This is a genomic window from Streptomyces hamibioticus, assembly GCF_047946815.1.
GTDB lineage: Bacteria > Actinomycetota > Actinomycetes > Streptomycetales > Streptomycetaceae > Streptomyces.
Window position 1 is genome coordinate 2,558,246 of the sequence record NZ_JBKKQY010000001.1, and the last position, 57,671, is coordinate 2,615,916.

The 57,671-nt window shown below is 71.4% G+C and carries 41 protein-coding genes and 2 pseudogenes (2 of these 43 running past the window's edge); 8 read left to right on the forward strand and 35 right to left on the reverse strand.

What is annotated here, in order from left to right:
* Positions 1–305: the 5' portion of a ferredoxin gene (gene fdxA / locus ACLGIH_RS11315; RefSeq protein ID WP_416525114.1), read on the reverse strand. Its footprint begins 16 nt before the window's first position; only the first 305 of its 321 coding nucleotides appear in the window; it begins with the start codon at positions 303–305; its stop codon lies off the left edge, out of view.
* Between the two features lie 141 nt (positions 306–446).
* On the opposite strand from fdxA, the gene ACLGIH_RS11320 reads away from it, so the two are divergent.
* Together ACLGIH_RS11320 and ACLGIH_RS11325 are read left to right on the forward strand one after the other, a co-directional pair.
* Entirely contained in the window at positions 447–1,496 is a 1,050-nt protein-coding gene (locus tag ACLGIH_RS11320; protein WP_473246756.1) for a GNAT family N-acetyltransferase, read from the forward strand.
* Positions 1,497–1,522: 26 nt separating this feature from the next.
* Positions 1,523–2,374: a SirB1 family protein gene (locus ACLGIH_RS11325; RefSeq protein WP_416525116.1), complete on the forward strand. Its 852-nt coding sequence runs from the start codon at positions 1,523–1,525 to the stop codon at positions 2,372–2,374.
* A gap of 106 nt (positions 2,375–2,480) precedes the next feature.
* Here the strand turns inward: ACLGIH_RS11325 and ACLGIH_RS11330 are convergent, their stop codons facing one another.
* From ACLGIH_RS11330 to ACLGIH_RS11345, 4 genes are all read right to left on the reverse strand, one after another.
* On the reverse strand, positions 2,481–4,907 hold the full coding sequence (locus ACLGIH_RS11330) for a hypothetical protein (RefSeq protein WP_416525117.1): 2,427 nt from the start codon (positions 4,905–4,907) through the stop codon (positions 2,481–2,483).
* A gap of 156 nt (positions 4,908–5,063) precedes the next feature.
* On the reverse strand, positions 5,064–5,474 hold the full coding sequence (locus ACLGIH_RS11335; RefSeq protein WP_416525118.1) for a DUF6113 family protein: 411 nt from the start codon (positions 5,472–5,474) through the stop codon (positions 5,064–5,066).
* On the reverse strand, positions 5,471–6,337 hold the full coding sequence (gene mshB, locus ACLGIH_RS11340) for an N-acetyl-1-D-myo-inositol-2-amino-2-deoxy-alpha-D-glucopyranoside deacetylase (protein WP_416525119.1): 867 nt from the start codon (positions 6,335–6,337) through the stop codon (positions 5,471–5,473). The genes ACLGIH_RS11335 and mshB overlap by 4 nt, the downstream gene beginning before the upstream one ends.
* 24 nt (positions 6,338–6,361) lie before the next feature.
* Entirely contained in the window at positions 6,362–6,556 is a 195-nt protein-coding gene (locus tag ACLGIH_RS11345; RefSeq protein WP_416525120.1) for a hypothetical protein, read from the reverse strand.
* 180 nt (positions 6,557–6,736) lie between these two features.
* Between ACLGIH_RS11345 and ACLGIH_RS11350 the strand changes: the two genes are divergently transcribed.
* Entirely contained in the window at positions 6,737–8,857 is a 2,121-nt protein-coding gene (locus ACLGIH_RS11350) for a S9 family peptidase (RefSeq protein ID WP_416525121.1), read from the forward strand.
* A gap of 175 nt (positions 8,858–9,032) precedes the next feature.
* Here ACLGIH_RS11350 and ACLGIH_RS11355 read toward each other — a convergent pair whose 3' ends face one another.
* The 12 genes from ACLGIH_RS11355 to ACLGIH_RS11410 form a co-directional block, all read right to left on the reverse strand.
* Positions 9,033–10,064: an ABC transporter ATP-binding protein gene (locus tag ACLGIH_RS11355; protein ID WP_416525122.1), complete on the reverse strand. Its 1,032-nt coding sequence runs from the start codon at positions 10,062–10,064 to the stop codon at positions 9,033–9,035.
* Positions 10,057–11,046: an ABC transporter ATP-binding protein gene (locus tag ACLGIH_RS11360; protein ID WP_416525123.1), complete on the reverse strand. Its 990-nt coding sequence runs from the start codon at positions 11,044–11,046 to the stop codon at positions 10,057–10,059. The genes ACLGIH_RS11355 and ACLGIH_RS11360 overlap by 8 nt, the downstream gene beginning before the upstream one ends.
* Before the next feature lie 9 nt (positions 11,047–11,055).
* Positions 11,056–12,042: an ABC transporter permease gene (locus ACLGIH_RS11365; RefSeq protein WP_416525124.1), complete on the reverse strand. Its 987-nt coding sequence runs from the start codon at positions 12,040–12,042 to the stop codon at positions 11,056–11,058.
* On the reverse strand, positions 12,035–12,958 hold the full coding sequence (locus ACLGIH_RS11370) for an ABC transporter permease (RefSeq protein ID WP_416525125.1): 924 nt from the start codon (positions 12,956–12,958) through the stop codon (positions 12,035–12,037). Before ACLGIH_RS11370 ends, ACLGIH_RS11365 begins: the two co-directional genes overlap by 8 nt.
* A 10-nt stretch (positions 12,959–12,968) precedes the next feature.
* The gene (locus ACLGIH_RS11375; RefSeq protein ID WP_416525126.1) at positions 12,969–14,597 is read right to left on the reverse strand and encodes a peptide ABC transporter substrate-binding protein; all 1,629 of its coding nucleotides are present in this window, start codon (positions 14,595–14,597) and stop codon (positions 12,969–12,971) included.
* A gap of 210 nt (positions 14,598–14,807) precedes the next feature.
* Complete coding sequence (locus tag ACLGIH_RS11380; protein ID WP_416525127.1) at positions 14,808–15,935, reverse strand: ABC transporter ATP-binding protein; 1,128 nt, start codon at positions 15,933–15,935, stop codon at positions 14,808–14,810.
* 15 nt (positions 15,936–15,950) lie between these two features.
* A complete protein-coding gene (locus ACLGIH_RS11385) occupies positions 15,951–17,012 on the reverse strand; it encodes an ABC transporter ATP-binding protein (protein WP_416525128.1) in 1,062 nt (353 codons plus the stop codon).
* Positions 17,013–17,022: 10 nt separating this feature from the next.
* Positions 17,023–18,000: an ABC transporter permease gene (locus tag ACLGIH_RS11390; protein WP_416525129.1), complete on the reverse strand. Its 978-nt coding sequence runs from the start codon at positions 17,998–18,000 to the stop codon at positions 17,023–17,025.
* Positions 18,001–18,105: 105 nt separating this feature from the next.
* Positions 18,106–19,905: an ABC transporter substrate-binding protein gene (locus tag ACLGIH_RS11395; RefSeq protein ID WP_416525130.1), complete on the reverse strand. Its 1,800-nt coding sequence runs from the start codon at positions 19,903–19,905 to the stop codon at positions 18,106–18,108.
* 101 nt (positions 19,906–20,006) lie between these two features.
* Positions 20,007–21,050, reverse strand: a complete 1,044-nt coding sequence (locus tag ACLGIH_RS11400; protein WP_416525131.1) for an ABC transporter permease — start codon at positions 21,048–21,050, stop codon at positions 20,007–20,009.
* 364 nt (positions 21,051–21,414) lie between these two features.
* Positions 21,415–23,322, reverse strand: coding sequence for a translational GTPase TypA (gene typA, locus ACLGIH_RS11405; protein WP_416525132.1), 1,908 nt, complete (start codon positions 23,320–23,322; stop codon positions 21,415–21,417).
* 535 nt (positions 23,323–23,857) lie between these two features.
* Positions 23,858–26,107, reverse strand: a complete 2,250-nt coding sequence (locus ACLGIH_RS11410; protein WP_416525133.1) for an ABC transporter family substrate-binding protein — start codon at positions 26,105–26,107, stop codon at positions 23,858–23,860.
* Between the two features lie 306 nt (positions 26,108–26,413).
* Between ACLGIH_RS11410 and ACLGIH_RS11415 the strand changes: the two genes are divergently transcribed.
* The 4 genes from ACLGIH_RS11415 to ACLGIH_RS11430 are packed head-to-tail and all read left to right on the forward strand — an operon-like array spanning position 26,414 to position 30,278.
* On the forward strand, positions 26,414–26,704 hold the full coding sequence (locus tag ACLGIH_RS11415) for a hypothetical protein (RefSeq protein WP_416525134.1): 291 nt from the start codon (positions 26,414–26,416) through the stop codon (positions 26,702–26,704).
* Between the two features lie 27 nt (positions 26,705–26,731).
* Positions 26,732–27,571 carry a hypothetical protein gene (locus ACLGIH_RS11420; protein ID WP_416525135.1) on the forward strand — a complete coding sequence of 280 codons (840 nt, stop codon included), beginning with the start codon at positions 26,732–26,734 and terminating at the stop codon, positions 27,569–27,571.
* Positions 27,571–29,514: a fumarate reductase/succinate dehydrogenase flavoprotein subunit gene (locus ACLGIH_RS11425; RefSeq protein WP_416525136.1), complete on the forward strand. Its 1,944-nt coding sequence runs from the start codon at positions 27,571–27,573 to the stop codon at positions 29,512–29,514. Before ACLGIH_RS11420 ends, ACLGIH_RS11425 begins: the two co-directional genes overlap by 1 nt.
* Positions 29,511–30,278 (forward strand): succinate dehydrogenase/fumarate reductase iron-sulfur subunit, encoded by a 768-nt coding sequence (locus tag ACLGIH_RS11430; RefSeq protein WP_416525137.1) that lies wholly within the window; start codon positions 29,511–29,513, stop codon positions 30,276–30,278. Before ACLGIH_RS11425 ends, ACLGIH_RS11430 begins: the two co-directional genes overlap by 4 nt.
* A gap of 10 nt (positions 30,279–30,288) precedes the next feature.
* On the opposite strand, the gene ACLGIH_RS11435 is transcribed toward ACLGIH_RS11430, so the two are convergent.
* The 7 genes and pseudogenes from ACLGIH_RS11435 to ACLGIH_RS11465 form a co-directional block, all read right to left on the reverse strand.
* The gene (locus tag ACLGIH_RS11435; protein ID WP_416525138.1) at positions 30,289–31,548 is read right to left on the reverse strand and encodes a glycoside hydrolase family 18 protein; all 1,260 of its coding nucleotides are present in this window, start codon (positions 31,546–31,548) and stop codon (positions 30,289–30,291) included.
* 122 nt (positions 31,549–31,670) lie between these two features.
* Positions 31,671–34,283, reverse strand: a complete 2,613-nt coding sequence (locus tag ACLGIH_RS11440; RefSeq protein ID WP_416525139.1) for a SpoIIE family protein phosphatase — start codon at positions 34,281–34,283, stop codon at positions 31,671–31,673.
* Positions 34,284–34,567: 284 nt separating this feature from the next.
* Positions 34,568–34,996, reverse strand: a complete 429-nt coding sequence (locus ACLGIH_RS11445; RefSeq protein WP_416525140.1) for an ATP-binding protein — start codon at positions 34,994–34,996, stop codon at positions 34,568–34,570.
* 497 nt (positions 34,997–35,493) lie between these two features.
* Positions 35,494–35,880 (reverse strand): annotated as a pseudogene (locus ACLGIH_RS11450) ((deoxy)nucleoside triphosphate pyrophosphohydrolase); the annotation flags it as partial.
* 48 nt (positions 35,881–35,928) lie between these two features.
* Complete coding sequence (locus ACLGIH_RS11455; protein WP_416525141.1) at positions 35,929–36,120, reverse strand: SPOR domain-containing protein; 192 nt, start codon at positions 36,118–36,120, stop codon at positions 35,929–35,931.
* Positions 36,121–36,539: 419 nt separating this feature from the next.
* On the reverse strand, positions 36,540–37,292 hold the full coding sequence (locus ACLGIH_RS11460; protein WP_416525142.1) for a GntR family transcriptional regulator: 753 nt from the start codon (positions 37,290–37,292) through the stop codon (positions 36,540–36,542).
* Between the two features lie 147 nt (positions 37,293–37,439).
* The gene (locus tag ACLGIH_RS11465; RefSeq protein WP_416525143.1) at positions 37,440–38,564 is read right to left on the reverse strand and encodes a DUF4190 domain-containing protein; all 1,125 of its coding nucleotides are present in this window, start codon (positions 38,562–38,564) and stop codon (positions 37,440–37,442) included.
* Positions 38,565–38,707: 143 nt separating this feature from the next.
* Between ACLGIH_RS11465 and ACLGIH_RS11470 the strand changes: the two are divergent.
* Positions 38,708–39,888: pseudogene (locus ACLGIH_RS11470) on the forward strand (serpin family protein).
* A 6-nt stretch (positions 39,889–39,894) separates the two neighbouring features.
* Here ACLGIH_RS11470 and ACLGIH_RS11475 read toward each other — a convergent pair.
* The 11 genes from ACLGIH_RS11475 to ACLGIH_RS11525 form a co-directional block, all read right to left on the reverse strand.
* A complete protein-coding gene (locus tag ACLGIH_RS11475; protein WP_416525144.1) occupies positions 39,895–41,463 on the reverse strand; it encodes a S8 family peptidase in 1,569 nt (522 codons plus the stop codon).
* A gap of 490 nt (positions 41,464–41,953) precedes the next feature.
* Entirely contained in the window at positions 41,954–42,784 is an 831-nt protein-coding gene (locus ACLGIH_RS11480) for an oxidoreductase (protein ID WP_416525145.1), read from the reverse strand.
* Between the two features lie 135 nt (positions 42,785–42,919).
* Positions 42,920–43,879: a GNAT family N-acetyltransferase gene (locus tag ACLGIH_RS11485; RefSeq protein ID WP_416525146.1), complete on the reverse strand. Its 960-nt coding sequence runs from the start codon at positions 43,877–43,879 to the stop codon at positions 42,920–42,922.
* A complete protein-coding gene (gene gntA, locus ACLGIH_RS11490; protein WP_416525147.1) occupies positions 43,876–44,556 on the reverse strand; it encodes a guanitoxin biosynthesis heme-dependent pre-guanitoxin N-hydroxylase GntA in 681 nt (226 codons plus the stop codon). Before gntA ends, ACLGIH_RS11485 begins: the two co-directional genes overlap by 4 nt.
* Complete coding sequence (locus ACLGIH_RS11495) at positions 44,550–46,052, reverse strand: FAD-binding protein (protein WP_416525148.1); 1,503 nt, start codon at positions 46,050–46,052, stop codon at positions 44,550–44,552. Before ACLGIH_RS11495 ends, gntA begins: the two co-directional genes overlap by 7 nt.
* A 62-nt stretch (positions 46,053–46,114) precedes the next feature.
* On the reverse strand, positions 46,115–46,888 hold the full coding sequence (locus ACLGIH_RS11500) for a hydroxypyruvate isomerase family protein (protein WP_416525149.1): 774 nt from the start codon (positions 46,886–46,888) through the stop codon (positions 46,115–46,117).
* A gap of 14 nt (positions 46,889–46,902) precedes the next feature.
* Entirely contained in the window at positions 46,903–48,066 is a 1,164-nt protein-coding gene (locus ACLGIH_RS11505) for a phosphotransferase (protein ID WP_416525150.1), read from the reverse strand.
* Positions 48,063–50,420, reverse strand: a complete 2,358-nt coding sequence (locus ACLGIH_RS11510) for a beta-ketoacyl synthase N-terminal-like domain-containing protein (RefSeq protein ID WP_416525151.1) — start codon at positions 50,418–50,420, stop codon at positions 48,063–48,065. The genes ACLGIH_RS11505 and ACLGIH_RS11510 overlap by 4 nt, the downstream gene beginning before the upstream one ends.
* Positions 50,421–50,477: 57 nt before the next feature.
* Complete coding sequence (locus tag ACLGIH_RS11515) at positions 50,478–55,532, reverse strand: amino acid adenylation domain-containing protein (protein ID WP_416525152.1); 5,055 nt, start codon at positions 55,530–55,532, stop codon at positions 50,478–50,480.
* 120 nt (positions 55,533–55,652) lie between these two features.
* Entirely contained in the window at positions 55,653–56,480 is an 828-nt protein-coding gene (locus ACLGIH_RS11520; protein ID WP_416525153.1) for an SDR family NAD(P)-dependent oxidoreductase, read from the reverse strand.
* A gap of 20 nt (positions 56,481–56,500) precedes the next feature.
* Positions 56,501–57,671, reverse strand: partial view of a DegT/DnrJ/EryC1/StrS family aminotransferase gene (locus tag ACLGIH_RS11525; protein ID WP_416525154.1) — the 3' portion only. It continues 116 nt past the right edge of the window; the window shows 1,171 of its 1,287 coding nt (coding positions 117–1,287); its start codon lies off the right edge, out of view — the gene reads right to left on this strand; the stop codon is at positions 56,501–56,503.

The window sequence follows — 57,671 nt, forward strand, 5'->3', positions numbered from 1 at the left end:
GGCAGCGCGGCGATGAAGGGGTGATCGCGCTCGATCAGCCCCAGCTTGCTGGCACCGCCGGGCGAGCCGAGCTCGTCGAAGAACTCGACGTTCGCCTTGTAGTAGTCCTTCCACTCCTCCGGAGTGTCGTCCTCGTAGAAGATCGCCTCGACCGGGCAGACCGGCTCACAGGCACCGCAGTCGACGCATTCGTCCGGGTGGATGTACAAGGACCGCTGGCCCTCGTAGATGCAGTCGACCGGGCACTCCTCGATGCACGCCTTGTCCTTGACGTCGACACAAGGCTGCGCGATGACGTAGGTCACGCTGTCGTTCCTCCTCGATACGGGCGCTGGCGGGCCACCTCAGGCTCCGCCGCCTGGCGCGCGGGAGCGCGGCGTCGTCGATGCCCGCCCCTAGTATCTCCGTTCCTGGGCATGATCCGAACAGGAGGGGTGTACCGACCCGTGGAAATCTCTGCCGCCGGGCGTCTCGAGGTCCGTATCACCGCTGCTGACGTGGGGAAACGGGTCTCTGTACGGCGCTTGAGCGAACCTGGCGCCTCGGTGGAGAAGTTCACCGACACGGTGGGTGTTCTCACATCATGGGACAACGGTGTGCTGCTGATCACACGGAAGAGTGGCGAGACGGTACGGATCGAGGAATCCGCGCTGGTCTCGGGCAAGGTCGTCCCGGCCGCCCCGGCCCGCCGGCGCGGGCCCGCCGCCTCCTACGAGGAGCTGGCCCGGGTCGCCTCCCGGGCCTGGCGGCCGGTGGAGAGCGAGCGGCTCGGCGATTGGGAGCTGCGGGCGGCCTCCGGGTTCACCCGGAGGGCCAACTCCGTGCTGCCGCTCGGCGATCCGGGACTGCCGCTCGACGAGGCGCTGACCGTCGTACGCCGCTGGTACGGCCGGCGCGGCCTGCCCGCCTACGTGCAGGCCGCGACCGGCGCTGAGGGCACCCAGGAAGTGCTGTGCGCGGAGCTGGAGCGGCGCGGCTGGACCCGTGAGGTGACCGCCGAGCTGTGGGTCGGCGCGCTCGCGCCGGTCGCCGACCGGGCCGAGGGCGCGGGCGTCGTGCTGTCCCGGACGGCGGACGAGGCGTGGCTGGCGCGCTACGGGCGCAAGGGCGCCGGCGAGGCGGCCCTGGAGGTGCTGGGGTGCGGGGCCCCGCGCGCGGGCGAGCCCGAGCGTGCGGGAGGGCCGTCGGTGTGGTTCGCGGCGGTGCCCGGCGAGGGCGGCACGCCGTCCGCGATCGGCCGGTGCGTCGTCGACGGGCGGTGGGCCTCCTTCGCCGCCGTCGAGGTCGACCCGGCCGAGCGGCGCCGGGGGCTGGCCACCGCCGTCATGGCCGCCTTGGCCCGGCGGGCGCTCGACGAGGGCGCCTCGGCGGCGTGCCTGCAGGTCGAGACGGACAACACGGCGGCGCGGGCGCTGTACGCCGGGCTGGGCTTCGCCGCGCACCACGCCTACCACCACTACCGGGAGCCCGCCGGCACCGGTCCGCAGCCGTACTGATCGCCGTGAGAGGGCACAAGCCTGCCATGCGTTCCCCCCAACCCCCGTCGCCCGGGCGTTCCGCCGAAGTGCGGCGCCGGTTCGCCGAGGAGGCACGGTCCGAACTGCCCGACCTGTCCACGCTGTGCCTGCTGGTGGGCGCGGAGGCGGACGGCACACTGGACGAGGCGGGGATCGACGCCGCCCAGATGGAACTGGACCGGCTCGCCGGGCAGCTGCCGTACCGGCCCGGTGGCCCGCGCGCCTGGGCCGGGGCGCTGCGGGACCTGCTCGGGGAGCGGTACGGGTTCCGGGGCTCGGCGGCGGACTACCGGCGCCTGGAGTCGTCGCTGCTGCACGAGGTGCTGCGGCGCCGGCGCGGGCTGCCGATCCTGCTGTCGGTGGTGTGGCTGGAGGTGGCCCGGCGGGCCGGGGCTCCGGTGCACGGGGTGGCGCTGCCGGGGCACTTCGTGGTCGGTTTCGGGCCGGAGACGGAGCAGGTGCTGGCCGACCCCTTCGACGGGGGCCGGGTCCTGACCGGGAGCGACGCGGAGTTGCTGGTGGCCGGGGCGACGGGGGCGACGCTGGAACCGGCGATGCTGACGCCGGCCGATCCGCTGGACGTGGTGCTGCGGATCCTGAACAACATCCGCGCCTGGGCCGCGGCCCGGCCGGAGCGGTCGGACGTCGCGCTGTGGGCCGTGGAACTGTCGCTGCTGCTGCCGTCGCATCCGGCGCGGCTGCGGTACGAGCGGGCATTGCTGCTGGTGCAGCGGGGCGAGTTCGCCTCCGGCGCGGCGGAGCTGGAGGCGTACGCGGAGGTGGTCGCGGCGGTGGACGAGCCGGCGGCCGAGCGGGTGCGGGGGGAGGCGCGGACCGCGCGGGCCATGCTGAACTGAGGCTCGGGTTCGCCCTCTCGCCGCGGATCGGTACGCCCGCCCCGTGCCCCGCAGCGGCGAGGGGGCACCCGGTGACTTCCGGGTGCCCCCTCGTGATGCCGCTGTGTCAGCTGGGGTCGGTGTCGATGACCGCTACGCGGTCGGTCCTGCTCACCAGCGCCTCGCGCAGGGCGGTGTAGACGTCCTGCGGGGTGACGGGCGTCTTCTCACCGGTGCCGCGGGTGATGCGCACGTCGTCGAACGCCTGGCCGTAGAGCTGCTTCAGAGCGGCCAGGTCGGGCTTCTCGACCAGCTTGCCGTTGACGGCCTCCACCCGGAGGAACTTCCACAGCGACCGCTCGGGGCTCATCGGCACCGAGTGCGCCGCGTCGGTCTGCACGACCACGTTGGCCGACATCGCCGGCTGTGCGAACTCCTTCATCATGCGGTCGACCTCGGCCTTGGAGACCGTCGGCTGCTGGGTGGTCGTCGGGACGTCCACCGGCGCCGAGGTGCCGGTCTCCACCTGGGTGCGGTACGCCTCGGTCACCGCGTCGGTCGACTTGGCGACGTCGATGCCCTTGCCGGGCTTGCCGTACACGGGGACGGCCTTGCCGGACCGGAACTCGATCGTGCCCTCGGTCACCGAACCGGTGCCGCCGGCCGCCCGCTCCAGTGCGGCGTGCAGCTTCTCCTTGTCGACCGGCATGGCCGGCTCCACGACCCGCCCCTCGCCGAAGAGGGAGCCGATCACCGAGACCGGGTTGTAGTCGCTCCGTGCCGCCGCGTCGGCGGTGGCCTGCGCGTCGAACCGCAGCCCCGCCTGGTCCGGCCGCAGCGTGACGCTCTCGCCGTCCACCGTGAGCTTCAGCGGCTTGTTCACCCGGTCCTCGAAGGCCGCGTCCAGCTTTTCCACGGCGTCGTCGCGGGTGCTGCCGCCGATGTCGACGCCGAGCACGGTGGTGCCCTTCGGGACGTCGGAGTGGTTCATCAGCAGGCCCGCGCCGTAGGCGACGGCGGCGATGCCGATCAGGCCGCCGGCGAGCAGCACGAGCTTGTTCCGCCCCTTCTTCTTGGGCGGCCTGGACGAACTCGCCGGGGGCGGCGGGACCGGGTCCGACGGATTCGGGGGCGGGTGCGGCAGCGGACCGTCGGGCCGGGCGCCCGGGGCGAACGGGCCGGCGCCGCCGCGGTCCGCCGGTACGGCGGAGATACCGCTGGTGAGGGTGTCCCCGGAGACGTTGTCCCGCGGGTTGCCGTAGCCCGGGGTGCCGGGCTCGGGGGCCGGCTTCTGCGGAGTGAGGATCGCGGTGTCGTCGCTCAGCCTGCCGCCGGGCGCGGAGGCGGGGGCCGTACCGGGTCCGCCCGGGCCGCGCATCCCCGCGGGGGCGCCGGGGCCACCGGGCACGCCCGGCACACCGGGGCCGCCGGGGCCGCCGGGGCCCGGGAACGCACCTGAGCCAGGTGCCGCACCGGGGGCGCCGACTGCACCGGGACGATCCGGGCCACCAGGACCGCCGGGACCGCCCGGGCCGCCGGGACCACCCAGGCCGCCGGGGCGCCCGGAGCCACCAGTTCCGACGGAGCCACCAGGTCCGACGAGGCCGCCGGGACCAGTGGGCCGGCCGGCACTGCCGGGTCCGCCGGCCTCGCCGCCCGGCGCCGGCGGCAGCGGCCCGTCACCGGTGGCCGGGCCGCCCGTCGGGCCGGCGGGGCCGCTCTGCCCGTTCTCCGCGAAGTACCGCAGGTCGTCGTGGCGCGGCCCGGGGCCGGCGTCGGGAGCCTGGCGCCGGCCGTTGCCCAGCGGTCCCGCCGCCAGCGCCTCGGTCACGTCGAAGGAGCCGGTGCCGCCGCCGTGTCCGGGTGCCACGGGGCCGCCGGTCGCTCCGGGAAGGCCGCCGCCCTGGGAGCCGCCGGGCCGGGAGCCGCCCTGGGAGCCCATGGAGCCGACGACGCCACCGGGACGTCCACCGCCACCCGGCCGCGGGCCACCGGCCGGACCGGCACCGGGCGCACCGACGCCGGGCAGACCCGCGCCGGGCGCACCGCCCCCGGACACACCGCCACCGGGCGCACCGGAACCCGGCGTTCCCGGTCCCGTACCCGAAGCTCCGGGCAGTCCGGCGCCGTTGGCGGAGCCGCCGCCCTGACCGCCCGTGGCGGACGGGGACTTGCGGGGCGCGAACCAGTCGCTGGTCGGCTTCTCCTCGGCGGGCCGCGCCGGCTCGGCGGGAGCCTCGCCGGGGCCGGTGGGCGCGGCGGCGCCGGGCTCGGGCGTCTCGGCGGTGTCCGTGTCGCCCGGACCGTCCTCGGCCTCGGTGACGGGCTTGCGCACCACGACGGGCGGGATGGGCCGGGACCCGGGGATGTTGATCCGGATCCGGGTCGTCAGCGTCGTCTCGGTCTTGCGCTCCTCGGGCTGGGTGGCCGAACGGCCCGCGCCGGCACCGGCGTCGGAAGCCGTGGGCGTCCCGTAGGGCGGTGTACCCGACGGGTAGGCGGCTCCGCCGCGCCCGTTGGGCCCGGAGGACGGACGATCAGTTTCACGACTCAAGGCAGGTTCTCCCGGTTGGCTCCGCCGCCCGTCACGACCTCAAGCGGGCAGCTCGGCGGCGCGCACCACCATACTGGCCGCTTGTCACGCTCATCCGGGGACCGCTGAGGAAACCCACACGGCACTCGCACGTCCCCGGTCAGGCGAAGTGGTACGTCATTCGCCAAGTCGGGCGGCGTCCCCGTCCGGTTGCCGCACCGGGGCGAGGGTGGCGCACATCACAGCGAGGGCGATGCCGCCGAGCAGGAAGAGATAGGAGCCGCTGCCCGCGGCGAAGACGAAGTCGCCCTCCGGGCGGCTGGCGGTGAGCAGGACCACCGCGAGCGCCCAGCCGGCGGCGGGCGCGACGGCCGCGCCCCGGGTGCCGACGGCGAGGGACGCGCCCACGCAGAGCCCGGCCTCTCCGGCGAGGGCGAGCAGCAGCCCGCCCGGGAACCAGGCCGGCTGGACCAGCGCGCCGGCCACGCCGACGACGGCACCGGCCGCGAAGAGGGCGAGGTAGACCAGGGCCCGCCCGAGCGAGGGCAGCCGCAGCGGCCGGGCGAGCGGGGAGGGGCGGTCGGTCATGACGCCGCCTCGGTGGTCCCGGCGAACAGGTCCGTCTCGCCCGCGCCCGGCGAGGAGGCGCCCACCAGCTCGTAGTACTCGGTCGTGAACAGCGGCTGCGCCAGTTCGTTGGAGAGCACGAAGTACGGCTCGGCGACCGTGATCTGCGTGGCGTGGGCCCGCATGGCCGCGGCCTTGGCGGCGGCGTGCGGGGTGCCGTCGGTGACGATCCGGGCGGTGATCCGCTCGTCGTCCACGACGCCGGGTACGTCGTCGACGGTGGCCGCCTTGGTGAAGGGCAGGCGGGGCAGGTCGTCGTGGAGCCGGGCGAAGGCCTGCTCGGCGGCGGGGCGCGGGACGCGGTTCCAGTAGACCTTGGCGACGGGGCAGCCCGCCTCGGCGGCCAGTTCGACGGCGCGCATGGCGACGCGGTGGGCCTGGATGTGGTCGGGGTGTCCGTAGCCGCCGTTCGGGTCGTAGGTGACGAGGACCTGGGGGCGCACCTCGCGGATCACCTCCAGCAGCAGGGCCGCGGCCTCGTCGACGTCGGCCTGCCAGAAGCAGCCCGGGTCGTCGTTGTCGGGCAGGCCCATCATCCCGGAGTCGGCGAACCGGCCCGGGCCGCCGAGCAGCCGCACGTCGTCGACACCGAGGGCGCGCATCGCCGCGGTCAGCTCGCGCAGGCGGTGCTCGCCGAGGGCGGCGCCGGACAGGTGGCGCAGCTCGGGCGGGATGACCTCGCCGCGCTCACCGAGCGTGCAGGTCACCAGCGTCACGTGGGCGCCCTCGGCCGCGTACCTGGCCATGGTGGCGCCGTTGTTGATCGACTCGTCGTCCGGATGCGCGTGCACCAGCAGCAGACGCCGGGAGGGCTGTTCCGTCATGGCTCCCACCCTAAGGTCCCGCCGTCAGAAGCTGATGCTGCCGATCATCCCCGCGATGTTCGACGTGACCTCGTTGATCGTCGGTGCGACGGTCGAGGAGGCGAGATAGAAGCCGAGCAGCATGCAGACGATGGCGTGGCCGGCCTTGAGTCCTGACTTCTTGATCAACAAGAAGACGATGATCGCCAGCAGCACCACCGCCGAAATCGAGAGTGCCACGGCGGCTCACCTCCAAAGAGCCCTGGGACATGGGGTCGAACGGATGGATCCGGATGGACAAGTCCGCACAGCAGGCAGCTGGTTGATACCCACTATGCGCTAGCGATCATAACTATCCGTACGCGCGCATCGATCGGCGCACAGCCGCACAAGGGGGCGCATGGCCAATATGGTCAGGGGATGACGACCAAGCTCGACTCCTTTCCCAGACGGCACGCCCGCACCCAGCGATTCACCCTCGGCGCGCCGCGTTCGTTCACCGTGGCGCCCGACGGTTCGCGTGTCGTGTTCCTGCGTTCCGCTTCCGGCACGGACCGGGCGAGTTCACTGTGGGTGCTCGACACGGCGGACGGCCAGGAGCGCGTGGCCGCCGATCCCCGCGCCCTGCTGGGCGGTGCGGCGGAGCGGCTGCCGCCCGAGGAGCGGGCGCGGCGCGAGCGCAGCCGCGAAGGCGGGGCCGGCGTCGTCGGCTACGCCACCGACTCCGCCGTGGAGCTGGCCGCTTTCGCCTTGTCAGGACGGCTTTTCACGGCCGAGCTGCGAGTCGGGACGGCCCGCGAACTGCCCGTCCGGGGGCCGGTGATCGACCCGCGTCCGTCGCCCGACGGGCGGCACGTGGCCTACGTCACGCGGGGCGGCCTGCGGGTCGTGGGCGCCGAGGGCGACGACGACCGGGCGCTGGCCGAGCCGGACGCCGAGGGCGTCACCTACGGCCTGGCGGAGTTCGTCGCCGCCGAGGAGATGGGGCGCGGCCGGGGCTTCTGGTGGGCCCCGGAGTCGGACCGGCTGCTGGTCGCGCGCGTGGACGACACGCCGGTCAGCCGGTGGTGGATCTCCGACCCGGCCCGGCCGGAGCGTGACCCACACCACGTGCCGTACCCGGCGGCGGGGACCGCCAACGCGGACGTACGGCTGTTCGTGTTCGGGCTGGACGGGGGGCGCACGGAGGTCCTCTGGGACCGGGAACGGTATCCGTATCTGGCGCGAGTGCACTGGTCAGCGGCGGGTGCGCCGCTGCTGCTCGTACAGGCGCGCGACCAGCGCAGTCAGCTGTATCTGGCCGTGGACCCGGACTCGGGGGCGACCCGGATGGTGCACGCCGACGAAGATCAAACATGGCTGGAACTTTTCCCCGGGGTGCCGTGCTGGAGCCCGTCCGGGCAGCTGGTGCGGATCGCCGACGAGGGCGGTGCGCGACGGCTCGCCGTCGGCGAACGGCCGCTGACCGGACCGCAGCTGCACCTGCGGGCGGTGCTGGACGTCTCCGACCACGACGTGCTGGTCTCCGCCTCCGCCGGCGAGGAGGCGGTCGGCGCCGAGACCGGCGAGGTGCACGTCTACCGGGTGAACGAGCTGGGCATGGAGCGACTGTCCCAGGGACCCGGCGTGCACTCGGCGGTGCGCGCCGGCGACGTGACCGTTCTGGTGTCCGCCACCCTGGAGCGACCGGGGGCGCGGGTGCAGGTGCTGCGGGACGGGAAGTCCGCGGCGACCATCGCCTCGTACGCCGACGATCCTGGTTTGTCCCCGCGTGTGACCCTGACCCAGGGGGGCGCACGGCGCGTCCCGTGCGCCGTGCTTATGCCAACGGACTACCCCGGTGACACCCCCCTGCCCGTCCTGCTGGACCCCTACGGTGGACCGCACGGCCAGCGGGTGGTGGCCGCGCACAACGCGCACCTCACCTCCCAGTGGTTCGCCGACCAGGGCTTCGCGGTGGTCGTCGCCGACGGTCGCGGCACCCCCGGGCGCTCCCCCGCCTGGGAGAAGGCCGTCAAGGACGACATCGCCGCGGTGGTCCTCCAGGACCAGGTCGACGCGCTCCAGGCGCTCGCCGCCGACTTCCCGCTGGACCTGGACCGGGTGGCGATCCGGGGCTGGTCCTTCGGCGGCTATCTGGCGGCGCTCGCGGTGCTGCGGCGCCCGGACGTCTTCCACGCGGCCGTGGTGGGCGCCCCGGTCACCGACCTGCGCCTGTACGACACCCACTACCAGGAGCGCTACCTCGGCCACCCGGACCAGCAGCCGGAGGTCTACCGCCGCAACTCGGTGATCGACGACGCGGGCCTGGTCGACGCCGCCGAACCGCACCGCCCGATGATGATCATTCACGGGCTGGCGGACGACAACGTGGTGGTCGCCCACTCCCTGCGCCTGTCGTCGGCGCTGCTGGCGGCGGGCCGCACGCACGAGGTGCTGCCCCTGTCCGGGGTCACGCACATGACCCCGCAGGAGTCGGTCGCCGAGAACCTGCTGCGGCTCCAGCTGGACTTCCTCAAGCGCTCCCTGGGGCTGACATAGCCTCGCAAAGGTGCGCGAACGCCGTTAACACGCAGGCAACTCGGCGGAAGCGGTACCGATATACGGACGCGGGACGCTGAACAGCGTACGGCCGTGCGGGTGCCGTAGGCGGGCCGGGGTGCGCCATGTCGCCCCGGCCCGTCGCCGTCCGCCCCGGGCATCCGGGCCTGGGCGGCTACTCGTGCTCGGGTACCACGTGCTTCTCCTCCGCGAAGTGGCACGCCGAGTCGTGCGCCGCGGGACCGGAGGTGAGCCGGAACTCCGCCGGCACGGCGAGCGCGGGGACCTCCAGGGCGCACCGCTCCCGCGCCTTGAAGCAGCGGGTGCGGAAGCGGCAGCCGGAGGGGATGCCGGTCGGGGACGGGACGTCACCGGCCAGGATGATCCGCTCGCGGTGCTCCCGGGCCTCCGGGTCGGGCACCGGGACGGCGGACAGCAGCGCCTGGGTGTAGGGGTGCGTGGGGTGGTCGTAGATCTCGGCGTCGCTCCCCGTCTCCACGATGCGGCCCAGGTACATCACCCCGACCCGGTCGGAGATGTGCCGCACGATCGACAGGTCGTGGGCGATGAAGATGTACGACAGTTCGAACTCGCTCTGCAGCCGCCCCATCAGGTTGATCACCTGCGCCTGCACCGAGACGTCGAGGGCGGAGACCGGCTCGTCCGCGACGATGATCTCGGGGCGCAGGGCGAGGCCGCGGGCGATGCCGATGCGCTGGCGCTGGCCGCCGGAGAACTGGTGCGGATAGCGGTTGATGTACTCGGGATTGAGGCCGACCACGTCCAGCAGGTCCTGGACGCGCCTGCGGCGGTCCCCCTTCGGCGCCACCTCGGGATGGATGTCGTACGCCTCGCCGATGATGTCGCCCACCGTCATCCGGGGGTTGAGGGAGGTGTACGGGTCCTGGAAGACCATCTGGATGTTGCGGCGTACGGCCTTCAGCGCCTTCCCGGACAGCTTGGTGATGTCCTCGCCCCGGTAGCGGATCTCCCCCGCCGTCGGCCGCTCCAGGTTCACCAGCATCTTGGCCACCGTGGACTTGCCGCAGCCGGATTCGCCGACGATGCCGAGGGTTTCGCCGCGGTGCAGGGTGAAGTCGACGCCGTCGACCGCCTTCACCGCGCCGACCTGCTTCCTGAAGAGGATGCCGGTGGTCAGCGGATAGTGCTTGACCAGACCGCGGACCTCCAGGATGGGCTCAGCCATGCAGGCACTCCCTCCAGAAGTGGCAGGCGCTGCCCCGGCCGGCGGCCGGCTCGGGCTCCGTGACCTCGTAGAGCGGGGGGACGTCGGTACGGCACACGTCCTGGGCCATCGGGCAGCGGGGGTGGAAGGCGCAGCCGGGCGGGATGCGGGTGAGGTTGGGCGGCAGGCCCCGGATGGCGTACAGCTCCCGGCCCTTCTGGTCCAGGCGCGGGATGGAGTCCAGCAGGCCCCGGGTGTACGGGTGGGCGGGCGCCTTGTAGATGTCGTGCACCGGCGCCGACTCCACGATCCGGCCCGCGTACATCACGGCGATCCGGTCGGCGACGTCGGCGACCACGCCCAGGTCGTGGGTGATGAGGATCAGCCCCATGTGGTATTCGCGCTGGAGTTCCGCGAGCAGGTCCATGACCTGGGCCTGGACGGTGACGTCCAGGGCGGTGGTCGGCTCGTCGGCGATGATCAGCCTGGGCTCCAGCGCGATCGCCATCGCGATCATGATGCGCTGGCGCATGCCGCCGGAGAACTGGTGCGGGTACTGCCTCGCCCGCTCCTTGGCGGCGGGGATGCGGACCCGGTCCATCAGCTCGACGGCCCTGGCCCGTGCGTCCTTCCTGGACGTCCCGCGGTGCACGGTGAACATCTCGGCGAGCTGGTCGCCGACGGTGAGGACGGGGTTGAGGGCGGACAGCGCGTCCTGGAAGATCATCGCCATCTCGGCGCCGCGGACCTTGCGCCGCTCGTCCTCCTTGAGCGTCAGCAGGTCGCGGCCCTGGAAGAGGACCTCGCCTCCGGTGATCCGGCCGGGCGGCATGTCGAGGATGCCCATGATCGCCTGGGCGGTGACGGACTTGCCGGAGCCGGACTCGCCGAGCACCGCGAGCGTCTCGCCGGCGTCCACCTGGTAGCTGACGCCGTTGACGGCCCGGGCGACGCCTTCCCGGGTGCGGAACTCCACGTGCAGGTCGCGTACGTCGAGCAGCATGACGGCGGCTCACCTCAGCTTCGGGTCGAGGGCGTCGCGCACCGCGTCGCCGAGCATGATGAACGCGAGGACGGTCAGGGCGAGCGCGCCGGACGGCCACAGCAGCGCGTGCGGGGCGTTGCGGACGTAGGGGGCGGCGGCGGAGATGTCGATGCCCCAGGAGACGCTGGGCGGCCTGAGCCCGACGCCGAGGAAGGACAGGGTGGCCTCCAGTGCGATGTACGTGCCGAGCGCGATGGTCGCGACGACGATGACCGGCGCGACCGCGTTGGGCGCGATGTGGCGCAGCAGCAGCCGGGAGTTGGAGGCGCCCAGCGCGCGGGCGGCCTGGACGTAGTCGTTCTGCTTGGCGGTGATGACGGCGCCGCGGGCGATGCGGGAGATCTGCGGCCAGCCGAGCAGCACGATGAACCCGATGACCGGCCAGACGGTGTTGCTGGTCATGACGGACAGCAGCACCAGGCCGCCGAGGACGACGGGGATGGCGAAGAAGACGTCGGTGATCCGGGACAGGACCGAGTCCCCGATGCCGCCGAAGAATCCGGCCAGTCCGCCCAGGACGCTCCCCAGGACGGCGACGCCGAGCGTGGCGAGGACACCGACCGCCACGGACGTACGGGCGCCGTAGACGGTGCGGGTGTAGACGTCGCAGCCCTGGCCGTTGAAGCCGAAGGGATGGCCGTCCTGGGAGCCCTCCTGGGCCTTGGACAGGTCGCAGTGGAGGGGGTTGCCGGAGGCGATCAGGGACGGCCACAGGGAGATGACGACCAGGAAGAGGATCACCAGCCCGGAGACGATGAAGACCGGGTTGCGGCGCAGGTCGTGCCAGGCGTCGGACCACAGGCTGCGGGGCTTGTCCCGGGTGCCGGAATCGGCGGGGCCGCCGGGCCCGCCGGGCTCCTTCTCCAGCGTCTCGGCCTCGCTCACCGCGAGGTCCATCTGCCCGCCCATGCCGGTGCCGGCGACGACGCGGCCGGGCTCGTGGGGCTCAGTCATAGCGGATCCTCGGGTCGAGTACGGCGTACAGCAGGTCGACCAGCAGGTTGGCGACCAGGAAGACCAGCACGAGGACGGTGACGAAGCCGACGACGGTCTGGGTGTTCTGCCGGAGGATGCCTTGGTAGAGCTGGTAGCCGACGCCGTGGATGTTGAAGATCCGCTCGGTGACGATGGCGCCGCCCATGAGGAAGCCGATGTCGGCTCCGATGAAGGTGACGACGGGGATGAGGGAGTTGCGCAGCAGGTGCCGGGTGACCACCCGGCGGCGCGGCAGGCCCTTGGCGATGGCGGTGCGGACGTAGTCGGAGCGCCGGTTCTCGGCGATGGAGGTGCGGGTCAGCCGGGTGACGTAGGCGAGTGAGACCGAGGCGAGGACCAGGCCGGGGACGATCAGCTCGCCGAAGGCGGCGTCGGAGGACACCGAGGGTTTGATCCAGCCCCACTTCACGCCCAGCAGCAGCTGGAGCAGCAGGCCGGTGACGAAGGTGGGCACGGAGATGACGACGAGGGTGACCAGCAGCACGGACGTGTCCACCGGGCGCCCGCGGCGCAGCCCGGTGACGACGCCGAGGGTGATGCCGATGACGATCTCGAAGAGGATCGCCACGAGGGTCAGCCGGATGGTGACCGGGAACGCCGTGCCCATCAGCTCGGTGACCGGCTGGCCGTTGAAGGCGGTGCCGAAGTCGCCGGTGAAGACGTTGCCCATGTAGGTCAGGTACTGCTGCCACACGGGCATGTCGAGGCCGAACTCCTTCCTGAGCCGGGCGGCCGTCGCCGGGTCGCACTCCCGGTCGCCGCACAGTCCCGCGATGGGGTCGCCCATCACGTTGACCATCAGGAAGATCAGCAGCGTGGCCCCGATGAAGACCGGGATCATCTGGAGCAGCCGCCGGACGACGTACCGTCCCATGGCGCCCCCCTCAGCCGACCTTGATCTCGTTGTAGACGGGGACGCTGAACGGGTTGAGCCTGACGTCGGAGAGCCGGTCCGAGTAGCCGGCGCTGCCGTTCTGGTACCAGAGCGGAATGGCGGCCATGTTGTCCCGCACGACCTCCTCGGCCTGCTGGAAGGTCTCGACGGCCTTGGCGGTGTCGGTCTCGGCGTTGGCCTTGTCCACGAGGTCGTCGAACTTCTGGTTGGACCACTTGCCGTCGTTGGAGGAGGCGTTGGTGTAGTAGAGCGGCTGGAGGAAGTTCTGGATGAGCGGGTAGTCCATCTGCCAGCCGGCCCGGAAGGGGCCGCTCATCTTCCGGTCGGTGATCTGGTTGCGGAAGTCGGCGAAGGTGCCGACGGGGTTGCCGACGCAGGCGCGGTCGTTGCCGAGGGCGTTGTTGATGGAGTTGCAGACCGCGTCGACCCACTGCTTGTGGGAGCCGGTGTCGGCGTTGTACGTGATCCGCACCTGGCCGCCGGGCAGGCCGCCGCCCTCCTCGATCAGCCGCTTGGCCTCCTCGGGGTCGTGGTCGCAGGCGTCCCCGCACAGGCCCTCCTCGTAGCCGCCGTCCTCGCCGAGGACCGGTGAGGTCCAGTCGGTGGCCGGGGTCCGGGTCTTCTGGAAGATCGTGTCGGTGATCTGCTTACGGTCGATCGCCATGGACAGGCCCTTGCGGACCTTCTCCGACCCGGGCTTGCTCCAGTTCTCGTCGTAGTACGGGAAGGCGAGGGTCTGGATGATGCCGGCCGGGGTGTTGATGTACCGGTCGCCCAGGTCGCTCTGGGCGTTCTTCAGCTGGGCGGCCGGGACGTCGTCGACGAGGTCGAGGTTGCCCGCCATCAGGTCGGTGTAGGCGGTGTTGTTGTCGGTGTAGACCTTGAGGTCGACGCCGCCGTTCTGCGCCTTGTCCGGGCCCGGGTACTCCTGCCAGGTGCGCAGGGACATCTGGGAACCGCGCTGGTAGGAGTCGACCTGGTACGGGCCGTTGCCGATCGGTTTCTTCAGCCAGGCGTCGTGGTCGTCGAAGAACGCGCGGGGCAGCGGCGCGAAGGCCGGGTAGCCGAGGGTCTCGGGGAAGGTCGAGAACTTCTGGTTGAGCTTCACGGTGAAGGTGAGCGGGCCGGTGACCTTCAGGCCGGAGAGCGTGTCGGCGGTCTGCTCGCCGCCGCCCTCGGGGTGGACCTGGTCGTAGCCCTCGATGTAGCTGAAGAAGTAGGCGTTGCGCTGGTTGTTCTTCAGGCTCGCGCCGTAGTTCCAGGCGTCGACGAAGGACTGGGCGGTGACCTTCTCGCCGTTCTGGAAGGTCCAGCCGTCCTTCACGGTGATGGTGAAGTTCTGCGAGTCGGAGGTCTCGATGCTCTCGGCGAGCATGTCCTGCGCCTCACCGGTCTCCGGGTCGTACTTCTTCAGGCCCCGGAAGATCATGTCCAGGACCTTGCCGCCCTGCACCTCGTTGGTGTTCGCCGGCTCCAGCGGGTTCTGCGGGTCTCCCCAGGAGGAACTGAGCACCGCGCCGCTGTCCCCGCCGCTGCCGCCGCCTCCGCCGCAGGCGGCCGCCGCGAGGACGACGGCCGCCGCGCATGCGGCCCATTTGCCGGGCTTGGCTCCGCGCATGGGGTTCCTCCTGATGTGCACTGTCCGTTACGGGCCACTATGGGCGGTCGTATCCTGTAGCGCACATTCATCCCGTCCGTACGAGCGTCCCCCGGCCGGGGTGCGGTCCCTCGGCCGGGACGCGGTCCCCGGTCGGGGCGGGACGGGAAAGGACCGGGGGCGGAAGCCGTCGGTGGCTTCCGCCCCCGGTCCTGGGGGGTCCTCGGTGTGTCAGGCCTTGGCGACGTCGGTGTCGTCCTGCTCCAGGCCCTTCAGGCTCGGGTCCAGGACCACGTCGTCCTTGCGGCCCTGGATCGTCGGCTCCTCCGGGAAGTGGCAGGCCGTCAGATGGCCGTCGCGGTTGCCGGAGATCTGGACGAGCGGCGGCTCCTCCGTGGCGCACTTGTCCTGCGCCTTCCAGCACCGGGTACGGAAGCGGCAGCCGGACGGCGGCATGATCGGCGACGGCACGTCACCGTAGAGCCGGATGCGCTCGCGGTCGTCGGCCTCGTCGTCCATGGCCACCTCGGGCACGGCCGACAGCAGGGCGTGGGTGTAGGGGTGGCGGGGCCGGTTGTAGATGGAGTCCCGGTCCCCGACCTCGACCACCTTGCCGAGGTACATCACGGCCACGCGCTGCGAGAAGTGCCGGACCACCGCCAGGTCGTGGGCGATGAAGAGGAAGGCGATGCCCAGTTCCTCCTGGACCTTCTGCAGCAGGTTGACGACCTGGGCCTGGATCGACACGTCGAGCGCGGAGACCGGCTCGTCCGCCACGATCAGCTTCGGGTTGAGCGCGAGCGCGCGGGCGACGCCGATGCGCTGGCGCTGACCGCCGGAGAACTCGTGCGGGAAGCGGTTGTAGTGCTCGGGGTTGAGGCCGACCAGTTCCAGCAGCTCGCGGACCTTCTTCTCCCGGCCGCCCGCCGGCTCGATCCCGTTGACCTCCATCGGCGACCTGACGATCGTGCCGACGGTCTGCCGCGGGTTCAGCGACGAGTAGGGGTCCTGGAAGATCATCTGGATGTCGGACCGGACCGGCGCCAGCTGCCTGCGCGAGGCGTGGGTGATGTCCTGGCCCGCGTACTCGATCTTCCCGCCGGTCGGCTCCAGGAGCCGGGTGATGAGCCGGCCGGTGGTCGACTTGCCGCAGCCGGACTCGCCCACCAGGCCGACACTCTCGCCGACGCCGACGGTCAGGTCGACGTTGTCGACGGCCTGGACGGCACCGACCTTCCGTTTGATCGGGAAGCCGCCGTAGATGGGAAAGTGTTTGGTCAGTCCCTCCACCTTCAGCAGCGGCTCGGTCGACGCTCCGGTGGAGCCATGCTGTGCGGGGAGGGTGAGGTTGTCGCTCATGTCTCGGATCTCTCCCTAGCGCAGCCGGGGCTGGATCGTGTCGATGAAGATGGTCTGCTTCTGCTCCGCCGTCAGGTGGCAGGCAGCCGCCCGGCCCTCGCCCAGCGGCGGGCGTTCCGTGCTGCACCGGTCGCCCGGCACCTCGCCGGTGAAGGCGCAGCGCGGGTGGAAGGCGCAGCCGGACGGCGGGTTCAGCAGGCTGGGCGGGGAGCCCGGGATCGGCGTCAGTGCCTGCGAGGTGTCGCCGCCGAGGCGCGGCATCGAGCTGAGCAGGCCCCAGGTGTAGGGGTGCCTCGGGGCGCGCAGCACCTCGCGGACGCTGCCCCGCTCCACGGCCCGTCCCGAGTACATCACCAGCAGGTCGTCGGCCATGTCGGAGATGACGCCGAGGTCGTGGGTGATGAAGATGATCGCCGAGCCGAACTCCTGCTGGAGGTCCTTGAGCAGGTCGAGGATCTGCGCCTGGACCGTCACGTCCAGGGCGGTGGTCGGCTCGTCGGCGATGAGCAGGTCGGGGTCGCAGACCAGGGCCATGGCGATCATGGCGCGCTGCCGCATACCGCCGGAGAACTGGTGCGGGTAGTCGTCCACCCGCGACTTCGGCTGCGGGATGCCGACCTTCGTCAGCATCTCGATGGCCCGCTCCCGCGCCTCCTTCTTCGAGGCGCCGGTGTGCTTCATGAACGGCTCGGCGATCTGCCGGCCCACCGTGTAGTAGGGCGACAGAGCGGTCAGCGGGTCCTGGAAGATCATCGCGACCTTGTTGCCGCGGAGCTTCTCCAGTTCCTTCTCGGACGCGGTAACCAGTTCCTTACCGTCGAGGACGATTTCGCCCTCCACGGTGGTGTTCTTGCGGTTGTGCAGGCCGAGCACGGTCAGGTTGGTGACCGACTTGCCGGAGCCCGACTCGCCCACGATGCCGAGGGTCTTGCCGCGCTCGACGTCGAAGGACAGCCCGTCGACCGCCTTCACGATGCCGTCCTCGGTGGAGAACCGCACCCGCAGGTCGCGGACCGAGAGGAAGGACTCGGACCCGTTCGGGGCCTTCTCGCCTTCGGTCTTGGTCAGTGTGGTCACGGTTGTTCTCCTAGCTGAGGCGCACGCGCGGGTCGATGTAGGCGTAGACGACGTCCACGATGATGTTCAGGACCAGGATGAAGAAGGCTCCGAACAGCATGACACCCATCGTCACCGGCAGGTCCTTGGTCAGCGACGAGTCGACGGCGAGGCGGCCGATGCCGGCCAGGTCGAACGTGAACTCGGTGACCACTGCACCGGCCAGCAGTGAGCTGAGGTCGATACCGAGGATGGTGACGATCGGGATGAGGGAACCGCGCCAGGCGTAGCGGAAGAAGACGTACCGCTGCCGCATGCCCTTGGCGCGCGCGGTGCGGACGTGCTCCTCCTGAAGCTGCTCGATCATGGTCGAGCGGGACATACGGGTGTACTGGGCGGTGAAGATGGTGGCCATCACGGCCCAGGGGATGAGCATGCCGACCGCCCAGGTGACCGGGTTCTCGGTGAACGGGTGGTACTTCGGGTTCTCCATCCAGCCGGTGCTGTAGACGAAGAGGCCGAGGGCGACCGGACCGAGCAGGTAGATCTGGAAGGAGCTGAGCAGGATCGAGGCACCGCTCACGAACTTGTCGACCAGCGTGCCGCGCTTCCAGGCGGCCAGCAGGCCCGCACCCAGACCGACGGCGAGGAAGATCACCAGACCGCCGACAGTCAGGGACAGGGTCAGCGGGAAGCGGTCGAGGATGGAGTCCCAGACGAACTCGCCGGTGTCGAAGGAGACACCCAGGCAGGGAGCGGAGCAGTGTCCCTGCGGGAAGTCCCGGCCGGAGACGATGCCCATCATGAATTCCCAGAACTGGGCGGTGATGGGCTTGTCCAGACCGAGGTTCTCGCGGATCACCGCGATGTTCTCGGGGGTGCAGTTCTTGCCGCAGGACAGCTGCGCGAAGTCCTGAGGGATCGTATAGAACAGGAAGAACGTGAAGGCGCCGATCAGAAACATGATGACGACGGCGCCGATCAGCCTGCGGATGAGGAACTGAAGCATGGCGGGTGGATGCTCTCTTCGAAACGCGGCGGCAGGGAGGGGGGTACCGTCCGCGGGGGTGCGCTCCGCCTGGCGCGCACCCCCGCGGTCAGCCGGGCTGACGGATTACGGCTGCTTCACGAACAGGTCGTTGATGTCGACGTAGCTCGACTCGACGCTGTACTTGGCACCGCCGACGTTCGATCCGACGAGCTGGATGGTCTTCGAGTAGTAGACCGGGGCAGCCGGGTTGATCTCCTCCACGATGCGGTGGTGGGCCTGCTCCCAGGTCTTGGCCGCCTCCTCGGGCTGCTGCTTCAGAGCCTTCTCGATCAGCTCGTTGACCTGCTTGTCGTCGATGTGCGAGTAGTTCGAGGCACCGTCGGCGACCAGCGAGCCGTCGTAGACCGGGGTGATGACCGTGGACGGGGACGGCCAGTCCTGGCCCCAGCCGGTCATGTAGAGGTCGTACGGGTTGTCCAGCTTGCCGATCTGCTCGTAGTAGCTGGCCCGGTCGATCTCCTTGGCCTGGACGTCGAAGCCGAGCTTGCTCAGCACGTCCCGGACGATGACCTGCTGCGCCTGGCCGCGCGGGGTGTTGGAGTAGGCGTAGGTGAGCTTCGCGCCCTTCTTGACACCCGCCTCCTTCAGCAGCTCCTTGGCCTTCTCCAGGTCACCGTTGGGCTTCTTCAGCTTGCCGAACGGATCGTAGGAGGGGTCGAAGCCCGGCAGGGTCGGAGCGAGCAGACCGCCGGCGACCTCACCGCCGTAACGGCCGCCGTCCGCCTGGACCATGGACTGGCTCGGCATCGCGTAGGCGATCGCGTCGCGGATCTTCTTGTCCTTCATCCGGTCCAGGTTGAAGGTCATCTGCCACACGTAGGGCTGGTAGCCCTGGATGGTGCGCTTCTTGGCCGCCGCGTCGCTGATGACGGTCTGCAGCTGCGCCGGGTCCACGGTGTCCGTGAACTGGATGGCGTTCTTGGCCTCGCCCTGGTCGGCGATCAGACGCTTGGTCTGGCTGGCCTGGTCGATGGTGAAGGTGAAGTTGTAGCCGTCGACGTACTGGTGGCGCACCGGGTCCGTCTTGGCGTCCCACTGGTCGTTCTTGACCAGCTTGAGGGACTTGCCCGGCTTGTACTCGGCGAGCTTGTACGGGCCGAGGGCGGCCGGGGCGTCGTCGTACTTGGCCTTCGTGTCCTGCTTCTCGGGCACGATGGCGTAACCGGCCATGGCGAGGGCCTGCGGCAGGTCCGGGCGCGGCTGGTCGAAGTGGAAGACGACCGTCTTGTCGTCCGGGGTCTCCAGGACGGAGTCCGGCAGGTGCTTGCCCTTGTACGGGCCGTCCGGCAGGTCCTTGCGATAGTCGGCGCCGGAGAGCCAGGACTGGATGTAGGTCGGGCCGTCGTAGATGACCTTCGAGTACATGCGCTCGATGGTGTGGCGGACGTCGGCCGAGGTGATCTCGTTGCCGTCCTCGTCCTTGATGCCGTCCTTGAGCTTGTACGTCCAGGTCTTGCCGCCGTCGGACGACTGACCGGAGTCGGTGGCGATGTCACCGACGACGGTGAGGTTGCCCTCGTCGTCCTCCTGGAAGTTGGTCAGACCGCGGTGGATCAGGTTGGCGAACTGGCCCGCGTCGCTGACGTAGATCTGACCCGGGTCCATGTGGGTCAGGTCCGACTGCATGTAGACGTTGATGAACCCGCCGGACTTGGCACCCGGGACCTCGTCGGCCGGACCGTTGGACGCCGCGGCGTCGGCGTAGGCGACAGGGTCCTGCTGCTCGGCAGCGTCCTTCTGGGACTTGGCGTTGTCCTTGCCCTTGCTGCCACCACCGTTGTCGGAGCAGCCGGTGAGCGCCAGCGAGCCGGCGACGATGGCCACGGCTATGGCGCGCGCAGTGCGCGTTCTGATGGGCTTCATGATGCCGATGCACCTACCTGTCGATAGTTGTCCACGAGTGCTGCCTGACGGTCCGGTAGCCCGGCACGGGGGCGGCAGCTCCCCCACCCACCAATGGACGGTTAGCGTCCGGTCTTGGGGTCGAATGCGTCCCGGACGGAGTCGCCGAGAAGGTTGAAGGCGAGCACGAAGATCACCAGCGCCGCGCCCGGCCAGAACAGGAACATCGGATCCTGCTGGTACACATCGGTGCCGATCTTGAACATGCGGCCCCAGTCCGGGGTCGGCTCGACGAAGCCGACACCGATGAAGGAGAGGAAGGCGATGCTGAGGATGGTGCTCGGCAGGATGTAGGTGGCCTGCACCAGGATCGGCGTCACGATGTTCGGGAGGATCTCCTTGCGCACGATACGCCAGGGAGAGGCACCGGACACCTTCGCCGCCTCCACGAACTCCCGCTCCCTGAGCGTGAGTACCGAACTGCGCACCAGACGGGACAGGCCCATCCAGCCGAGGAACCACATCACCAGGAGGATGGCCAAGGCCCTGAGGTAGGTCGGCGTCTCGTCCTCGGGGGAGACGAACAGCGCGGTCACGATCGGCATGAAGGCGATGAAGAACAGCTGCTGCGGGAAGCCGAGGAAGAAGTCGGTGACCCGGCCCAGCCAGTAGTCGACCCGGCCGCCGAAGTAGCCGCCGACCATGCCGATGATCACGCCCGTGAGGACGCTGCACACCGTGACGACCACGGCCATGTAGAGCGAGGTGCGCATGCCGTAGAGCAGCATGGTGAACACGTCACGCCCCAGCTTGGGCTCGACGCCGAACCAGAACTCGCCCGACATGCCGCCGAAGGAACCGGTCGGCATGGCGAAGTCGTCGAGCAGGAACGGGTAGTCGGGCTCCTGGGCGTACAGCGTGTAGGGGTCCTTGCCGTACAGGTTGGAGATGACCGGGGCAAGGGCAGCGATCGCGAAGAAGAAAATCACCACGCACGCGGAGACGACTCCGGTACGGTCTCGCTTGAAGCGTTGCCACATCAACTGGCCGGGGGAACGACTCTCGGGCTGCTTCTCGCCCTTGGTGGCGACCTCGGTGGTCGTCTCCAGCTCAGGGTCCAAGGCAGCCGTGGACCCGGAGCCCTCGGCCTTGGTTGGACTGGTCATGTGTGTTCTTCCCCCGGAGGATGGAGAGTTGAGCGCAGCACAGATACCGGCAGGTTCTGTGGTTTGGGGGAACTTTCGCCAAGTGACTCAACGCGCGTCAAGGGCGGAAGACACAGGGATCTCCCTACCTTCCATATTTTGAGCAAAAATTGCATCGATCGACACCTGAGCGCGCTTGACAGGTGGCGCTTACAACCAGCCAATCGGACATACAGGGAAGTTTTTTTGTTTACCTGTCCGAAACTTGATCACCAGATCACCGGTATGCGAACAGCGCCCGTCGACACACCAAAGGCCCGGCTCGTCGCCCGAAAAGGGCGCGGAACCGGGCCTTCGACGGTTACCGTGCGTAACTGAACGGGTGTCAGCTGTGCTTGGCGCGGCTGGCCGCCCGGGCACGCTCACGCTGGTCCAGCACCACCTTGCGGATGCGAACCGCCTCCGGGGTCACCTCGACGCACTCGTCGTCGCGGCAGAACTCCAGGGACTGCTCCAGCGACAGCTTGCGCGGCGGTACGATCGACTCGGTCACGTCGGCCGTGGACGACCGCATGTTGGTGAGCTTCTTCTCCTTGGTGATGTTCACGTCCATGTCGTCGGAGCGCGAGTTCTCGCCGACGATCATGCCCTCGTACACCTCGGTGCCCGGGTCGACGAACAGGACGCCGCGCTCCTGGAGGTTCGTCATGGCGAAGGCGGTGACGGCGCCGGCGCGGTCGGCGACCAGGGAGCCGTTGTTGCGGGTCGTCAGGGTGCCGAACCAGGGCTCGTGGCCCTCGTGGATGGAGTGCGCGATACCCGTGCCCCGGGTCTGCGTCAGGAACTCGGTCCGGAAGCCGATCAGGCCCCGTGAGGGCACGACGAACTCCATGCGCACCCAGCCGGAGCCGTGGTTGGACATGTTGTCCATCCGGCCCTTGCGCACGCCCATGAGCTGCGTGACGGCGCCCATGTGCTCCTCGGGCACGTCGATGGTCATGCGCTCGACGGGCTCGTAGACCTTGCCGTCGACGTCCTTGGTGACGACCCGGGGCTTGCCCACGGTCAGCTCGTACCCTTCCCGTCGCATGGTCTCCACCAGGATGGCCAGCGCCAGCTCACCGCGTCCCTGGACCTCCCAGGAGTCGGGCCGGTCGGTGTCCAGGACCCGGAGGCTGACGTTGCCGATCAGCTCGCGGTCGAGGCGGTCCTTGACCTGACGGGCGGTGACCTTGCGGTCCTTGACCGCCGCCTTGGCGTCGGCGCCCTTGCCGCTGCCGCCACGCCCCACCAGCGGTGAGGTGTTCGTGCCGATGGTCATGGAGATCGCCGGCTCGTCCACGGTGATCAGCGGCAGCGGTACGGGGTTCTCCTGGTCGGCCAGGGTCTCGCCGATCATGATGTCCGGGATGCCGGCGACGGCGCAGATGTCACCGGGGCCGGCCTTCTCGGCGGGCTTCCGCGTCAGGGCCTCGGTCATCATCAGCTCGGAGATGCGCACGCTGCTGACGGACCCGTCGCGCTTCATCCAGGCGACCGTCTGGCCCTTCTTCAGCTCGCCCTGGTGCACGCGGAGCAGCGCGATACGGCCAAGGAAGTTGTCGGCGTCCAGGTTGGTCACGTGCGCCTGGAGCGGGGCGTCGGCGTCGTAGGTCGGCGCGGGGATGTGCTCCAGGATCGTGGAGAAGAACGGCTCCAGGCTGGTGGAGTCGCTCGGGACCGTCCCGTCCTCGGGCTTGGTCAGCGAGGCGACCCCGTCCCGCCCGCACGCGTAGACGATCGGGAACTCGATCTGCTCCTCGTCGGCGTCCAGGTCGAGGAAGAGGTCGTAGGTCTCGTTGACGACCTCGTCGATCCGGGAGTCCGGCCGGTCCGTCTTGTTGATGCACAGGATGATCGGCAGCCGCTGCTGGAGCGCCTTGCGCAGCACGAAGCGGGTCTGCGGCAGCGGGCCCTCGGAGGCGTCGACGAGCAGTACCACGCCGTCGACCATCGACAGACCGCGCTCGACCTCGCCACCGAAGTCGGCGTGGCCGGGGGTGTCGATGATGTTGATGGTGATCGGGTCCCCGCCGTCCTTGGGGTGATACTTCACCGCCGTGTTCTTGGCGAGGATCGTGATGCCCTTCTCACGCTCCAGGTCGTTCGAGTCCATCATGCGGTCGTCGACGGAGTCGAGCTGATGCGCGGCGAAGGCACCGGCCTGCTTCAGCATGCCGTCGACGATGGTGGTCTTGCCGTGGTCGACGTGGGCGACGATGGCGACGTTGCGGATGTCGTGGCGCGTGGCCATATTGCGGCGTACTCCCGGAGTGGTGAGGACGGCCCTGCTGCGTACGTCCGTGTTACGCGGGCCCTGCCGGGCGGAACATGCCACGGCCTCACCCCATGGTACGGGGCCGCTGCCGCTTGGGCTGCGCGGGAGGGGCAGGTGCAGGTGAGGGGCTGGATCGGCCACCGGGTGCGGTGACTGAGGGCGGGGCGTCGCGCAACCCGGCGCGACGCCCCGCGGCGCGAAGGAAGAAACCGGCCGAGGCGCTGCCCGCAGCCGCCCGCGGCGGGAAGGAGCGACCGGCCGAGGCGCTGCCCGCAGCCGCCCGCGGCGGGAAGGGGACGTGTCGGGGGGTGTCCGCCCGCAGCGGTTGTCGCGTCAACACGGGCACCCCCCGTAGAAGACCGATTCCGCGACGTTCCGAGGACGGACACCCCCCGGCGCGGCCCCGAACCACCCACCGCACCCAAGGCGCTACGCGCACCCCCGACCACCCGCAGCGGCGCCGCAGGCATCCACCCACGGCGCCGCAGATACCCCACGACCGTCAGCCCCGTCACGGGCTCGGTTTCGAGCCTGCCGTGCCCTTCTTCAGGAAGCCCATGTCCTCGTACACCGGGGTTTCGAAGCCGAAGGCGCCCGCGTTGGCGAGGTTCTGGCGGGCCGCGGTGAGCTGGGGGCGCTGATACAGCGGGATGGAGCCGGCCGCCGCCCAGATGCGGGAGTCGGCCTTGCGGATCAGCTCGCGGGCCTCCTTCTCGTCCAGCGTGCCGAGCGCCTGCTCGAAGAGCTGGTCGACCTGGTCCGTGCCGACCCGCGTGTAGTTCTGGCCGACGTTCAGGGAGCCGTCCGCGGCCGGGACGGGCTTGGCGTAGACCGGGCGGGCGTCGGTCGCCGGGAACGCCGTGGCCGGCCAGGAGTACAGCGCGAGGTCGTACTCGCCCGACGCCACGTGGTCCTTGAAGTAGCTGTCGTCGGACACCTTGGTGATGTCCGTACGGATGCCGACCTTCTTCAGCATGCCGGCGATCCGGTCGGCCACCGTCCGCAGCGACTCGGACCCGGCCCCCGACGGCACCACGAAGCGGAGCGTGAGCGCCTTGCCGTCCTTGGCCAGCGGCCCGGACGCCGAACCGGCCGGAGCCGCGGTGCCCTTCGGGGCGTAGGCACCGGGAGCACCACCCTGCGCCTTCCGGTCGTGCCGGTCCCCGCCCTCGCCGTCCCCGCTCTCGCCGTCCCCGCCCGTGTCGTCCCCGCCCCCGCCCTCGCCGTCCCCGGGCTTGTCGTCCTCGCCCACGATGTACGTACCGTCGTCGCCCCCCTGCGACTTCTCTTCCTTCTCTCCCCCGCCCCGGCCCCCGCCCTCCCCCTCGTCGTCCCCTTCCGCCCCCGCCGCCTTCTCGCCCTTCTTCTGCTCCTTCACCGGCCCGCCCTGCACCCACCCGGCGTCCGCGAGCAGCGCGCGGGCCTCCTTCACGTCCTGGCCGCCCAGCGCACCGCTGCCGTCGGCGTACGCCGCCTGGCCGGACAGCGCGAGGTGGCTGCCCACGGGCTCGGTGGGCAGGCCCAGCGGCCCCAGGACGGCCTCGGCCAGCTTCTCCCGGTCGATGGCGCGGGCCACGGCCCGTCGCACCCGCTCGTCGGCGAGCGGACCATCCGCGCCGTTCAGGGCGAGCTGGGTGTACGCGGGCTCCAGGGACTTGCGGACCTCGTAGCGCTTCAGGGCCGCCTTCCGCCGCTCGGCCTTGGCCAGTTTCTTCCGCTGCTTCTCCCGCGCCAGAGTCTCCTCGTACGCCGCCTCCTCGTCGGAGCCGTTGGCGACGGCCCACGAGCGCAGGGCGTCCGCGGCCGACTGCCCCTGCGGCCCGGCGGGCGGAGCAGCGCCGGGCCCCATGAGCGGCGTCCCGGAACGCTCGCCCGGCTGCGGCCCCGCCGCCCCGTCGAGCTGCCGCGCCGCACCCGGGTCGATCTCGGCCAGGTCGACCTTGCCCGCCGCCAGCGCGGCGACGCGCCGGTCGCGCGGCACGGCCTTCAGCACGATCTCCGACAGCTTCGCCGGGGCGCCCCACCAGCGCGGATTGCGGACGAGGACGATCTCGTCGGCGTCCCGGTCCACCTCCTTGACGTCGAAGGGCCCGGCGGTGACCTTCAGCTTCCGCCGCGCACCGTCGTTGAACGCGTCCGGCGTCCCCGTGACCTCCTTCGGGTACAGCGGCGTGAACAGCGACTTCCAGTCGGCGTAGGGCCGGCTGAAGGTGACCCTGACCTCCAGATCGCTGGCACCGCGCTCGATCTTCTCGATGCGGTCGTAGCCGGCGTTGCGGGCGGTCCAGTAGGCGGTGTCCTTCCCGGACAGCGCCCGCCACTGCGCGGCGAAGTCGGCGGCGCCGATCTCCCGGCCGTCGCTCCAGACGGCCTGCTGGCTGAGCTTGTACAGGACGACCTGCTTGGGCTCGGTCTCCACGATCTCGGCCGACTCCAGGTAGTCCCCGTTGCGCACCGGACGTCCGCTGTCGTCCATCCGGTACATCGACGGCAGCACGGCCTCCGCGACGCGCCTGGTGGTCGCGTCGGCGTCGGCCTGGAAGGTGTTCAGGGTGTCCGGGACGGAGTCCACGGCCCAGCGCAGGGTGCCGCCGTCGGCGATCCGCGCGCGGGCGGCCGCGGCGATGTCCGGTCCGGCGAGCGGCTTGCCCGCCGGATCCTCGGAACTGCACCCGGCGAGGGCGGGGACCGCGAGCGCCCCCGCGGTGAGGAAGGCGACCGAGCGCATCACCGCGCGTGGTCCGACGCCGACGTGGGACATCTCTGCTACCTCCGGAAGGCCGCGGGCGTTATGATCGCTTTTGGCGGTATATAAAGTTGATCATTTGTATCCAGATGTATGCCGCCACTGAAGAGGAATCGGTTCAGCAACACAGGGCGACACGGCGACGACCCTCCGTAAGCCCACCCGTGCGGCGCAACGCACCGGGGAATGCACCCATACGCTCCGGCCAATCGGTGCACATCCCTTCCCACCGCCCGGTGTGACGCGCAACACTCGCAGGCGCATGAACGTCGCCGCCCAGGGCCGGCCCGCGGCCGTGTCCGACGGAAGTGAGGTCACGTCATGTCCGTGCACGACGAACTGGCAAGGATGCAGCACAGCCTCGACGATCTGAGGCGCTCGCTGAGCCGTCTGGAACAGCAGATGGGCAGCGGCGGCCTGGAGATCCGCCGGGTCCGCACCGACACCGACCACCTGCGCGAGAGCGTGGCGCTGCTGCGGGAGGCGGCCGCCTCCCCCGAGACGCAGAAGCGGCCCGACCTCGTCACCATCTCCGACGCTCCGTACGACCTCTCGCTGTGGACGGACTCGGACGACGAGGGCCTCGGCGCCCGCGACCGCCGCGCCCCCTGAACCCGATCGACCGACCGGAGTCGCCCAGTGGCCACTGGTACGGAAGAACCCCCAGCCACAGAACCCCACCCGCGCGGCGGCGGCGTCCACATCCCGACGCGCGCCGCCATCGCCGCCCCGCACCTGCGCACCGACCGCTGGTGGCTGGCACCGGCCGCCACTGCGGCCGGGCTGCTGGCCTTCATCGTCTACTCGACGTGGCGGGCGCTCGCCAACGCCGACTACTACGCGGCGCCGTACGTCTCGCCGTTCTACTCCCCGTGCCTGGCGGAGAACTGCGAACCGATGCGGGGCGGCCCCAACTGGGAGATCTTCGGCTCCTGGTGGGGTCTGTCCCCCGCGATCATCATCCTGATCTTCCCGCTCGGCTTCCGGCTGACCTGCTACTACTACCGCAAGGCCTACTACCGGGGCTTCTGGGCGTCCCCGCCCGCCTGCGCGGTGGCCGAGCCGCACAAGAAGTACACCGGCGAGACCCGCTTCCCGCTGGTCCTGCAGAACATCCACCGGTACTTCTTCTACGCGGCGATCCTCGTCGCCGCGATCCTGACGTACGACACCGCACTCGCGTTCCGCGACGAGAACTACGAGTGGGGCCACATGGGCCTCGGCACCCTGGTGTTCCTCGTCAACATCGCGCTCATCTGGGCGTACACGATCTCCTGCCACTCCTGCCGGCACATCGTCGGCGGCAAGCTGAAGCACTTCTCCAAGCACCCGGTGCGCTACCGGATGTGGCAGTGGGTCGGCAGGCTCAACGCCCGCCACATGCTGCTCGCCTGGGCCTCCCTGGTGAGCGTGGCGCTCGCCGACTTCTACGTCTATCTCGTCGCTTCCGGTGTCTTCGAGGATCCGAGGTTCTTCTGATGTCCGTGGTCGACCGACAGGAGTGGGACGTCGTCGTGGTCGGCGCCGGCGGCGCGGGCCTGCGTGCCGCCATCGAGGCGCGTGAGCGGGGCGCCCGTACGGCCGTGATCTGCAAGTCGCTGTTCGGCAAGGCGCACACCGTGATGGCCGAGGGCGGCATCGCCGCGGCCATGGGCAACGTCAACGCCGGCGACAACTGGCAGGTCCACTTCCGCGACACCCTGCGCGGCGGCAAGTTCCTCAACCAGTGGCGGATGGCCGAGCTGCACGCCCGGGAGGCGCCCGAGCGGGTCTGGGAGCTGGAGACCTGGGGCGCGCTGTTCGACCGCACGAAGGACGGCCGCATCTCGCAGCGCAACTTCGGCGGGCACGAGTACCCGCGTCTGGCGCACGTCGGCGACCGCACCGGCCTGGAGCTGATCCGCACGCTCCAGCAGAAGATCGTCTCCCTCCAGCAGGAGGACCACCGCGAGACCGGCGACTACGAGTCCCGGCTGAAGGTCTTCCAGGAGTGCACGGTCACGCGGGTGCTCAAGGACGGCGAACGGGTCTGCGGGGTCTTCGGCTACGAGCGGGAGTCGGGCCGCTTCTTCGTCCTCGAGGCCCCCGCCGTCGTCATCGCCACCGGCGGCATCGGCAAGTCCTTCAAGGTGACGTCGAACTCGTGGGAGTACACGGGCGACGGCCACGCGCTGGCGCTGCTGGCCGGGGCGCCGCTGCTGAACATGGAGTTCGTGCAGTTCCATCCCACGGGCATGGTCTGGCCGCCGTCGGTGAAGGGCATCCTGGTCACCGAGTCGGTGCGCGGCGACGGGGGCGTCCTGCGCAACAGCGACGGCAAGCGGTTCATGTTCGACTACATCCCCGACGTCTTCAAGGAGAAGTACGCCGAGTCGGAGGACGAGGCCGACCGCTGGTACGACGACCCGGACCACAACCGGCGCCCGCCCGAGCTGCTCCCCCGCGACGAGGTGGCGCGGGCGATCAACACCGAGGTGAAGGAGGGCCGCGGCTCCCCGCACGGCGGCGTCTTCCTGGACGTGTCGACCCGGATGCCCGCCGAGGTCGTCAAGCGGCGGCTGCCGTCGATGTACCACCAGTTCAAGGAGCTGGCGGACGTCGACATCACCGCGGAGCCGATGGAGGTCGGCCCCACCTGCCACTACGTGATGGGCGGCATCGCGGTCGACTCCGACACGGCCGCCGCGCGCGGGGTGCCGGGGCTGTACGCGGCCGGTGAGGTGGCCGGCGGCATGCACGGCTCCAACCGGCTCGGCGGCAACTCCCTGTCCGACCTGCTGGTGTTCGGCCGCCGGGCGGGCCGGTACGCGGCCGAGCACGCGAGGCGGGCGGCGGACGGGGCGCGGCCCCGGGTGGACGAGGAGCAGGTCGGCTCCGCCGCCGCCGAGGCCCTGCGGCCGTTCTCCGCCGAAGCGGAGGCCGAGGAGCCCGCCGGCGGCCCGCCGGAGAACCCGTACACCCTCCACCAGGAGCTCCAGCAGACGATGAACGACCTGGTGGGCATCATCCGCCGCGAGCCGGAGATGAAGCAGGCGCTGCAGCGGCTGGCGGAGCTGCGGCTGCGGGCCCGCCGGGCGGGGGTCGAGGGGCACCGGCAGTTCAACCCCGGCTGGCACCTCGCCCTGGACCTCAGGAACATGCTGCTGGTCAGCGAGTGCGTGGCGCGGGCGGCGCTGGAGCGCACGGAGTCGCGCGGCGGTCACACCCGCGAGGACCATCCGTCGATGGACCGCACCTGGCGCAACGTCAATCTCCTGTGCCGGCTGGCCGACCCGTCCAGGGGCCTCGCGGCGACGGACCCGGTGCGCGGCCAGATCGTCCTGGAGCGGCAGACCACCGAACCCATCCGCCCCGACCTGCTCGCCCTCTTCGAGAAGGAGGAGCTGGTCAAGTACCTCGCCGAAGAGGAGCTGTACGAATGAGCAGCTACGAGGCCCGCTTCAAGGTGTGGCGCGGCGACGCGCAGGGCGGTGGCCTGCAGGACTTCACCGTCGAGGTGAACGACGGCGAGGTGGTCCTCGACATCATCCACCGCCTCCAGGCCACCCAGACCCCTGATCTCGCCGTGCGCTGGAACTGCAAGGCCGGCAAGTGCGGTTCGTGCTCCGCGGAGATCAACGGGCGGCCCCGGCTGCTGTGCATGACCCGGATGTCGGTCTTCACCCGCGAGGAGACGATCACCGTCACTCCGCTGCGGGCCTTCCCGGTGGTCCGCGACCTGGTGACGGACGTCGGCTTCAACTACACCAAGGCCCGCGAGGTCCCGTCGTTCGTCCCGCCTGCCGGTCTCGGTCCCGGCGAGTACCGGATGATGCAGGAGGACGTGGACCGCTCGCAGGAGTTCCGCAAGTGCATCGAGTGCTTCCTGTGCCAGGACACCTGCCATGTGGTGCGGGACCACGAGGAGAACAAGCCGGCCTTCGCGGGCCCCCGCTTCCTGATGCGGATCGCCGAGCTGGACATGCACCCCCTGGACTCGGCCGCGGACTCCGGCCTGGACCGCAAGCGGACGGCCCAGGACGAACACGGCCTCGGTTACTGCAACATCACCAAGTGCTGCACGGAGGTCTGCCCCGAGGGCATCAAGATCACGGACAACGCGCTGATCCCGCTGAAGGAGCGGGCCGTGGACCGCAAGTACGACCCGCTGGTCTGGCTCGGCGACAAGATCCGCCGACGGTCCTGAGGGCACCGGGTCAGCCGGCCGGGCGGACCCAGCCCCCGGTGTAGGCCGCCCAGTCGGCCTCGGTCGCCGCGAAGTCGATGTACAGGGCGACGCCGAAGCGGGTGCGGTCGGCGTCGGTGCGGGACAGGCCGAGGCGGACGCCGCGCACGGCGGCGGGGACGGTCTCGGCGTGGTTCCAGTGGCCGAAGCGGTTCTCGTGGAAGAAGGGCAGGCCCATCAGCAGGTGGGTGGTGGGCGGGGTGGCCTCCAGGGCCAGCGCGGTCTGCTGGGCGACGTAGCCGCCGTACGTGCTCTCCAGCGGCTGCATGGTGTCGTACGACATCACGGCGATCTGGTCGACCCTGCGGGCGACCTGGCCGAAGAACTCCTGTGACCACCACTTCGGGTGCCCGGTGAACGTGCCCCAGACGGAATGGAAGCCGGGCAGCGGGTCGATCTGGTGGGCGGCGACCGAGAGCTGTGCGTCGTGGGCGCGGGTGACGTCGCGCAGGTCGTCGAGGAGGCCGAGGTAGTTCCGGTCGCCGGAGTGCAGCGGCTCCAGGTCGAGGTGGACGCCGTCGTAGCCGGCGTCGAGGACCTGGCGGGCGGAGCCGACGACCGCGGCGCGGGTGGCGGCCCGCTCCAGCCGCATGCCGTCGGGGCCCTCGGTGGCGAGCACGTCGCCGAGGAAGGCCTGGACGCGGACGCCGGGCATTTCCCGGTGCACGCCGTCGATCAGCCAGCGCGCCCTCGGGTACTTCGCCTCGGGCAGGGTGCCGTCGTGCTCCATCGGGCCGGAGTGGACGTACAGGTCCCGGACCCCGGTGCCGCGCAGTCGCCGCGCCAGGGCGGCGAGGTCCGCGTCGTCCTTCCGCCCGTCGACCCAGGCGTGCCCGAGCCAGAGCGCGTCCCGGTTCCTGGTGTACGTGCCGTCGGCCGGATCGCCGGTGTAGTTGATCCGGAGGGCGGTCTCGGCGGCGAGCAGCGGGACGAGAACGGCGAGGACGAGACCGAGAACGCCCCGGCGAACCCACCGGAACGCACGCCGTGGGCGGCGTCGCCCGTCCGGCGCCGCCCGGTCACCGGCCGGCCCACGGGCGTTCTCCTCCGCGCCCGGGGACTCCTCCCCGCCCGTGGACTCCTTGGCGCCCGGGGACTTCTGCCCGGCCGGGGGCTCCTCCACGCCCGGGGGCTTCGGGAGGTCCGGTCCGTCCTGGGCGTCGTCCGGGGTCTCCGGCAGGTCCGGCCCGCCCCGGGTGTGCGGTCTCCGGTCCGGCTCCGTGCGGCTCATCGTCGTACCCCCTCCGTGTCGCCCGGCCGCCACTGCGCGAAGTGCCGCCGAGATGGCCGGTCATGCCCGAGGGGACGACCCGAAATGATGTTCCGGTTCCGGTACCCGGTACGTCGGTGCCGTCAGAACAGGCTCAGCAGCGCCTCCGCCGGGTCCGTCAGGACCGTCTCTCCGCCCGGCAGAGGCAGTTCGAACCACACCGTCTTGCCGCGCGGCGTCCGCCGTGATCCCCAGGCCGCGCTGAGCAGGCCGACGAGTTGCAGGCCGCGGCCGCCCTCGTCGGTGTCGCGGGCGCGCCGTCGGCGCGGCTGGACCAGGCCGGAGTCCCAGACCTCGCAGACCAGCGTGCGGTCGAGCAGCAGCCGCAGCCGGATGTCGCCCTCCCCGTACCGCAGGGCGTTCGTGACCAGCTCGCTGACCAGGAGTTCGGTGGTGTCCACGAGCGGCTCCATGTCCCAGCCGAGCAGCTGGGCGCGGGCGTACTCGCGGGCCCGGCCCACGCTGCGCGGCTCGCGGGGCAGCGTCCAGTCGCCGACGGACTCGGCGGGCAGGCCCTGCACCCGGGCCATCAGCAGGGCGATGTCGTCCTCGCCGTGGTGGGTGTCGAGGGTGTGGAGGACGTGGTCGCAGACGTCTTCCAGGTTGGGGTAGGTGTCGGCGCGCGGTGGCGGCGTCGCCGAGGGGTGGTGGCCGGGCGACGGGCGGGCCGGGTCGGTCAGCGCGCCGACGAAGGCCTGGAGGCCCTCGTCGAGGGGATGGTCGCGGCTTTCGACCAGGCCGTCCGTGTAGAGGGCGAGCAGGGCGCCCTCGGGCAGTTCGACCTCGACGTCCTCGAAGGGCTCCCCGCCGACGCCGAGCGGCAGCCCGGGCGGCACATCCAGCATCAGCGCGGACTCGCCGGGCTCGACCAGGACGGGCGGCAGATGGCCGGCGTTGGCGAAGGTGCAGCGTCTCGTCACCGAGTCGTAGACGGCGTAGACGCAGGTGGCCAGGTAGACCTCGGACAGGTCGGCCTCGCGGGGGCGGCGGGCGGCGCGGGTGGCCTGCTGGACGCCTCCCGGGGCGCCGAGGCCGCGGGCGATCTCGTCCAGCTGGGACAGCACCTCGGCGGGTTCGAGGTCGAGCAGGGCCAGGGTGCGCACCGCGGTGCGCAGCTCGCCCATCGCGACCGCCGCGCGCAGCCCGCGGCCCATGACGTCGCCGACGACCAGCGCGGTGCGGTGGCCGGGCAGTTCGATGACGTCGAACCAGTCACCGCCGACCTCGCTGGGCCGGCCGGTGGCCGCGTTGCCGGGCAGATAGCGGCAGGCGATGTCGAGGCCGGAGGCCTCCGGGTCGCCGGGCGGGAGCAGGGACCGCTGGAGTATCAGGGCGCGTTCGTGCTCGCGCCGGTACAGCCGGGCGTTGTCGATGCACACGGCGGCCCGCGCGGCCAGCTCCACGGCGAGGTCCCGGTCGCGCTCGCCGAACGGTTCGCTGCCCTTGGTCCGGGCGAACTGCACGAGGCCCACGACGGTGTCGTGGGCGACCATCGGCACGGCCAGCGTGGACTGCACCAGGCCGCCGTCCTCGGCGGGCACGGTCCGCGGGCGGGCGGTGCGCAGGGCGTCCGCCCAGGGGGAGTTGAAGGGGTAGTGGTGGACGGCGCCGACCTCGATCTGCTCGCCGGTGCCGTGGAAGGGCACGTCGGAGACGGCGCTGGAGAAGGCGACTCGGCGCAGTTCGGCGCTGCCGTCGGCGAGGCCGGGCGGGGTCTCGTCGCCGGCCAGCAGGCCCTGGTAGAGGTCGACGGTGGCCAGGTCGCAGAAGCCCGGGACGACGACGTCGAGGAGCTGACGGGCGGTGGTCTCCAGGTCGAGGGAGTTGCCGATGCGGGCACCGGCCTCGTTGAGCAGGGCGAGGTTGCGCCGTGCGGCGGCGGCCTCGCGGGCGGCGGCGCGGCGGGCGGTGATGTCGGTTCCCAGCCAGGCGACGCCGATGGGGCGGCCGGTGCCGCTGTGTACGCGATAGAGGTTCACGGACCAGTGGCGGCGCTCCTCGGAGTCCGGTGCGAAGCCGGTGACGTGCATGTCCGTGATGGAGTCGCCGGTCTCCAGCACCCGCCGCAGGGTCGCCGCGACCCGGTCGGCCTCGCCGCGCGGCAGATAGTCGTGGACGCCCTTGCCACGGTGGTCGTCGGGGGCGCCACCGAAGACGGAGGCGAACCGCTGGTTGGCGCGGCGGACCCGCAGGTCGGTGTCGATCAGCAGGAAGCCGAACGGCGATTGGCCGAATATGGCCTGTGAGGCGGCGAGGTCGGTCTCGATGCTGCGCAGCGTGCGGACGTCGACGACGATGCAGACGGCGGCCTTCTCGCCGTCGTCCGTGCGCGTCGGCATGACGTAGACCTCGGCCAGGCCGCGCCTGCCGCCGTGGACGTCGTCCGGCAGCCGGAAGGGGACCACGCCGGTCCACTCCCGGCCGTCGAGGATCTCGGCCATCTTGCGCTGGCCGCGCTCGCGCAGGTCCGGGTCGATGAAGACCTCTATGGGGTCCACGCCGACGGCTCGCTCGGCGGGGATGCCGAACAGCTGCTCGGCGCGCACGCTCCACTGGTCGACGAGGCCGTCGGGGCCGATGGAGAAGGACGCGACCTTGATGTAGTCGTAGATGGAGCCGGGTGGGCTGCTCTGCCACATGGCGTCCCCGCCCGACGTCCCGTCGGACTCCGTGGCCCTCGCTGGTATCTCGCTCACGCGAACCGTCCCCTCCAGCTCACCGCGTCCGGCACCGGTCACCGAAAGGCGGCTGCCCGCAGTATCCAGCACTACGGGGCCACACGACACGGTGTTCACGATCACAGCACGGTCCCGATGCTTTTTGGACCGGACCGTGACAACACTGCCAGTCTTCTAACCAGCGGACACGCCGTCGAATCACGCACTTCGGCAACGGTCGGCGGCCGGAACCACCCGGCGCCCGGACGCCCCGGGCGCGCTCCCGGTGCGGCCCGATGCTGCCCGGTGCGGCGCGGTCCGGTTCACTTCGGCACGGAGAGTTCGAACCACACGGTCTTGCCCGCCTCGCCCGGCCGGGTGCCCCAGCGGCGCGCGGCGGAGGCCACCAGCTGCAGACCCCGGCCGCCCTCGTCCTCGGGCTGGGCGACACGTTCGCGGGGCGGGTCGGGGAGCGGGTCGGAGACCTCCACCCGCAGGACGCCGTCCAGGCCGGTGGGGCGCACCAGACGGACACCGATGGGGCCGGTGGCATGCCGCAGGGCGTTGGTGACCAGCTCGCTGACGAGCAGGGCGGTGATGTCGCCCACGTTGTCCAGTCCCCAGCCGCGCAGCCGGCCACGGACGACTGTGCGGGCGGTCCGTACGGCGTCGGGTTGCGCGGGAAAGGTCCACTCGGCGCAGTGTCCGTCGGTCTCGATCACGCCGATCACTTCCCCGGCCAGCGAGCCCACCCCATGTCCGGTTTCGTGGGGTTAATGGGCACATACCCGATATCCGGGCGCCGGTACCGCGCGAAGCGGCGCACTGTGGCACGAACGGCGTACGGGTCGCTCGCGCTGGGCCCGGCCCGTGTCCGGCGCTCCTTCGCGCGACCTCATGCGCCGGGTGCCGCCCGGCCGGGAGGCGGCGCCGGGCACGGCGCGCGACCGGACCCGGCGGCGCCGGGCAAGGACGAACGGGCCCCGGACGGGCCCGGACGGGCCCTCACCGATCCCTCACCGACGCCGGGCGTCGGCCCGCCGGCCCCGGCTCCTCACCGCCCGGCGGTGCGGTCGCCGCGATCGCCGCGGGGGTTGCGGGGGTTGTGGGGGCTGTGTGCGCCGTGGGCGGCGTCGGCACGGCGATCGGCGTGGGGGCCGCGGTCGCCGTGAGCGGCGTGAGCACCGTCGGCACGGCGATCGGCGTGAGCACCGTCGGCGCTGCGATCGGCGTGCGCGGGGTCGGCGCTGTGGGCGAGGGTCGCGCGGACGGCCGGTACGTCCTGGTCCAGCCAGTCGACGTCCCAGATCTCGGCGGGCGCGAGCCAGCGCAGCGCGTCGTGGTCCTCCAGGGGCTCGGGCACGGGCGAGCCGGGGAGCAGGCGGGCGGTCCACACCTGCAGGACGTACGGGGACCGGAGCGGCCACTGACCCGGGACCCGCCCACCGACCGCGGCCTCGACCCCGAGTTCCTCGCGCAGCTCGCGCACGAGCGCCGCCTCGGGCGCCTCGCCCTCCTCGACCTTGCCGCCGGGCAGCTCCCAGCGCCCCGCGAGTTCGGCCGGCGCACTGCGGCGCGCGGCCAGCAGGCGCCCGCCGTCGAACAGGGCGGCGCCCACCACGATCCGTTTCGTCATGCGCCGGAGCCTAGCGGGAGGGCGGTGACGGGCACGGCCCTCCGGCCGTCAGCCGGACGCGCTCGTTCCGTGCTGGCCGATCCTCTCGACCCAGTACAGCTGCTTGTGCCCGCGTTCGTCGAGGCTGTCGGCGATCCGCTGGGCTTCGGCCCGGGTCGCGTACCTGCCCACGCGGTAGCGATTGCCGTTGTCGTCCTGCCGGACGACCTGCCAGGCCAGGGTGACCGTGCCGTCGTTCATCGCGCCCCTCCACTTCCCGCCCACGACCTGCGCCGCGCCCCACCCGGTAAGGAAACCGCAATCCGCATATGCCCGAGCCTACGCCTCACCTTCACGCAGCGAACACGACTTTGCACAAAGAGGTACGCAACCAGCCAGAACGCAGGGGGCGCACGAGGCCGAACGCGCCGTCCGGTGGGTCGACGCCTGCGGTCAGGGGCGTACCGGAGGCATCGGGGGCGACCTGGGAGAACGGCCGGATCGACGCGCTGCGGGGCGGACCGGCGCACGCCGCGGTACCCCGTGCCCCGGTGGGAGGCGCGCGGGAGGCGCGCGCCACGTCGCATCGGACCGCGGACCCGCGCCGGACGGCACGCACGGCAGCCGGCGCCGGAACCGGCCGCCGCGCCGCACGGACGGCTGCCGAACGCCGGCCTCCGCTACCTCACGGGCAGGTGGTAGGCCACGCGGTAGCGGTCGGCCGGGATGACCACGTCGGCCGTCTCGACCGGGCGGCCCGAGGCGTAGAACGTGCGCTGGATGACCAGCACCACGTGTCCGGGGACGCCGCCGAGGGCGAGCAGTTCCTCGGCGAGGCCGGGGCGGGCGCCGACCTCCTCGGTGACGTTGTCCACGACGACGTCGATGGCGGCCATGCGCTCGACGACCCCCATGCCGCCGAGCGGTCCCTCCTCGGGCAGCATCACGGGGGTGCGGCCGGTCACGGCCAGCGGCTCCCAGGAGGTGGAGAGCATCATCGCCTCGCCGCTCTCCCGGAAGACGTACCGCGTGCACATCACGCGTTCGCCGGGCTTGATGCCGAGCCGCTCTGCGACCGCGCCGCTCGCCTCGGTCTGCTCGCTGCGCGACTCCCAGGTGCCGCGCACCTCGCCGTCGGCCTGCTCCTGCCTGAAGGGCGTGGCCCCGCCCGTCGGCCGGTAGCCGGAGCGGGCGATGCGGCGGGGCACCGGCCGCTCGCGCACATACGTCCCGGAACCGGAGCGGCCCTCGACCAGCCCCTCGGCCATGAGGACCTTGCGCGCCTCCAGGGCGACGGTGTCCGAGACGCCGTACTCCTCGCGGATGCGGGCCTGGGAGGGAAGGCGGGTGTGGGGCGGCAGCAGGCCGTCGACGATCTTCTTGCGGAGATCACCCGCGACACGCAGGTACGCCGGCTGCTCACCGAATGTCACTGGCCGCTCCCATCAGGTTGTACAGACAGCAACAGCGTGGCAACCGAAGGTTGTGCCGGGCAAGCAAAGGCCAGAGAATCACTCGATGTGATGACTTGTGCCGGTCGAGGGCTTTACGCAGGCACTTTCTCCCCGTTATAGCCGCCGTCACACCTCGAAGCCGGAGCCGTCTCCCCCGCCGCCGCCGTCCTCCTCGTACCGCGGAGGCTCGGTGGCCAGCCCCAGGGCCTTGCGCGCGGTGACCGTCCCGACGGGGTCGATGAGCCCGTAGCCCGTGTCGTAGTGCTCGTGGAAGGTGTCGGCGTCGGGGGCCTCGGCGGCCCGCGCCCACTCCCGCTGCGCCTCGTCCAGCCGGTCCGCCAGGTCGGCGACCGGCTGCTCGGCGTCGGCGGGCCACGCGTGCGCGCGCAGCATGCCGGACTGCTCGGTGATCGCCTCCGCCATCCGTCCCGCGAAGGCCCGGTGTCCGGGCAGGTCGTCCTCGACGTACTCGGTCCGCGGCTCCGACTCCAGGGCGGTGTTCAGGACCTGAGCCGCCTTCAGGTACGCGACCTGGTGAGCGTCGAGCGTGGTCTCGTCGCTGCGCAGCGAACCGGTCAGCGTGCCGCGCTCGTCGGTGCCGCCGAACAGACAGGTGACCTCCCGGTCGCCCAGGCGCCAGCTCTGCCGGGTGGGCAGCAGGTAGTACACGTCCACGTCGGCGGGGACGGCCCAGCTGTCCATGGCGTAACCGTCCCGCAGCGCGTAGCACTTGCCGTCGGCGATCCGCGTGATCTCGTCGTCGCCGGGGAAGGGACCGCCGGGCAGTTCGAAGGCGGCGAACACCTCACCGTCGTGCGGCTGCTCGCACGGCACCACGTCGACGTCGTACGTCACCCCCCGCAGCGAGCCGCCGGGGGTGGTGAAGCACTGCCCCACGGTGAGCGCGTGCGCCGTGCCCGCGCCCCGTGCGGCGTCCTCCAGGCCCTGCCGGAAGTCGGACACGGCACCGGTGCCGAACGCCAGCGCCCACAGGACCAGCCCGACCGAGGACAGCACGCCTCCCGCCACGGCGAACCCCTTGCCGCGCTCTCCCCTGCGCCGGATCTGCCGGAGCGCGACGAGCCCGAGGACCAGCCCTACGGCCGGCAGGAAGCACAGCAGGCCCAGGACGAACGCGGCGACGGCGAGGCCGTTGACGGACGGACGCGCGGGCCACACCGGGTAGGGCTGCGGCCCCTGGGAGTACGGCGGTTGCGGCGGGTACGGGCCGGACGGCGGCGGTATGGACACGGGTACCGTGCTCCTGACTCGGGCGGTGGCGACGGGTCTCGCGGCTCGGGCGGGACTGCCGTACATCCGTACGGCCAGCGCATCGTAAGCGGGCGACGGACGGGCTGGGGGGACGGGGCTTGCGCAGGACGACGGTCCGGGCGGTGAACGGTCTGACCGCGCGCTGGGCGGCCACCAGGCTCGGCGGCACGGTGTTCTCGGCGGTGGGCGTCTGGCCGCTGCTCGCGTTCCTCGCGGGCGGGGCCGCGGGGGCGGCGCGCCGGGAACTGACCGAGGCGGTCGGTCTGCCCGCGGGGCAGGCGGCGGGCGCGGCCCGGGAGTTGCTCACCGCCCTGGGCGGATACGCGGACCGGGCGCGGCCCTCGGCCTGTGGACCAAGCGGACGCTGGAGCTGCGGGAGGCGTGGGAGGCCGGGCTGCCGACCGGGGCACTGGGCGTGCTCACCGGCGACGCCGCGGCCGACCGGGCGGCGCTGGACACCTGGTCCGCCCGGCACACGGACGGCCTGATCGAGCGCATGCCGGTGCGGCTGACGGACGGCACGGAGCTGGTGCCGGCCAGTGCGCTCGGGCTGCGCACCCGGTGGCTGCGGCCCTTCCGGGAGACGCCGCACATCCCCGAGGGCGGGCCCTGGGACGGGCGTGCGCTGCTGGGGCTCCGGCGCCGCAGCGGGCTGCTGGACCGGATCGGCGTGGCGCAGACGCCCCACGGTCGTCTCACCGAGCTGAAGGTGCTGGGCGACACCGTCGTGGACGTGCATCTGCTGCTCGGGGAGGAGGGGATGGCGCCGGGACGGGTGCTGGACGCGGGGATCGGCCTGCTCGCGCGGCGGCATCCGGTGGTGCCGGGCACGCGGCTGCCGTACGGAGAAGCGGGCCCCGGGCTGTGCGTCACGCGGGAACTGACGGAGACGCCCCGGCCTCCGGCACTGGACGTGACGACGGTGGCGTACGAGGTGCGCGCGACGCACGACCTCATGGACCACCCCGGGCTGTTCGGCCTGACGACCGCCCGGCTGCCGGTGCCGGGCCACTTCCCCGGCATCCGCGGCTTTCCGCTGTCCATCGGCTCGGCGCGCCAGTCCGCGCCGGCCCGGTTCCACGCCCGCGGCTTCGAGGCCGCCGCGGTGACGGTGACGGCCGCCGCCGATGGCGGCCTCCCGCGGCTGCGCCGGCGGTCCACCACCGTCGAGGCGTCCTTCGACCGCCCCTTCGGCTTCCTCGCCGTGCACCGGCACACGCGTCTCGTCCTCGCGGCGGGCTGGGTGAGCGACCCGGAGCCCTACCGCGAGGACGAGAGCGTCAGCTGTTCGTACGAGGGTTGAGCGGCGTCAGAACTGGAGCGCCCAGGCGTCGATCCGCCCGGTGTCCCATCGCGCGTTGTCGCTGACGCGGAGCTTCCAGGTGCCGTTGGCCGTCTCGGACGAGGCGTCGACCGTGTAGGTGGTGTCGATGTTGTCCGAGCTGCCGCCGGTGCCGTACGACTTCAGCGTGTACGCCGTGCCGTCGGGGGCGATCAGCTGGACCTGGAGGTCACCGATGTAGGTGTGCACGATGTGCACCTCGACGGCGAGTGACGAGGGCGCGTTGCCGGAGACGCCGGAGACGGTCACCGGGGACTCGACGGTGGCGTTGTCGTTGATGGCGTAGTCACCGGTGTTCTCGAAGCGGCTGCCGGGCGGGTCGGGGTTGCCGCCGCCCGTGCCGACGTTCAGCAGCCGGTTGGGCGAACCGGAGCCGGGGTTGCCGACGACGCCGGTGGTGGCGGCGGAGGTCAGCGCCGAGGACACCTGGGCGGGCGTGGCCGACGGGTTGTCGGCCAGGTACAGGGCGGCCGCTCCGGCGACGTGCGGGGTCGCCATCGACGTACCGGAGATGGTGTTGGTGGCCGAGTCGCTGCTGTTCCAGGCCGACGTGATGGACGAGCCCGGCGCGAACAGGTCGAGGACCGTGCCGTAGTTGGAGTACGAGGCGCGGGCGTCGCTCGACGTGGTGGCGCCGACCGTGATCGCCTCGGTGACGCGGGCCGGGGACCGGGTGCCTGCGTTGGTGGACTCGTTGCCGGCCGCGACGGCGAAGGTGACGCCGGAGGCGATGGCGTTGCGGACGGCCGTGTCGAGGGCGCTGTCGGCGCCGCCGCCGAGGGACATGTTGGCGACGGCCGGCTTGGCCGCGTTGCGGGCGACCCAGTCGATGCCGGCGACGACCTGGGCGGTGGTGCCGGAGCCCTGGTTGTTGAGCACCCGGACGCCGACGATCTTCGCCTTCTTGGCCACGCCGTAGGCGTTGCCCGCGACGGTGCCGGCGACATGGGTGCCGTGGCCGTGACCGTCCTGGGCGGTGTTGTCGTTGTCGATGGCGTCGTAGCCGTAGGAGGCCCGGCCGCCGAAGTCGCTGTGCGAGATGCGCACACCGGTGTCGATGACGTACGCCGTCACGCCCTGACCGGCGTGGTCCGGGTAGGTGTACGACCTGTCCAGCGGCAGGTTGCGCTGGTCGATGCGGTCCAGGCCCCAGGACGGCGGGCTGGGCTGGGTGCCGGTGATGCTGAACGTGCGGTTCTGGACGACCGACGCGACGGCCGGGTCGGCGGCGAGACGTTTCGCCTCGCTCTCCGAGGCCTCGACCTCGTAGCCGTTGAGGGCCTTGGTGTAGGTGCGCTCGATGTCGGCGCCGTACTTCTTGGCCACGGCGCGGCCCTCGGCGGAACCGGCCTTCGCCTCGTCCGGCTTGAGGGTCACGATGTAGCTGCCGGCGACGGCGTTCGCGGCGCCTTCGTACTGGATGCGGCCCTCGGCGGCCGTGGCGGGGAGGGCGGAGACGAGGCTCGCGGTGAGCGCCGCGGTGGCTGCCGCTCCGATCGCGGCCAGTCTTCGCCGGGTGCTGCTGGGGTGACGCATGAGGGGTCCTCCTCAATCGGTGGTGCGTGGTGGGGTTCGTGCACGCCGAGCAGGCCACCCCTTCAAGTCATGGTCATGACAATCGGAGGCGGCACGTGTGCGTCAGCCGAAAGATTGAGGCCTACAGAGGAATTGCACAAGGGTCCCTGCGGAGCTTTGGCTGTCCCGCGGCTCCCTCGACGACGGAAGTGACCGGAACACCGGGCCACCGACGCCAATTACCGGGCCGGTCACCGACGGTCGCCGACACCGGTCACCGCCGGTCGCCGACACCGGTCACCGCCGGTCGCCGACGCCGGTCGCCGACGGTCACGACGCCGGTCACCGGGACGGTCGCCGGGACGGCGCCGAGCCGGTCGTGGAGCCGTCGCCGGGCCGACGGCAGCGGTCGTGAGCGTCGGCTGCCGGGCGGGTGGCCGGGCGCCTGCGAGCAGCCGCAGGCGTCGGCCACCGAAACCGGCGCCCGGATCCCGGCCGACAGCCGTGAGCGTCAGGCGTCGAAGCCGGTGGCTCGCGCCCGCTTCTCCCAGGCCGTGATGTCGTCGCGCACCTGGTCGAGGTGGGCGAGCACCGCGCCGACGCCGTCGTCGCCGAGCGGCAGCCGCAGCGGGGTCCGTTCGGCCGCCGGCGCCGCCAGGATGAGCGCCGCCGCCTTGGCCGGGTCGCCGGGCTGGCTGCCGTCGCCGCCGGAGACGAACCCGCGGGTCTCGCTCACCTTGGCGTACACGCCGCTGTCCGCGCTCACCCCGGCCCGGCTGCTGTCGAACAGACCGGTGCGGAAGGCACCCGGCTCGACGATCAGCACCTTGATGCCGTATTCGGCCACCTCGTCGGCGAGCGCCTCGGACATGCCCTCCAGCGCGAACTTGGTCCCGCTGTACGCCGCGAAGCCCGCGACGGACATCTGCCCGCCCATGCTGCTCATCTGCACGATCGCGCCGGAGCGCCGCTCGCGCATGTGCGGCAGCACCGCGCGCGTCAGGGCCGCGGGCCCGAAGACGTGCACGTCGAACAACGCCCGCAACTCCTCGTCGCCGGTCTCCTCGAAGGCGCCGACGTGGGTCCGCCCCGCGTTGTTGACCAGTACGTCCACCCTGCCGTGCCGCGCGATGACGTCCCCTACGGCGGCCTCGGCGGCGGCCGTGTCGGCGACGTCGAGGCGCAGGGCATCGACCCGGCCGGGGTGGGCGGCCACGAGGTCGTCGAGCGCCTCCGGCCGCCGCGCCGCACCGACGACCACGTCGCCGTCGGCCAGCGCCGCCTCGGCGATCGCCCGCCCGAAACCACTGCTGGCACCGGTCACCAGCCACACCTTGTCCACGACCACTCCCCCTCGCCTCGCGCGTTGCGCAACTACTGTGCGCGACAGGGCAGTTGCCGTCCACGGCTTTCGCTGACGGCCGATTCGGGCGCCGCTCTCACGCCTGGAACGGGATGAGCGCCGCGTGCCACCGGATCACCGGGGGCTGACCCGCCGGCATTCCACGGGAACCGGAGAACCGGAGAGCCAGGAAGCCACAGGCGGCTCCTCGCTCCCGGAATACCGCACGGCCCGGAGCGGGATGGCCTCAGGAAGGCCGTCCGCGCAGCGCGTCTGCTCGTCTCCGTCGTACGCCAGCGAGATGGATGGTTCGGCCAGTCCACGCATGCGCAGGATCAGCTCGGCTTCGTCGCCCGTGACTCGCGGCGGAACGGCTTGTGTGGGGATCGGCCGGAATCCGAGACGTGCCTTGAAACGGAAGAGACCGGGTTGCGCCGTATGCCCGAACAGGGATGGGTCATTGCCCAGAGAGGCCCAGGTGAGGCGTCGGCGCCTGGCGGCCTCCAGGGCCGCCATGTACAGCACCCGCGACAGCATTCCCTGACGCGCGCCTTCCTCGACCGCGGAGAACCTGAGCTGCACCATGGACTGGTCGAGACGCAGCCAGCCCAGGCATCCGCCCACCAGTCTGTCGCCGGCATACGCGTGGACCGCGAGAAGCTTGTCGGGATGGCGCAGCAGTTGGCGCTGCTGGCGACGTGCGTAGTTGACGCCACGGTCCATTCGCGCCACCTGCCGGTCGTAGAGCGCCAGGAAATCCCGGAGGTCGTGGCCCGTCACCTCCGGGAGCACGACCAGCTTGATTCCGTTCTCCTCGGCACGACGTGCGGCTTGCCGGACGCTCTGTCTCTCCTTGAGAGGAAGCCGACTCAGGAATTCCGGCTCGGACGCCAGGAGCGGTGCCACCCAGTTCACCCAGGCCGGCTTGACCAGGAAGCCCGCGGCCTCGAGTTCCCGCCTGTGCTCGAGTGCGGTGAGCCGTACCTTGACGATGTCGATGTCCAGCGACGGATCGCTCCAGTCCCGGCCCAGAGCCTCGTCGATGCTCACTTGTGCGATGGTGACGCCGGATCGGTCGTCGGTGCCGTCGGTCATGAGCCGGCCTCCCTCCCTTCGGGCATGTCGACAGGGCATTTCCAGTCCGGTGCGACCGCGCGTCCGGAGAACTGGGCGATGCGGGGCCGGAACAGTGACGGATTGACCGAGCCCTGCAAACGGCGGTCCCGTGATCGGATCTTGTCCTGCATCGACGTGTAGCTGCCGGCCTGTTCCAGAGGGCCCATGTGCGAGAGGGCGTTGAAGACGAGGGCGGGCCAGGGAAACGTGCGAGCCTTGCGGGAGGCACCCGGGTGCATGCCGACGACGAAGAAGTTTCGGTGGCCGAAGAAGAAGCCCGGATCCTCCGTCACATCGGCGCCCTGTCCGGCGCTCGTCGGTCCGTGAGCACACCCGCCCGTCTCGTCGGCCAGTCGCATGCCCCGCAACTGGCGCCAGAGGAGCGTTTCGAAGCCCTCTTCGTCGAGCTCCCCCGGGCCGTCGAACACCGCGACGTGCACGGCCACCGAGTGGCTCCGCTCGGGGAACTCCGTCACGAAACGCGTCAGGTTCTCGGCGCACTTCGACACCGCCTCGGCCGAACCCAGCCGTGGGTACCAGCCGAAACGGTACTGGCCCCGTCTCAGCGCGGACGCGCCGCCCAGGCAGGGAAACGTGCCGCTCAGCACCAGCGAGCGGAATTCCTCGTGTGCCGGGTGCAGATCGGCCGCTACCACGCCGCTCGCCCTTCTCCCCGTGCCGGGGCCAGTTTCGCCGCGAGCCGATGGACCAGAGCCAGGCTGGTGAGCGTCGGGTTGGCAGCTCCCAGCCGGGGAAACACCGCCGGGCCCGCGGCGAAGAGGCCGTCCACTGCCCGGAACTCCTGGTCCTCGTCGAGCAGCCGGCCGAGGGGCAGTGTTCCGCCTTCGTGGTCCTCGGTCCCCAGGGAATTCGCCCAGGTGACAGGTCGGCCGGAGACGAGGGTCCGGACGAATTCCGGAAGGATGACGGAGTTGTTGTGCGTCGGCTCGTCGTAGTCGTCGAAGAAAAGCTCGACCACAGGTGTTCCGGTCAGTTCACAGAACTCTTCGTAGACGGAGCGCAGAAGGCGCTGCTGAACGTGGAGAAGGCTCCGGTCGCCCGGCGACGGCGTGGAGTGCACCGACACCGCCCACGGAAACGAATTCGCCGGAGTGCATTCGACGTAGCTCTCTGGACTCGGCAGCTGCTCGCCCATCGCCCGGATCTCCACGACCGCCGCGTCATCGGCCTGGCGGTGCACGTCCAGGAACAGATTGGACCGCGCTTCCGCGTCGGTTGCCGAGAAATAGGACCCCGGCGGGACCTCCTTGAGCACACGCCGGGCAGGGTCCCCGTCGAGCCGCAGGGAGACCCCCTGCACGATGTGGTCCGCCAGTCCTGTCAAGCGGGCCGTATCCGGCTCGGCCGGGCGGTACAGCGCCTGGATCGCCAGGCGGCTGGACTCGAGTGTCCCGGCGCACAGAACGACCCGCTCGGCGGCGATCTCCGTCTGCTCCCCCGCGTCACGGCCCCGCACCACGACGCCGTGCGCCGCGCCGTCGCGGACCACCACGTTGACCACTTCCGTCTCGGTGCGAAGACGCACACCGGGCACCGGGGCACGACGAGCCCCGGAGTCGGTTTCCCACCAGTGCTCCAGCGGGGTGTAGGCCCGCCATCGTTCGGCGTCGGCGTCACCGGTGTCCGTGACCCGGGCCCGGGGCGTGGGCAGCCATCGGGTCTCCCCGACCGTGATCGCCTCGGAGGCCGTCCCCGCGCAACCGTCGGCCGGCAGCCCGCCGAGCGCGCTTTGCCACTCGCCGAGCATGCTGCCGACGCGCTGATAGAGACCCGGCCCTCCCTCCCACCCGTCGCGCAGGTCGGAAACGACCCGGGCGGGCCACCAAGGCTCGGCGAGCGCCCAGTCCTCCAGGGGGAGCATCACCCCGTACCAGTAGAGGGAGCGACCGCCGAGCCGCCGGCGGATCCCGGAGGTCCCCTGGTAGTGCGGCGGAGAAGAGGAGCGCCACGGCCGGCGGAAGTACGCGTCGGCCCCGGAGTCGAGCCACATGCGCAGCGCCTCTTCGGGCGGATTGAGATGGTTCACATGGCGGGGATCGGCGACCGGGCCCGCCTCCAGCACCACGATGTCCCGGGCACCACGCCGGGACAGCTCCTTCGCCAGCTCCAGCCCGGCGAATCCTCCTCCCACGATCAGCGTCCGGCAACGGGACGGCACGCCCGATTCCATGGGCACAGTGGTTCCCCTCCCAGTCATGCGCGTACCGCTCGAACGTCGAAGATGTCGAAGGCCTGGCGGAGCGCCGCCACCGGATCCTCGCGCGGGATGAACTCGTGCCCCACGAATCCGTCGTAACCCCACTCCCGCAGCGCCACGGCGATTGCCGCCCAATTGACTTCCTGCCGGGAGTCGAGCTCCTGGCGTCCTGGCACTCCGGCCGTGTGGAAGTGGCCGATGCGATCGAGGTGGGCCTCGATGGTGCGCAGAAGGTCACCTTCCATCAGCTGCATGTGGTAGACGTCGTAGAGGATTTTGAGGTTGGTGCTTCCCACTCTGTCGACGACGGAGGCGGCCCAGTTCGTGGAACGGCACTGGTGCTTCGGGTGATCGACCTTGGTGTTCAGCGGTTCGAGAAGCAGTCCGACGCCGGCTTGCGCCGCCTCCTGAGCCAGTGGCGCGAGAGCCTCGGCACACACGGCCATGGCCTCCTCGTCGTCAAGGGAGACCCAGTCTCCCGACATCACGGACAGGTGGTGCACCCCCTCCGTGTGGGCCAGCTCTATGGATCGTCGCACCTGCTCGCTGAGGTCGGCATGCCGGGCGGGGTCGTTGAAGCCGGTCTCGATGGACTCGTGCCCGTCGACGACAACCAGTTCCAGGCCAAGGGCGCGGGCTCGGGGCCACAGCTCCCGCGGCAGGAAGTCGACCCCCTCGATCCCCATTTCTGCCGCGCGTTCCAGCAGATCGGGAATCTGGTGGCGGGCTTCGGCAAAAGACCACCAGGCAAAGCTCTGCGCATACGTCACGATGGGTCTCCCCCTCAAAGATCGACGGAATCAAGGGCCTGGACGAGACGCGAGGCCCACAGGTGAAGCAGGCGTACAAGCTCCGGGTGGCCTCCGATCGAGTCGACCATCAGCCGGTAGGTCTCCAACTGGTGTGCCGAACCCACGACGGGAGCGGCACGGAGCGCGTCCATGACGGTCCGGTCGGGCAGTACGGCTGACCACACCTCGGCGAACTGTCGCTCCGCCTCGGCACGCGTGGTGTCGTCCGCACTCATCAGCGGCCGGGCCAACTCGACGAACGGATGTGCCACGCACCCGTCCGTCCAGTCGATGATCTTCCAGTGGTCGCCGGTCCACCGCGCGTTCTCCGACTGGATGTCGCCGTGCACGAGCGTTTCCGGGACCCTGAGGTCCGCAACCGTCGCGACCACGGCTTTCAGCCCCGGGAGCCGCTCCGAGAGGCCGCTCAGCTCCGCCGGTGAGAGAAGATCGGTGCGGGTGGCGAGTGCGGCGACGGCGTCCGGCACCGTGTCGAGCCCGCGGTACGGGCAGCCCAGCTCCAACAACTCCTCGGTACGCCCCAGGGATGCCAGCTGAACCCGCGCCACGGCCTTGAGCACATGCTCGACCGGACGCTGCCGCTCGGGAGCCATCTCCTCCGTGAGGAGCCAGGCGTTGCCGAAGGCCGCCACCCCGGGCACGTGCTGTGGGCTCGCTTCGCTCACCCAGTGGGCCACCGCGCCCTCGTGCCCGAACACCGCGGGTACCGCCTTGAACCAAATGGGGCGCGTGTCGGTGGGCACGCGCAGCACGGCCGAGACGTCCCAGTGCCGCATCTGCCGCGGCCGGCCGGCACGGGTGATCCCCAGGCGTCCGAACTGTGCGTCGACCAGCGCGAGCGCCTGCCCGTACCAGCCCGGACGTTGCCACCACGGGCCCTCACCGAGGGGCGGGCCCGTCGGGTCGGGCGTGGTGGGGTGCGGCCGCAGCTCCTCGACGTCGACCGTGTCGCCGTCCAGGACGCGCAGCAGCGCCACGTCCATGCCGAGTTGCTCCCGAACGGCCTCGACGATGTGCCACGGTGCGGCCGACGGCCCCCCGGCGACCTGGATCCGTGGCAGCTCCTCCGGACCGCATCGCCGGGATGCGCGGTCCGTGGTGCGGATCCGCAAGGAGACTCCTTCGGCTGTGGTCATGAGCCGCTCCCGCCGCGTACTGCACGCCGTGGTGCCAGGTACGGCTGCCGCGCGTACGGGTAGTGAGGCAGCGGTATCCGCACGGCGTCGTCCCTGTACGGAAGGTTCTCCCACGCCACGTCCGTTCCGTGCACCCACACCTGGGCGAGCGCATCGAGTACGCCGTCCCAGGGGTCCGTGTCATCGGCGGGCGGCAGGACACCCACCGCGAGCTGCCCTGTACCGTCGACGCCGAATTCCCGCCACGGCGCCGACGTGGCGTCGGCCGCTCCGCAGACCAGCCAGAGCAGGGAATCACCCTCGGTGGTGTCGATCCCGGGGGCCGGTGGCACGCCGGCCACCGTGGCGCCTGTCCCGGAGGCGGGGAACAGTCCGAGCTCGTGACCCAGCGAACGCACGGCCTGCGCAAGGGCCGACCTGCCCAGTGCCGTGGAGGCGAGCAACGCTCCCGCGTCCCGGCCCACGGCACCGACGGGCCGGACACCGAAGTCCAGCAGCATCTGTCCGAGGGCGTACTGGGCAGCGAACTGGAGCACGGCCCGTTCCTCGCCGGACGCCGGCCGGCCGGCCCCTGTCGCCTCCTGTGGAAGACCGGTGGTGACAGGAGACCCCGCTCTGCCGAAGAGGTCGAGACACTCGTCCATGGCCGTCGCGAAGCCAGCGTGGCCGTCGCGGAGGTGGCCGATCCAGCCGGTGTCCTCCCTCCCGGCCCCCGTGGTGCCGGGGAAGACGAGCACCACCGGGAGGATCGTGCCGTCTCCGCGAGCGGTCACGGCCGCGGCCGGGTCGGCGAGCGTGTCCACCGCGTGCTTCACGGTCCGGGTACGCAGTGCCGCGCGCACCGGGAGCGCCCTGCGGCCGACCTGGGTGGTGAAGGCGATGTCGGCGAGACGGTGACCGTGCCGGTCCAGCGCCCTCGCGAGATCGCGCCGCACGGTGCTCTCGGCGCTTCCGTCGCAGGCGGACCACACCAGCAGCTGCGGCCTCGGGCCGCTGCCGTCCTCGTCCACGGGTACGGCACTGCGCGCGTCACCGAGGGGAGACCGGTGCCGCGGCCCCTCCTCCAGGACGACATGGGCGTTCGTCCCTCCGAAGCCGAAGGAGCTGACGCCCGCCAAGCGTGGTCGTGTGTCGGTCCGGGGCCATTCCAGCAACCGGTCGGCCACACGGAACGGCGTCCTCTCCAACCTCAGCAGGGGGTTCGGCGTGCGGAAGTTGGCGACCGGCGGAATCGCCTCATGTGCCATGGCCAGCAGCGTCTTGATCAGACCGGCCACGCCGGCTGCGGGCCCCAGGTGCCCGATGTTCGACTTGACCGAGCCGATGACGCAGCTCTCGGCAGCCGGTTCGCCCTCGGCCAGCGCGCTCAGGGCGTCCTTCAGCCCTTGTATCTCGACGGGGTCGCCCACCTGCGTCGCCGTCCCGTGCAGTTCCACATACGACAGGTGCACCGGATCGACGCCTGCCACAGCAAGCGCCTCGGCGATGACCTGCCGCTGTCCTTCCACGCTCGGAGAGGTGAAGGTCGCACGTTCCGACCCGTCGTTGTTGACGGCGGATCCTCGGATCAGTCCCCAGATCGTGTCGCCGTCGGCCAGCGCTTCGTCGAGACGTTTCAGAACGACCACACCGCCACCGCTGCCGAAGACCGTGCCGCCGGCCCGGGCGTCCAAGGGCCTGCACACGCCGTCTGCGGATTCCACTCCTCCGCGTACGTGGCGGTATCCCAGGCCGTAGGGCATCTCGATCTCCACACCGCCCGCCAACGCGATGTCGCATTCACCCGCGCGCAGCGCCTGGGCGGCCATGTGCACCGCCACCAGCGAGGAGGAGCAGGCGGTGCGGACCGGGATGCTGGGGCCGGTCAGCCCGAGCCGGTACGAGACGAACGAGGTCAGGTAGTCGGCATTGTTGGCAAGCGTGACGCCGGTCTCCCCCACGAGCGAGTACAGCTCCGGATCGGCCCTGAGGTGGTCCTCCGCGTAGCGATCACTCGCGCAGCCCGCGTAGAGGCCGATCACGTCACGGTGTCCCGGGACGTAGCCGGCGTTCTGCAGGGCGCTGGAGCAGAGTTCCAGCAGGAGCCGGTGCTGGGGGTTGCGCACCACGCACTCCCGCTCCGGCATCCCGAAGTAGCGGCGGTCAAGACCCCAGGGGTCGTCCAGCAGCGGCCGAGCACGCACGTAACCCGGCCGGTTGATCTCCTCTGGGTCCGCGCCGGCCTCGAGGAGGTCCTCCTCGGTCAGCCGGTGGATGGAGTTGCGCCCTGCGGCGAGGTTCGCCCAGAACTCCTCTGGGTTCGCGGCGTCGGGCAGCCGTGCGGCCATGCCGACGACCGCGATCGGATCACTCATTCCTCACGGTTCCTTCGGGTTGCTCGTGTGCGTCGTTGGGGCCGGCCCCACGCCGCCCTACGGGGACGGACGCATGGCCAGTCGGGCCCGGGCGCCGCGGCGGGCGGCGAGATCGTCCGGCCGGCCGGCCTCCGGTTTCCTGGGCTGGACCGCCTTCGGGATCCGGCGGCCCGTGATGTGGTCGGCGAGGGAGCGTGCGCTCGGGAAGCGGAAGATCTCGGCGAGCGCGAAGTCGACGCCGTCCACGGCGAGTCGCTGATGCAGGTGCACGAGGTCCAGCGAGCCGAGCCCCCACTCGAAGAACGTCCCGTCCGCTCCGGCCTCCGCGCCCGGCCGGTCGGACCGCTCCCGGGCCAGTTCGCCTGCTCTTCGGGCTATCAGCGCGGCCAGGTCGGCATGCGGCTCGTGGTCACCGGTCGGTGCGGAGGCGGCAGCCGGCAGACTCATCAGCGCGCGGAGGTCGGTCTTTCCGTTGACCGTCACCGGCAGGTGATCGACGCGAGTGAACTGCGCGGGAACCGCCCACTGCGGCAGGTGCGCGCGCAACGTCCGGCGGAGTCTGTCGGTCGGGTACGTCTCGCTGGACACATACCACGCCAGGACACGGCCGGGAGTGTCCGGGGCCACGGCGACGACGCAGTCCGTCACGCCGGGCAGCGTCGCGAGGATGCGCTCGACCCCTGCCGCCTCGATCCGGTGGCCGTGCACGCTGATCTGCCGGTCGGCGCGTCCCAGGAGCACGATCCTGCCGTCGGGCGTTCGACGGGCCAGATCCCCTGTCCGGTAGGTCCTGTCCAAGGCCGTACCCGGCACGTCCTGTGGTGGTGTGCCCCGGGAATCACCGCGGTACCCCAGCGCCAGCCCTCTCCCGGTGACCACCAGCTCGCCGGGGACGCCGACACCGGCCTCCCCACGTGGGGTACGGATCGAAAGGGCCCGATGCGGTACGACGTCGGCCACGGCGACAGTCCCCGAGCCACCGGAGCCATCGCCCGGACCGGGCCGTTCCCACCGGCCCAACGCGCTGGCCTGCGGGGTCTCCGTGGTGCCGTAGAGGTTGTAGACCTCCGCCCCGGGGCAGAGGCGCGAGGCCGCCGCGGCGTCCGCCTCGCGCAGTGGCTCGCCGTGGCAGACGATGCGCCGCACGCGGCCCAGCTCCACCCGCTCGGACACCGCTCCGGTCACGAGCCGTGCGCGGGTCGCGGTGGTGTGCCACACCGTCGTACCGGTCTTCGCAAGGAGTTGCGGCAGGGCCGCCGGGTGCAGCTGCGGGTCCCCCGGAATGTGCACCACGGCGCCCAGGACCAGGGGCAGCAGCAGATCCCGGAAGACCGGGTCGTGGGCCGGTGGTGCGGTGAAGCAGAAGACGTCATCGGCGTCCAGGCCCAGGTGATCCGCATACCAGCCGAGCGCCTCGGGCAGTGCCTCGGTCGGCAGTGCCACAACCTGCGGCGTACCGGTGGTCCCGGAGGTCATCAGCAGATGGCCCACCGTTCCCGCCGCCATCGCCGCCGGCTCGGCGTCGCCCGGCGGCTCTCCCGTGGCCAGGTCGGCGCCGAGGCCGAGTACGGGGAGCCGATGGTCTGCGCTCCTGCTCGCCGCGTCGTCCGCCGCGCCGACATGGACCCGCAGCACCGCACCGGTGCAGGACAGGGCGGCGTCGTTCCACCGGCCGGGGTGGGAGACGTCCAGAAGGAGCACCGGACGGCCGGCGAACCAGGAGGCGAGCACGGCGACCGGCAGATCGTGGTGCCGCTCGGCGTACACGGCGACCGGGCCCGACGCCGGGGCGCCGCGGGTTGCCGAGGCGATCAGCCCCGCGACCCGCCGTACGCGGTCGGCCAACGCCCCGTACGTGATGGTGCCGTCGACGGTGCGGACGGCCGGTTCCCCCGGCCGCGTCCGCCCGTGGCCGAGAACCTCCGCCACCAGATCGGTGCAGGTGCGCACGGTGTCGTGCTCGGACGCCGGCGGTGCGCCTGCGTCCGCCTCGCAGGCGGTGGTGGGCGCGACCGCCCCGGCCAACCGGGCGACCTCGCCGGCGCACTGCTCGAGAAACTCGCGGGCGGCGTCCTCGGGCCACAGGTCGAGCGCGTGGACGAGCCTCAGCACGTATCCGTCGTCCGGTGCACGGCGCACGTACAGTCCGGTGTCGAACAGCGACCAGGGTGCCGGGGGTTCGACCTGGGTGACCCGGTGGCCCCCGAACGTGGCGGGCGGAGCCGCCTGGGTGAGGTCGTTGAACCAGACCTGGAACACCGGGTTGCGTGACGCGTCGCGCGGCAGACCCAGTTCCTCGACGAGTTCGTCGAAGGGCAAGGAACCGTGCTCGATGGCCGACAGCAGGGCATCCGCCACGGGCTCCAGCAGGTCCTTCGACCCGGCGCTGCCCGGAACGGCGAGGCGCACGGGGAGAGTGCGCATGAAGAACCCGGCCGTGCGGTGCTCCCCCTCCGACTCCCGGCCGGAAACGGGCACTCCGATCGTCAGGTCCTCCGCATCGGCCCAGTCGGCGAGAACCCTCGCGTAACAGGCAAGGATCGCCATGGCCGGGGTGACCCGCCATTCCACGGCTCGCTGCCGCAGCATGGCGGACACGGCGGGGCCGAGATCGTGCTCGACGAAGGAACCCCGGAACGTGGGCACGGCAGGACGAGGGCGGTACAGGGAGAGGTTCAGCTCCTGGGGGGCGTGCTTCAGCCTCTCCCGCCAGTACGTGAGCTCCCGGGCACGTCGGGCGGGCGTCGGCAGCCGTTCCGCCGTCGCGTGGCCGGGCCGCCCGGCCGCGGGCGTCTCGTCGTCCTCACCGGCCCCGCCATGGCACTCGACGTCATATCGCGCCGCGAGTTCGGTGCGGAGCAGGTCCAGGGTCTGCTGGTCGGAGACCATGTGGTCGAGAGCGAGGAGCACGGCGCTGCGGCCCGAGCCGCTCGTGTCGAGCAACAGGCCGAGGACCGCCCTGGGCAGTTCGTGGGCCCGGAAGACCGGCCAGGCGGTGTCCGAGGCGAAGTCCTGTACGGCCTGCCGCCAGTCATGGCCCGCGTAGGAGGCCAGCAGGAGGCGAGTGGCCGTCGCCGGCAGCGCGGACTCCCGATGGACGCGGGGCACCGGAGCGCCCGCGGCGTCGACGTCGACGGTGGTCCGCAGTGCCTCGTGCCGGAAGAGCAGCCACGCCCACGCCCTCTGCAGGGCGGCGGGGTCCAAGGGGCCGTCGGTCTCCAGCAGACCCACGACGTTGTACGCGGGGGAATCCGGGAACACCTGCTGGTGAATCCACAGGCGCCGTTGCTGGGGGGAAAGAGCGGGAGGACGGACGGCGGCCTCAGGAGTGGCCGAGTGCTGCGGTCCGCCATCGCCCCCGGCCACCAACATGCGCAGCGCGGCCAGGGAGATGTTCTGGCGGAGGATCGTCGCGAGAGGCAGCCGAATCCCGCATCGCCGCTCGATGAGAGCGATCAGCCGTGCCGCGGCGAGGCTGTGCCCGCCTGCTTCGAGGAAGCCCGTGCCCTCGTCCGGTGGGAGGCTGCCGAGGGCCTCGGCCCAGGCGGCGGCCGGCGGGTCGTCGTCCAGCGCCGGCGGGGCCGTCCGCTCGTCGAGCGACCTTTCGAGCAATGCTGCGCGGTCGAGCTTTCCGTTCGGTGTGAGCGGGAAGGATTCCACCGTCTCGATCCGGGTGGGCACCATGTAGTGCGGAAGCCGGGCGGCCAGCGCGCTGCTGATGCCGGCGGGGTCGGGCGGGTCCTGTTCCGCCCGGCCCGCCGGGACCACGAAGGCGGCAAGACATCCGTCACCGAGGTGGTTCCTGCCTGCGACGACGGCGGCCCGGGCGACCCCCGGCAGGGCGCACAGCGCGCTTTCCACCTCCGCCGTCTCGATGCGGAAACCATTGACCTTGACCTGATCGTCGGACCGTCCGACGAACTCCATCTCGCCGTCGGCGCGAACCCGCACCAGGTCGCCCGTGCGGTACATACGGCTTCCCGGCGGCCCGGAGAGGTCCGCCACGAATCGCTCCGCGGTCAGCTCCGGCCTGCCCAGGTACCCGCGTGCCAGGCCGGCACCGGTGATGTAGAGCTCTCCCTCCTGCCCCGCGGCTACCGGCTCCAGCTCCCCGTCCAGCACATGCAGCGAGGTGTTCCAGGCCGGCCGCCCGATGGGAACGGGCCCCCGGGGAAGCTTCGCGCCGGGCGGCACGTGGAAGAGCATGCATCCCACGGTGGCCTCCGTGGGGCCGTACTCGTTGAACACGTGTACCCCGGGATTCTCGCGCCGCCACCGGTCCAGTTGTTCCGCGGTGAGCTGCTCGCCGCCGATCACGAGGCTGCCCCCCGCCCGCACCAGGCCGGGCAGGGTGTCGAGCAGCGCGAGGTGGCTGGGGGTGACCTTGAGGAAGTCGCAGGAGGCGCCGGACGCCCCGCCCCGGTCGGCGGACTCGTCGAGTGCGGCCACCCTGACCGTGCCGCCCACGGTCAGGGGTGTGAAGAGTGCCGTGACGGTCAGGTCGAACGAGACCGGTGAATGGAGGATCGTCTCTCCGCCCAGGCCGGGGTACGACGCTGCCGCCCACGTCACATAGTCGACGACGGACCGGTGCTCGACGACGACGCCCTTCGGCCGGCCGGTCGACCCTGACGTGTAGATGACGTAAGCCGGGTGATGCGGTGCCGGCGGCTGCTGCGGGCCCGCGGCCGCCGCCCCGGTGTCCGGGAGGCGCTCCGGTCTGCCGCCGGCCGCACCGCCACGGACCGGGCCGTCGACCAGGACGAGCCGGGAGGACGCGGGGAGCAGGGGTGCCAGGGCGTCGGTGGTGAGGACGCACACCGGTGCCGAGTCCTCCAGCATGTACCGGATGCGGTCCCTCGGGTAGTCGGGGTCGACGGGGACATAGGCGGCGCCGCTTTTGAGGACCGCGCACAAGGCGACGATGAGCTGGGGCGAGCGCGGCAGGACGACGGCCACGTACCGCTCGGGTCCGGCACCCCTTCGCACCAGGTCGGTCGCGAGTCGGCCGGCCGCGGCGTCCAGCTCCGCGTACGACAGGCTGCCGCCATGGCCCTCGACCGCCGTGCGCCCCGGGGTCCTGCCGACTTGCTCCCGCAGCAGCTCCGGCAACGTGAGACCGGGAACGTCTCTGTGCGCCCCGAGGAGACCGGCGGAAATCCGGCTACCCATTACCTCCCCCTACACATGCTTCGATCTGAACAGGTCTGGAATCGGCGGACGCCGGGGCTCCTACGGCTCCAGGCCCACGAGGTCCGCACTGACCTTCCAGAGCTGAGCGGCCAGCTCGCCGTCGCGGGCGAGCGGCGCCGGCTCCTCCGGGCGGCGGTCCACGTAGTAGAGGCCGCGCGGGTCCCTGCCCTCGGCTTCGGTCGCGAGCCAGACGAGCGTCTCCGCGCCCTTCTCCGGGGGAGCGAGCAGAAACCGCTCAAAGGGCTTGACCAGCCGCACGAAGGGAGAGTCCCGGTTCAGGTCGGTGGTGATGGCACCGGGGTGGAACGACGAGGCGGGAAGGCCCGTACGCCTGCGCAGTTCGCTCGTGAAGAGAATGTTCGCCAGCTTGGAACGGCCGTAGGAACGTTGGCTCTTCCAGCCGTGGGCCATGTCCAGGTCGCCGAAGTCGAAGTCGCCCTTCACATGGGTGGAGGAGGAAGTGGTGACCACCCGGCCGGTGGAGTCCCGCAGCCGGTCCGCCAGCAGGCGGGTCAGGAGGTAAGGGGCCAGATGGTTGACGGCGAGCCCCAGCTCATGGCCGTCCGCTGACAGCACCCGCCGACTGGGCTGCGCGGCGGCGTTGTTGACCAGCACATCGATGCGAGGGCAGCGTTCCAGCAGGGCCGCGGCCAGCTCCCGTACGCCGGCCATGACGCTCAGGTCGGCGGCGATCGGCTCGGGCACGTCGACACCGTCGGGCGCCATGCGCAGCATCTGCCGGTGAACGTGCGCCAGCTTCTCGGGGGAGCGCCCGACGGCGACCACCTGCCGGCCGCGCCTGGTGAGCTCCACCGCAGCCGCCGCCCCGATGCCGGAACTCCCGCCGGTGAGGATGATCTTCTCCATGCCAGGTACCTCTTCTGTCGTCACGTGGTCTCCCCGGACCGAAGCCGTCCGGCGAGCCGGCGCACCTTCGCGAACGCCTCCGCGATCGCCTCTCGGTGCGCATCCCCGCCGAGGAGCATCGGGTGGTGGAACAGCACCGTCCGTGCGGCCTCCCGATGCGCGGCCGGGAGGTGGAACCTGCTCGGGTCGAGCCGGTCGGCCAATGGCCCGCTCGCAGCGCCGGGGAAGCGCCGCGGGTCGTAGAGGGGGTGGTGGTCCAGTGGCCGGTACGGGGTGTGGACCCAGTACCCGAGCTCGGCGCTGAGTGCCTCGCACACCGTGGCGGCACCGAGCCCCGCGAACGCGTCCTCCCGTAGACGGATCGCGTAGTGGTAGTAGGCGCGCCGGTCATTCGCCGCATACGGGAGGATCGGCTCGAGGTCCCCCTCGGCGACGAGCTCCTTGTCCAGCTGTTCCGCGAAGAGGGCCCGTCGCCGGTTCTGTTCCGGGAGCCGTTCCAGCCCGTCGAGCAGCAGGCTTGCCTGCATCTCCGTCAGGTGCATGTTCCAGCCCTGGACCAGGGACTGCTCCTCGAGGTCCGGTCGGCCCGGTGTATGGGGGCCCGGCGCGTAACGCCGACCGTCGCCGCGCAGCATTTCGACCTTGGCGCGCAGTGCCTCGTCGGACGTGACGAACAGGCCGCCCTCACCGGAGGTCAAGGTCTTGCCCTGCTGTGCGCTGAAGGTGCCGAAGTCTCCCAGGCTGCCCGCGCCGGCGCCACGCCAGCCGGCCCCGTAGGACTGCGCCGCATCCTCGATCAGCGCCAGGCCGTGCCGGTCGGCGAGGGCCCGCAGCGCGTCCATGTCCGCCATGGCGGAGTAGAGGTGCACGGCGGTGACGGCCACCGTGGCAGGGGTGATCGCGGCCTCGGCGGCGCGTGGGTCGATGCACAGGGTGTCCGGGTCGATGTCCACGAGGACGGGCACCGCCCCCGTCCTGGCGATCACCGACGCACTCGCCACCCAGGTCAGTCCGGGGACGATGACCTCGTCCCCCGGGCCGACGCCCAGGGCGTGCAGACCGGCGATCAGGGCACTGGAACAGTGGTCGACGGGAACGCACCACTCGGCGCCGACGAACTCGGCGAATCTCTCCGCGAGCCGGTGCTCGACCGGCCGGCTTCCCGTCCACGGTCCGCTGACCGCCCACCTT

Excerpts from the sequence above, each read along its gene's own strand:
- ACLGIH_RS11325 (WP_416525116.1), top strand. The coding sequence starts at position 1,523 with ATGCGTTCCCCCCAACCCCCGTCGCCCGGGCGTTCCGCCGAAGTGCGG.
- ACLGIH_RS11335 (WP_416525118.1), bottom strand. The coding sequence starts at position 5,474 with ATGACCGACCGCCCCTCCCCGCTCGCCCGGCCGCTGCGGCTGCCCTCG.
- mshB (WP_416525119.1), bottom strand. The coding sequence starts at position 6,337 with ATGACGGAACAGCCCTCCCGGCGTCTGCTGCTGGTGCACGCGCATCCG.
- ACLGIH_RS11350 (WP_416525121.1), top strand. The coding sequence starts at position 6,737 with ATGACGACCAAGCTCGACTCCTTTCCCAGACGGCACGCCCGCACCCAG.
- ACLGIH_RS11355 (WP_416525122.1), bottom strand. The coding sequence starts at position 10,064 with ATGGCTGAGCCCATCCTGGAGGTCCGCGGTCTGGTCAAGCACTATCCG.
- ACLGIH_RS11360 (WP_416525123.1), bottom strand. The coding sequence starts at position 11,046 with ATGCTGCTCGACGTACGCGACCTGCACGTGGAGTTCCGCACCCGGGAA.
- ACLGIH_RS11365 (WP_416525124.1), bottom strand. The coding sequence starts at position 12,042 with ATGACTGAGCCCCACGAGCCCGGCCGCGTCGTCGCCGGCACCGGCATG.
- ACLGIH_RS11370 (WP_416525125.1), bottom strand. The coding sequence starts at position 12,958 with ATGGGACGGTACGTCGTCCGGCGGCTGCTCCAGATGATCCCGGTCTTC.
- ACLGIH_RS11375 (WP_416525126.1), bottom strand. The coding sequence starts at position 14,597 with ATGCGCGGAGCCAAGCCCGGCAAATGGGCCGCATGCGCGGCGGCCGTC.
- ACLGIH_RS11380 (WP_416525127.1), bottom strand. The coding sequence starts at position 15,935 with ATGAGCGACAACCTCACCCTCCCCGCACAGCATGGCTCCACCGGAGCG.
- ACLGIH_RS11390 (WP_416525129.1), bottom strand. The coding sequence starts at position 18,000 with ATGCTTCAGTTCCTCATCCGCAGGCTGATCGGCGCCGTCGTCATCATG.
- ACLGIH_RS11395 (WP_416525130.1), bottom strand. The coding sequence starts at position 19,905 with ATGAAGCCCATCAGAACGCGCACTGCGCGCGCCATAGCCGTGGCCATC.
- ACLGIH_RS11400 (WP_416525131.1), bottom strand. The coding sequence starts at position 21,050 with ATGACCAGTCCAACCAAGGCCGAGGGCTCCGGGTCCACGGCTGCCTTG.
- typA (WP_416525132.1), bottom strand. The coding sequence starts at position 23,322 with ATGGCCACGCGCCACGACATCCGCAACGTCGCCATCGTCGCCCACGTC.
- ACLGIH_RS11410 (WP_416525133.1), bottom strand. The coding sequence starts at position 26,107 with ATGTCCCACGTCGGCGTCGGACCACGCGCGGTGATGCGCTCGGTCGCC.
- ACLGIH_RS11415 (WP_416525134.1), top strand. The coding sequence starts at position 26,414 with ATGTCCGTGCACGACGAACTGGCAAGGATGCAGCACAGCCTCGACGAT.
- ACLGIH_RS11425 (WP_416525136.1), top strand. The coding sequence starts at position 27,571 with ATGTCCGTGGTCGACCGACAGGAGTGGGACGTCGTCGTGGTCGGCGCC.
- ACLGIH_RS11430 (WP_416525137.1), top strand. The coding sequence starts at position 29,511 with ATGAGCAGCTACGAGGCCCGCTTCAAGGTGTGGCGCGGCGACGCGCAG.
- ACLGIH_RS11435 (WP_416525138.1), bottom strand. The coding sequence starts at position 31,548 with ATGAGCCGCACGGAGCCGGACCGGAGACCGCACACCCGGGGCGGGCCG.
- ACLGIH_RS11455 (WP_416525141.1), bottom strand. The coding sequence starts at position 36,120 with ATGAACGACGGCACGGTCACCCTGGCCTGGCAGGTCGTCCGGCAGGAC.
- ACLGIH_RS11475 (WP_416525144.1), bottom strand. The coding sequence starts at position 41,463 with ATGCGTCACCCCAGCAGCACCCGGCGAAGACTGGCCGCGATCGGAGCG.
- ACLGIH_RS11485 (WP_416525146.1), bottom strand. The coding sequence starts at position 43,879 with ATGACCGACGGCACCGACGACCGATCCGGCGTCACCATCGCACAAGTG.
- ACLGIH_RS11505 (WP_416525150.1), bottom strand. The coding sequence starts at position 48,066 with ATGACCACAGCCGAAGGAGTCTCCTTGCGGATCCGCACCACGGACCGC.
- ACLGIH_RS11510 (WP_416525151.1), bottom strand. The coding sequence starts at position 50,420 with ATGAGTGATCCGATCGCGGTCGTCGGCATGGCCGCACGGCTGCCCGAC.
- ACLGIH_RS11520 (WP_416525153.1), bottom strand. The coding sequence starts at position 56,480 with ATGGAGAAGATCATCCTCACCGGCGGGAGTTCCGGCATCGGGGCGGCG.